The sequence below is a fragment of the Longimicrobium sp. genome (assembly GCF_036388275.1).
Lineage (GTDB): Bacteria > Gemmatimonadota > Gemmatimonadetes > Longimicrobiales > Longimicrobiaceae > Longimicrobium.
On the sequence record NZ_DASVSF010000086.1, the window covers coordinates 1 to 56,871 of the forward strand.

Sequence of the window (56,871 nt, forward strand, 5' to 3'; positions counted from 1 at the left end):
GGTGACAGCAGGGGTTTGGCCCTCATCTGCGTCCACTCGGGAGACGGAGCAGCGCGCATTCCGGTGCGTAGACGCCACACACTCCTACGTCGACGACGGGTTTGACGCGGCCTCAAACCTACGCTCCCACGGCATTTTTGCGGACTGCGCCTTGTATTTCGGCCCTGACACCCCTATCAGAGATGTGGGTAATGGGTAGCTCGTAGGTGGACGGCTAGAAACGCGCGAAAGCGCGGTCCTCGGACAGGTGCTCCATGGGGGCCGCCGCCGTGTTTGGCGCCATCGGGTGGGGGGGCCGGTCAGCGGCGGCGGACCCCCGTGAAATGGCGCTCCGTCGTCAGAACCTTGAGCGTGCCCCGGAGCGTGTCGCCGGCTGCCTGGGCCCGGATCTCGAACGGCACGATCCGCCGCCCCGAAAGGAGCACCTCGCGGCCGACGATGCGTCCCGAGGCCCGGAGCTCACCGCGTCCATGGACCTCGGCGGCGAGCTCTCGCCCGTGCTGGGTGATGACCAGGTAGCCGTTCTGCGACGGGCCGCTGGAGGTTTGCCAGTACAGGTCCCACGTTCCCCGGACGTTTTCCGGCGTCGTGTCCCGTACCGGGGCCTCCGGACTCGACGGCAGGATGAACCGTGGCCGGCGTCCGCTGGCCGCGCAGGAGGCGTCGATCGCCCGTGCATCCGCAGCCTCGATGAAGGCGGTTGCCACGTGCCTCGCGCACTCCGGCATGCTGGGGACGTGGCCCACGGCGGCGAACACCACCTGGCGCCCGTTGGGAACGTGGTCCAGAAGCGTCTCGCCCCAATGAGGCGGGGTGACGGGGTCGATGTCTCCCGTGAGGATGAGCATGGGCGCGGATGTCTGCAGCAGGGGGGCGGGCGGGGCGACGGCTCCCGGGAGCCATTCGGAGCAGGCCGCCGACAGGTTCCCCACCAGCGTGTCTCCAAGGAAGCCGCCCCCCGGGTTCCCCGTGCCGGCCGCGATGCGGGGTACGTCCTCGGTGCAGACCACGGAAAGGTACATCCCCAGGGCAAGGCTCTGCGACGCCCCGTATGCGGTGAGCAGGCCAGGGGCGACCCACGGAACCACGTCGCCCCCGGCGGCGGAGTGCACCGCCATCGGCAGGGAAGCGGCTCCCTCGGCGCTGTACAGTGAAAAGAGGAGCGCTCCCGCCAGGATCCCCGGTGTAACCGTGATGCTGTCGCCGTCGCTGGTTCCCCCCAGCGGAAGGCGAACGGGCCGGCTGCGGGCGCGGGCGAATGCGGCGCTCAGGTCGTCGCGCAGCGCCGGGTATGCCGCGGTGCAGAAGGCGTCTTCGTCGCAGGCTCCAAGCGTCAGCTCCAGGGCGCGCTGGGCATCTCCCGCCACGTGCAGGGGGAAGCGGGAGTCCGGCGTATGCAGCCCCCGGAGTGTGACCGTTCGCACGCGTTCCGGGTAGCGCCGGGTGTATTCCAGGGCCACCCGGGTCCCATAGGAAACACCGAACAGGTTCAGGCGATCGTACGCGAGCGCCCCCCGTACCGCCTCGGCATCCATCACGGCATCGGCGGTGGCGTAGCGTGCGGGGTCGATTCCCCGTTCCAGGAGCCCCTCGCGGCAGGCGCGGAGCGCCGCGCGCGGAAAGTCGCCCGTGAGCCACGCTCGCAGTGCCTCCTCCGTGCGGTCCAGGTTGCATCGCAGGGGGTGAGACCGTCCCGTGCCCCGCTGGTCGATGAGTACGAGGTCCCGGGTCGTGCGGACCTGGCCGAGTTCGTTCAGCGTGCCCGCAAGGCCATCGGAGGCGGCCTGGCCCGGCCCGCCCGTGAAGTAGAAGACCGGGTCCGGCTCCGGCGACGGTGCCTGCGACCGGATGACCACGACGTGCAGCGAGATCGTCGCGGCCCCGGGCAGTGCACGGTCTTGCGGTACGCCCACGGTGAAGCAGCGGAGCGCCGCTGCGGGAACACCTTCCGGGATCGGGAGCGAACAGGTGATCCCGGTCGCGGTGCCGGGCGTGGGTGCCGGCGCGCCGGCGCCGGCCCGCGGCTCCCCGGATTCCGTGGCCGCCACGCACGACGAGAGAAGGAGGCCGGGAAGCATCCGGACGAAGGGGAACCGGGCCGGCCAGCGCAGGCGAGCCTCGGCCGGACCGCGGGTACCACGCGACGAGGTGCTCATTCCGGCAACCCGAGGTAAGTGATGACGGACCGGCTCAGTTCCCGGGCGAGCGTTGCGTCGTCGATCCGCCGAGGGACGGTCCAGGTGTCGGAGAAAAGGATGGTTTCCCGAAGCGTGGAGCCGATGAGAACGAGCGCGAACTCCACGGCGACTTCGGGGTCCGGATGCCGGACGCCGCCGGGATGGGCCCGCAATGCTTCCGCGAACCGCTCGATCGTGGTGGCGTTCACCCGACGCATGCGTTCCCGCAGCTCACCATCCTCCCGGGCCTGGGCCACCAGCGCGCGCAAACCGCCGCGGTGCCGCCGGTACACCGTCACCGAGTCCTCCACGGCGGCCCGCAGGAACTCGCCGGGTGTCGCCTGGCCGGTCGCCAGGGCCGCGGTGCGTGCGTCCAGGACCTGCTCCACGGTTCGGTAGATGCGGTCCTCGAGCGTCTTCAGCAACGCCGCCTTGTCCGAGAAGCGCGCGTAGAACGCACCGACGGTGTAGCCAGCCCGCGCGGCGATTTCCGCCACCGTCGCGGCCGAGAACTCCTTCTCGGCAAAGACCTCCTCCGCGGACTGGAGGAGCCGCTCCAATCCCGCGGAACTCCTTGCCTGCCGGGGCGTGCGAACCGTCATGGGACCTCGTTGGAAAAATGATAGTATGAACTACTATTTAGCTTAGCCTCCTCCCGGTTGTCAAGGAAGTCGCACCACAATCCCGTTGGCGGAGGGGGGAACCCTCCCGGTCAGCCAGCACGTGCCCGACCCCCGACCGGCTGCCGATCGCAAGGGTGCAGCGCCTGGCCGAGGCATGTGGCTTCGCCGTGCGCGAGCACTTCGGATCGCGCTGGAGCTACACCGTGAACTTCACGCGTGGGTGGCCACGACGCTCTTGACTACTCGTGTAGGCACGATTATCATCGTCTCATGACGACACGTGTAGGCACCCATGGCTCGTGAATCGACGATCGGCGAGCAGGAGCTGGCCCTGGTCCGGCACATCGCCGACCGGGGCGGCGCCAGCGTCGCCGAGGCCGTCGACGAGTTCGGCACCAGCCGCGCCCTCGCCCGCTCCACCGTGCTCACGATGATGGAGCGCCTGCGGAGCAAGGGGTACCTGTCCCGCCAGATGGCGGACGGCGTTTACCGCTACCGCGCCTGCGCCTCGTCGGCGGACCTGCTCAAGGACGCGGTGCAGCGCTTCGTGGAGCGGAGCCTGGACGGGTCCGTCTCGCCCTTCCTGGCGTACCTGTCCGACGCGCCCGAGCTGTCCGAACAGGAGCGGCAGGCGCTGGAGCAGATCGTCGCCCGCCTGGACGCCGCCCAACGAAAGGACCGCTGATGCTCGCCCATCTCGCCCGTGCGTCCATCGAAGGGGCGGTGCTGGCCGCCGTCGTCTGGCTGGCCTGCCGGGGGCTGCCGCGGCTGCCGGCCAGCGTCCGGGCGCTCCTGTGGTGGAGCGTGGCCGCGAAGTTCATCGTGGCGCTCGCCTCGCCTTCCGCGATCGTGCTCCCCGTGCTGCCCCGTGCCGCGGCCCATGCGCCCGCCCGCGAGGCGGCGGCCACGCCCGCTCCGCCGCTGCCCAAGGCGCAGGCGGGCGCCGCCGCCCGCCCTGCTCCCCTGCCCGCGCGCGGTTCCGGCGCTCCGGAGATTCCCTGGACTGCGGTGGTGGTCTGCGCGTGGGCGCTGGGCCTGGGCCTCTCGCTGCTGCGGACGCTGCGCGGCTGGCGCCGCACGCGTGCGGTGGTCGCGCGGTCGCGCCCCGGCGGCCCCGCGCTGCAGGCGGTTCTCGGCGAGCTCGCCGGCCGGCTCGCCCTGCGCAGAACGGTGGAGGTACGGGTCTCCACGGAAGTCGAAACGCCGCTGGTCGTCGACGGGCGCCGGCCGGTGATCCTGGTGCCGGGCGAGAGGTTCGCCGCGCTGCACCCCGCCGAGCAGCGCATGGCGCTCTGCCACGAGCTCGCGCACCTGAAGCGCGGCGACGTGTGGCTCGGGTGCGTTCCCGCGGCCGCCGAGCGATGCTTCTTCTTCCACCCCCTCGCCCGCCTCGCCGCCCGTGAATACGCGTTCTGGCGCGAAGCCGCCTGCGACGAGGCCGTCCTCGCCACGCTGGGCGCGTCCCCGCAGAGCTACGGCCGCATGCTGCTCGCCCTGGGGGTGTCACGGCAGACCGCCACCTTCTCCGCGGCAGGAGCCGCGTGGTCGTTCGGAAACCTGAAACGGAGACTCACCATGCTCGACCGCACCTCCCCGCTCTCGCTGCGCGGCCGCCTGCTCGCCGCTGGCGCGGTGGCTCTCGCCCTGCTCGCGATCGCCCCCATCCGGGCCGTGGCGCGCTCCGCCACGGCCGCCCCTCCCGCCGTGGCGCAGACGGCCCGGGCGACGCCTGCACCGGCCGTGGTCGCGCGTACGGCGCCGCGGGGCGGCGGCGACGCATCCGCCACCCCCGCCGCCCGGCCTTCGGCCGGTCCGGGTGCGGAGCACGCCGCGCCGGCAGCCGCGGAGGCAGCGGAGCCACGTGTGCAGGAACTGCACTTCGTCCTGTTCCGCGAAGACGGGAACGCCACGATGTCCGGGCGGTCGGCAGACGCGGAGCGCGCGCGGCGCCACCGGCGGGGGGGTGAGCCAATGCTGTGGTTCCGGTATGGCGGCCAGGAGTACGTCGTCCGTGATCGCGGGGTGCTGGCGCAGGTGGAAGAAGCGTGGGAGCCGGTGGGCCGCGTGGGCGAGGAGCAGGGCCGCATCGGCGCGCAGCAGGGTGCCATCGGCGAGGAACAGGCCCGCATCGGCGCGCGGCAGGCCGAAGTCGGCGCCCAGCAGGCCACGATCGGGGCCCAGCAGGGCGTCATCGGGGCACGCCTGGGGGTCCTGGCCAGCCGGGAGGCCGCGGGGGTTTCGGCGTCGGAGCGCCGCGAAATCGAGCGGGAACGTACCGAGCTCGGAGCGGAGATGCGCCGGCTGGGCGAAGAGATGGCGGTGCTTGGCCGGAGGATGAGGGACGTCAGTGCACCGATGAGCGACCGCGGCGACGAGATGGCGGCGCTCGGGCGCGAGATGGGAGTACTCGGCGACCGCATGCGAGCCGCCGTGGCGCGCGCCAACGCCGAGACGGTGGCGCTGGTCCGGCGGGCCATCGAGAGCGGCGCGGCGGCCGCCGTCCGCTAGGCGCGCGGAACGCCCCGGTGTTTCAGCCGGGGCGTTCCGCGTCTCGCGCATCTGCTGTCACGGAGCGGGGCAGTGGCGCCCCCTTTCCGCGGACGAAACTTCGCTACTGCTCCGGCTGTACACTGTCCGTCCTTCCCACCCCCAACCAGAGGCGCCTATGAAGCCCGCATCGCGGATGGCGGCGGTGACGCTCGTGGTCCTCCTGCTGGCGGCTGGCGGCTCCGCCGCGGCCCAGCAGAGCCGGCCGTCGGTCGCGGGACTCGCCCTGGGCACCCACGCGGTGGGACTGAGCAGCGACCAGGGAGCAGCCGCGCCCCGGCACGGGGGAGGTGCGGGGGTGTTCCTGGGGATGGGGGTGACTCGGCAGGTCATGGTGCTCCTGAACGTAGACCTCGCCGCCGGCGCCTTCCACGACGACCGGAGCGCCGGCCTCCTGGGCCACGCCGACATCGCCGCGCGGGTGGCGCCGTTCAGGGCCGGCGTGGCGTTCCCCTACGTGCAGGGCGCGTTTTCCAGCGGGCTCAGGGAAACCATGGCCGACCGGCAGCTCCAGGGTACCGGCTGGACGGTGGGGGGAGGGGTGGAAGTGGTGTTGAGCTCCACGGCGAGCCTGGATCTTGGAATCCTGCGCACCCGCGTGCGGTACGACGAGCTGACCGGCTCCGGGCCGGGAGACCCGGTCCGCGTGCGCGAAACCACGACGCGGCTGCAGCTGGGGACGGTGTGGCGCCCGCCCCATCGGCCCTGACCCCTCGAGTCTCTCTCTCGCAGAACTCCACGGGCCAGGAGCCTTGACACGGGGAGCGAAGTGCTGAATATTCCGCATAGGCTGAAAATTCAGCACACTCTCTCTCCCGTGGTGGACCCGCCATGCAAGCCAGCACCCCGGTCCCGCTCAGCCGGCGCGAACGCCAGATCATGGACATCGTGTATCGCCGCGGCAGGGTGACCACCGCCGAGGTGCTGGAAGAGCTCGACGATCCCCCCACCTACAACGCGGTGCGGTCCGCCCTTCGGCTGCTGGAAGAAAAGGGCCACCTCAAGCACGAAGAGGAGGCGCGCCGGTACGTGTACCTGGCGACCACGCCCCGCACGCGGGCCCGCAGCCATGCCCTGCAGCACCTGGTGAAGACCTTCTTCGGCGGAAGCGCCGAGCAGGTGGTGAACGCCCTCCTGGCCGAGACGGAGCTTTCGCCCGCGGAGCTGGAGCGCATGGCGCGCCGCATCGAAGAGGCCAAGCGCGCCGAGGAGGAACAGTGAGCCCCGCGCCGGGCGGGTTCGTGGCCTTGGCGGCCGCGGGTGCGCTGAAGGCGAGCGTGCTGCTGGCGCTGGCCTGGGGGGTGACGGCGCTGCTGCACCGCCGCAGCGCCGCGCTGCGGCACCTGGTGTGGACCGTGGCCCTGGGCGGCGCCCTGGCCGTGCCCCTCCTGCAGGTTGCCCTTCCGGCGCTGGAGGTGGCCGTCCTCCCCTCCCCGCCCCAGGCGGCGGCGTCCGCCGTTGCGCCGGCGCCCGCGGAGCCCGCGCCCGCCGCCGTCTCGCGGCCCGCGGTACCTTCCGTGAGCGAGTCACCCGCCTCGCCCCGGCGCGGCCTGCCGGCGTGGCCCGTGCTCGCGGCGTGGGCCTGGGGGGTGGGCGCGCTCGCCCTGGGGCTGCGCCTGTCGGTGGGGGTGCTCAGGGTGTGGTGGCTGGGCCGGCGGGCCAGCGAAGTCACCGACGACGCATGGACGCGGCTGGCGGATTCGCTCGCGCGAAGGCTGCGGCTGGGCCGCATCGTCACCCTGCTGCGGGAGGAGCGGGCCGCGGTACCCATGACCTGGGGGGTGTTTCGCCCCGTGGTGCTGCTTCCCGCCGAATCGGCGGAGTGGAGCGACGAGCGCCGCATGGTGGTGCTGGCCCACGAGCTGGCCCACGTCCGCCGGTGGGATGCGCTCACGCAGTGGGTGGCCCACTTCGCCGTGGTCCTCCACTGGTACAACCCGCTGGTGTGGCTGGCCGCCCGGCAGCTGCGGGAAGAGCGGGAGCGCGCCTGCGACGACGCGGTGCTCACCATCGGCGCGCGCCCGTCGGCCTACGCCGACCACCTGCTCACCCTGGTGCGCTCGCTGGGCCGCTCCGAAGGGCCCGTAGCCGCGCTGGCCATGGCTCGCCGCTCCCAGTTCGAGGGACGGCTGCTCGCCATCCTGGAGCCCGCGAACCCGCGGCGGGGCCTTTCCAGCCGCACCATCCTCACCGGGCTGGCCGCCGCGGTGGTGGCCACCACGCCCCTGGCCGCACTGCGGGTGACGGCCCGCCCCGGGCCGGCGTTCCCCGTTGCCGGGCCGGTTCCAGGCCCCTCGGCGAAGGCGGGCGAACGCGTTCCGCCCCGCGTGGCGTCCGGGCCCGACGCCGGCCGTGCGCCCCTGGGCCTTGCGGTCCCACCCGCGGGAGTGCCGGCGGCCCTTGCCACGGCGGCCGATACGGGAGACGTGTCCGCGGTCATCCAGGCCGTGCGCGGCATGGGTTCCTCGGCCGAGCAGGCGAACGTGCTGATCACGCTGATGGAGCGGCGGACGCTCGGGGCGGGCCATGCGGTCGAGCTCCTGGGGGCGCTGGCGGACGTGGAGTCGGGTGCCAACGTCCGCGACGTGCTCGTCGCGGGAATCTCCCGGCTTCCGCTTCGGGAGCGCGCGGTCCGCGATGCCTGGTTCCGGGTGGTGGAGGGGATGGAGAGCGGCGCGGAACAGCGGGGTGTGCTGGTGGCCCTGCTGCAGGCCGGCCGCGTGGACGGCGACATGCTGGCGGCCGTCCTCCGCGCGACGCACGCGATGTCGTCCGACGCCGAGCGCCGGGACGTGCTGCTGGAGGTGATGAAGGGCCGGCGGCTGGGCGGCGCCGCGCGCGACCACTTCCTGGCCGCGGTGGGGGCCATGCAGTCCGACGCGGAGCGCGCCACGGTGCTCACCGCGTTGGGGACAGGCGCGCAGCCCGCTGCGTCGAGTCCTCCCCGGCCGGGCGGATCGGCGCAGCCCGGGTTGTGGACCAGCAACACCACCCACCGCCACATCGAGGACGAGGTGGAGCTTTCCAAGGGCGAGCTCCGGGCGGACCGCGTGCGCCTGAACGCGGCGCGCGACGACGTGCTGGGCATCGCCGCGGGAGGCTCGCTGACCATCACGGAAAACCGGCGCGGAGGCGGCGTCGTCTCGCTGCACGTGTCGCCCGGGGCCGGCGGGTCCCTTCGTTACGAGTACCGGATGAACGACGCCGGGCGCCCGTTCGACGCCGACGCGCGCGCCTGGATGCGGGAGTGGGTTCGTCGCGCGGCGAGCTGAGCCTCGTGGAGGGTGGAAACGGGGCGCAGAGCCCCCGTTTTCAGGCCCCAAGTGCTGATTTTTCAGCGCAAGGCGCGTACGGCAGCAGGCAGAACGAAAATCGACTCGGCATCGAATGCTGAAATTTCGGCAGAAAAACTTCACCCCCGGGAGGATGGTCATGCGGCAAACGGGATGGATGCTGGCAGCGGCGCTCGTGCTGGCCGGCGGGGCGGGGCAGCCCGCGGTCGCCCAGGAGAACACCCCCGCGGCCGGCGCGCGCAGGGAGGCGGGGGCGCGCAAGCAGGCGCGGGCGGTGCGCGTGGAGGGGCGCCCGCCGGCTATCGACGGCCGGCTTGACGAGGCCGCCTGGGCCCAGGCCACGCCCATCAGCGACTTCGTGCAGAAGCTTCCCACCGAGGGCGCGGCGCCCACGGCGGATACCGAGGTGCGCTTCCTCTACGACGCGGCGTACGTATACGTCGGCGCGCGGATGAGGGCGGCGGCCGAGGGGATCCGGGCGCCCATCACCCGGCGGGACAACGGCATCCTGGCCGAGTTCATCCGCGTTTCGTTCGACACCTACCAGGACCGGCGCACCGCCTACAGCTTCGGCATCACGGCGGCCGGGGCGCGGCTGGACGGCTACCATTCCACCGACAGCGAGGCGCAGGACGTTCGCTACGACCCGGTGTGGGAGGCGCGCGTGGCCCGGGACCCGGGCGGGTGGACGGCGGAAATGCGCATCCCCCTCTCGCAGCTGCGCTTCATCGCGCGCCCCGAGCAGACGTGGGGGCTGAACGTCAACCGGTGGATCCCCAGCCGCGAAGAGGACCTGTACTGGAGCCTGGTGCCCGCCAGCGAGAGCGGCTGGGCCTCGCGCTTCGGCGACCTGGCCGGGCTTTCGGGCGTGCGCCCGGTGCGCAGGGTGGAGCTGATGCCGTACGTGGCCTCCGGCGCCACGCTGCGGTCGGGCGTGCACCCGGCCGACCCCCTCACCAGCCCGCGCGAGGCGGCGTTCCGCACCGGGGGCGACCTGAAGGCCGGCCTGGGATCCAACGTGACGCTCGACGTGACGGTGAACCCGGACTTCGGCCAGGTGGATGCCGATCCGGCCGAGGTGAACCTTTCCGTCTTCGAGACCTTCTTTCCCGAGCGCCGACCCTTCTTCACCGAGGGCAGCCAGCTCCTGTCCGGAGGCGGGGCCTCGTACTTCTACTCGCGCCGAATCGGCGCGCCGCCGCGCGGGCCGGCGGGAGGCGACTTCGTGCGCCGTCCCGACGATTCCACCATCCTGGGCGCGGCCAAGCTCACGGGCCAGCTTCCCTCGGGGCTGTCGCTGGGCGTGCTGGCGGCGGTGACGGACCGCGAGCGGGCCCGCACCTACGACTCCGCGACCAGCGTCTTCGGCAGGGTGGAGGTGGAGCCGCGCACGGGGTACGCCGTGGCCCGGGCGCAGCAGCAGCTGGGGAGCAGCGGCTCCACCGTGGGAGCCACGCTCACCGCCGTCTCGCGCGACCTGGAGCCGGGCTCGCCCCTGGCCCTGCGGGTGCCCGGACAGGCGTTCGCCGGCGGCGTGGACTGGAACCTCCGCTTCGGGCGGGGCGCCTACCAGGTGGGCGGCCACGTGGGCGCCAGCCGGGTGGCGGGCGACTCGGTGGCCATCCTGCGCCTGCAGCGGAGCTCCGCGCGCTACTACCAGCGCCCGGACGCCGACTACGTGGAGGCAGACCCGTCGCGGACGGACCTGGCCGGGTACACGGCCTCGCTGAACGCCGCGCGCATCAGCGGCGAGCACTGGCTGTGGACCGCCGGGGCCGCGCTGAGCTCGCCGGGGCTGGAGCTGAACGACGCGGGGCGCCTGTCCGTGGCCGACGCGGTGAGCGCGTTCGCCGAGCTCCGCTACCGGGAGACGAAGCCGCGGGGGCCGTTCCGCAGCTACGACGTGTTCGTGACCCCCGAGGTGGGGTGGAACTACGGCGGCACGCGGACGGGAGGCACCCTCTGGCTGGACGCGGTCGGCACCTGGCAGAACCGCTGGCGCAGCGACTTCACGGCGTTCTACACCCCCCGGGCCCAGAGCGTCACCGCCTCGCGCGGCGGGCCGCGGGCGGGAACGCGGGCGTCGTGGGCCGTCATCAACCGCCTGGCCAGCAGCAGCGCGGCGCGCTTCCGCTGGAACGGCCGCGTGTACTACGGCGAGAACGAGGACGGCCGCGCAACCTACCGGCTGAGCGGGGGCGTGGCCTTTCGCCCCGGCCCGCGCTGGCAGCTGTCGGTGGATCCCAACTTTCTGCAGAGCACGCCCACGCGGCAGTACGTGGCCACGCTCGACGGAGGGCCCGCCGCGACGGGGGGCAAGCGGTACGTGTTCGCCTCGGTGGGGCGCAGCGAGTTCTTCGCCCAGGTCCGGCTGAACTACCTCTTCACCCCCGACCTGTCGATGGAGTTCTACGCCGAGCCGTTCGCCTCCAGCGGGCGCTACCACACCTTCGGCGAGCTTCCCGCGCCGGGGAGTCACGAGCTGACGCTGTACGGCACCGACACCACTCGCGTGCGCCGCGAGGGCAACGCCACCCGCGTGCTCGGCCCCGGCGGCGGGGCGGTGGTGCAGGACTTCAACGTGCGCTCGTTCCGGAGCAACGCGGTGCTGCGCTGGGAGTGGCGCCCGGGAAGCTCGCTCTTCGTGGTCTGGCAGCAGGACCGCGCGGGTGACCGCGACGAGATCGCGCCGGTGGGCTTCGGGTCGCTCGCCCAGACCCTGGACGCCCCCGGCGACCACCGGTTGGCCATCAAGGTTTCGTACTGGCTCCCGCTGCGGTGAGCGGAAGGGCCGGTCGCAGGTGACGGCGAGGCTGGACCCGACCCGGCGACAGGCTCGGCCTCCGCGCGGACACGCCTCACCAGTCGCTCACGAACCTCCGGGAAAGGTTGGCGCGGAAGCGGCGGCTGAGGCGCAGCTCGGTCCCGTCCAGGAGCAGGACCAGGTAGTCGCCGCGGAACCAGGGCTTCAGCTCGCGCACGAAGTCCAGGTTCACGATCGTGGAGCGGTGGATGCGCACGAACCGCTCGGCATCGAGCTCGTCTTCGAAATCCGAGAGCGCCCCCCGCACCAGGTGCGTGCCGGATGCGGAGTGGATCGTCACGTAGTGTCCGTCCACCCGCAGGTAGCGGACGGTGGCGACCGGGACGATCTGCACCCCCGACGCGGTTCGCGCCGCCAGGTATCCACGGCCCCGCGCGGAGTGGCCCCCGGGGGCGCCGGCCAGCAGCTCCCGGGCGGCCCGCACCGCGTCCCGCGCACGTCCGCCGCCGCCCGCGTCGCGGGAAAGCAGCTCCCGCAGCCGGGCCACCGCCCCCCGGAAGCGCGCTTCCGCCACGGGCTTGAGCAGGTAGTCGATCGCGTGCAGCTCGAACGCGCGGATCGCGTGTTCGTCGTACGCGGTGACGAAGACCACGGGGGGCATGGCGTCGGGGCCCACCTGGTCCAGCACGTCGAAGCCGGTTCCATCCGCAAGCCGGATGTCCAGGAACACCGCGTCCGTTTCTCGCGCACGAAGGTGGGCCACCGTTTCCGCCACCGTGCCGCACATCCCCGCCACCTCCACGTCCGGCTCGGCGGCCAGGTACGAATTCAGCAGGAGCCGGGCGGGAGCCTCGTCGTCCACGATCAGCACGCGGATGCGGGGGCTCATCCGGCCGCCGGCGTACGGGAGCCCGCGATGGGAAGGCGGATCTCGGCCACGGTGTGGCCGCCGGCCTCCCGGAGGGTCACGGTCGCGGCGCCGCCGTAGATGCGGTGCAGCCGGGCACGCGTGTTGGCGAGGCCGATCGCCTCTCCCGATCCGTCGCCGTTTCCCGCGGCGGCGGGTGCGCTCGCGACGTTCGCCACCGACAGCACCAGCATCCCGTGCTCGCGGCGGGCGCGAACCAGCACCTCGCCCGCCCCGGAATACCTCACCGCGTTCTCCACGAGCGGCTGCAGCAGGATGCCGGGCACGCGCAGCGACCGGGTCTCCGGATCGGCCTCGGTGCGCAGGCGGAAGCCGTCGCCGAACCTCATCCGCTGGATCTCCGCGTACCGGGCCACGATCGTAAGCTCCTCGTCCAGCGTAACGTCCGCCGCCGACGATGCGCGCAGCACCAGCCTCAGCAGCTCGCCCAGCTCCGAGAGCATGCGCTCCGCGCGGGGCGGATCGATCCGCACGAAGGCCGCCACGGTGTTGAGCGCGTTGAAGAGAAAGTGCGGCTCCAGCTGCGCGCGAAGCAGGCGAAGCTCCGACTCCGCCAGCTCCGCGGCCAGCCGGGCGCGGGACGTTTCCTGCTCGCGGGCCAGCCGCTGCTCGATCAGGACGGTGGCTCCCGCGGCGAACAGCAGGTACATGATCACGTTGCCCGGGAGCCGGTGGGCCAGGAGCCACGCCAGCCCCTCCCCCAGCCCCGTTCCCTGCCCGCTCCACCCGAACAGGAAGTGGCTCACGGGGAGGAGCATGGCCAGCTTGACGACGGAAAGCAGCGTCCCGGCCGCCAGGTGCAGGGCGATGCCCCGCGCGAGCGGCGGGCGCCCCAGGGGCACCCGCTCGGCCACCGCCACCACGGCCGGCGCCAGCACCGCCCATCCCAGCCAGGGGAGAAGCTCGCGGGCGACGGCCAGGGCGCCCTCCCGTCCGCCGGAGCCGCCGAACTCGGGAAGGGCGTCCAGCAGGCCGAACGCCGCCGCCGCGGCGAACGCCGGGAGCCACGTCCGGCGGGCGGGAATGCGCCCCGGCGCCGCCGTTCTCACCGCAGCTCCCGTCCCAGGAACGCGAGCACCGCGGCCCACGACTCGCGGTCGGCACGGGCGTATCCCGCCGGGGTGCCGCCGGCGCGCCAGAACCCGCCCGCGGTCCGGGGCGGCGTGGGAAGGTACGGCACCAGGATGGAGTGCCCCGCGCCCGGGAAGGAATGGTGCTCGGCGCGGCGCGGGTGGCGGTGGGCGCGCAGGCGCCGCACGACGGATTCGGCGCCCTCCGCGGCGGGGATCATCTGGTCGTCCGCCCCGGACAGGAGGAGAACCGCCCCGCGGATGCGCTCGACGGGGATGGCCGCCCCGGCCAGCGCGGCCGTGTCCGCGCGGCTCGCCTCGTAAAGCGTGCGCAGCGTGTACGGCGGGGCGCGCCGGAACTGCGCCTCCCACTCGGCCGAGGGGCGCTGCAAAAGGAAGGGGACCGGCTCCCCGCCGAGGGACCAGGACGATTCGGGGCGCGAGCGGCCCTCGCGCGTAACGCCCTGCTGCACGGCGTCCGTCGGGGCGTAGGCCACCACCGCCCGCACCCGCGGCAGGCGCGTGGCCGCCAGCAGCGCCAGCTCGGCACCCTTGCTGGTGCCCAGCAGGGCCACCCGGCCCGCGTCGAGCCCGGGGCGCGTGCGGGCCCATTCCAGGGCCGCCTCCACCCGCTCCACCGGCACCGCGAAGAGCTCCCCCGGCAGCCCGGGAAGGCCGAAGTACGCCACGGCCAGTGCGGCGTACCCTCGCGACGCGAGCGCCGAGGCGCGAAGGTCGTCGAACCCGCCCTCCGACCCGCCCAGCACCACCACCAGCGGATGGGGACCTCGTCCGGGCGGAAGGTACAGGCGCCCGGTGAGCGCGTCGGAGCGCACCTCCTCGCGGCGGACGCCGGGAGCCAGGAGCGCGCGCACCAGCGGGCGCCGCTCCACCACGCGCCCGTCCACCCGCAGTTCCACGTCGTGGGCGAGCGGCGCCGGCGGTGCCCAGGGAGAGGGGGAGCGGGCCGCCCCGCTGTCCCGCTCCATCGACCAGAACAGGCCCATCGCGTCGCTTTCCGCGTAGCTCCCGGAGTCGGGCGCCTGGACGGACGCATCGATCCGCCCGTGCACGTCCGCGCGGAACCAGGCGATGGAGCGCAGGGCGCCGCCGGGCGCATCCGGCCAGCGGACGACCAGGGCCGCCGCTTCGCCGGGCCGCAGCCCCTCCGCCCCCACGCGTACCCTCGCGTCGACGAGCGCCGTATCGGCCGGCACCACGAGCCTGGGCGCATGAGCCGCCGGTGCCGGGCGCGGCGGGGGCGCGCAGCCGCAGAGCGCCGCGCCGATGAGCAGCAGCCGGGGCCCCGTCCACACCGGCGGCATCAGCGCGGTCCTCCCGCGGGGGCGGAAAGCGTGGCCGCGAAGCGGGGGGCGGGGAACGACACCCGCTCGGCGGACACGTCCTCCCCCGCCAGGAAGCGCGCGACGATGGCCTGCACCGCCGGCGACGGCAGCGACTCGTGCCCGGCGTTGTCGATCACCAGGTGCACGCTCACCGGGAATCCCCACCGCACCTCCTCTGCCTGGAACGGCGGCGTGTTGGTGTCCAGCGTGCCGCTGATGAAGAGGGTGGGCACCGTGGTGAACACCGGCGGCCCGCCCCGCCCCGTCCGCACGCCGGCCCCGCCGCAGGCACCGCTCTCCCACTGCAGGTTCACGTTGCGGAACAGGGCGCCCTGGGCGGCCTTGCCCGCGTCCATCATCCGCCCCTCCGGCCATCCGCCCGCGCAGTCGACCGCGGTGGCCATCGCCGAGCGGCTGAAGCCGTTGTACAGCGGCTCCAGCTCGCGGGCGAGCACCTGGTACTCGCCGCGGTCCAGGGCCAGCAGCAGCGCCGGAATGGTTGCGTAGGTGCGGCCGTCGGCCATCTTCATTCGCATCGCCCAGCGCAGACCGATGCCACCCACGCGCAGGGTCACCGGCTGGTTGGACGGGCGCTGGGTGATCGCGACGTCCACCGGCTGGCGCTCCAGCCGGTCCAGCACGCGGCGGTACAGGCCGGCCAGGTCCGGGACGGCACCGGCGAGGGCGGAGTCGCGCGCCGCGAAGTACCCCAGCCTGGTGATGAGCATGTCCCAGACCGCGGGCTGCGATACGCGGTCGTTCGGCCCTTCCACCGACGCGAGGACGGCCCGGTGCACGCGCTCGCCGTGCCGCTGAAGGTACACCTGGCCCAGCAGGGTTCCGTAGCTGTGGCCCAGCAGGCTGACGCGCTCGTAGCCGAGCGCCGCCCGGATGTCGTCGATGTCGTCGGCGCTCTCCTCGCTGGTGTACCCGGCCAGGTCCACCCCGGCTTCCTTCCACCGGCGCGCACAGGCCGCGGTACGCTCCACGAATACGGCGCTCCAGCGCGCTTCCGACGCGAACAGGTCCAGCGGCGCGTCGGCCGCGGGGCAGTCCAGCACCGGGCTCGACATTCCCAGGCCGCGCTGGTCCACCAGGATGACGTCGCTGCGCGCCCGGATCCGCTCGAAGAGGGCAAAGTAGACGGGGACCCGCGCCATGCGCGCCCCGGGAGTGCCGGGACCCCCCGCCATCCAAACGACGGGCGGGTCCGGCTGGGCCGCGCGGGTGAGAAGCCTGACGAACGCCACCTCCACCGTGCGGCCGCCGGGCGCGCCGCGCCGCTCCGGGACGGTGATCCGGCCCCGTTCGGCGGCGGTTTCGCGGCCGTCGAACGCCCGGTAGGCGAAGGGCTCCATCGTCAGCGGTGGACCGGTGCCGCCGGTCTGCCCCTCCGCGTCCCCCATGGCGGTTGCTGAACACGCGAGGATCAGCGCGGCGACGCTGGCGCGGGAACGTAAGAAGGAGATGCAGATCATGAGGCAGCCTCGGCCCGGGAAGAGGGCCCCGGACCGCGTGGCGGCCCGGGGGGGTGCCTCAACCATACCGCGAGTGCCGGGGGCCACCAACGAACCTGGCCCGGGTGGGATCGCGATGGGCGCGAGCGGGACGAGTCCGGCGTGAACGGGGGAGGGCGCGGTGTCCCCCGTGGCTCAACTCCCGATCCGGTACTCCGCCGTCACCATGAAGGTGGAAGCGAACGATCGTCGGCGCGGACCCGGCGAATGCTCATCCGGGCTGCCCGTCTACCCGCCGCCGCTGCCCCCGCAGCTGGTCGACGCGCCACATTCGCCAGCCGTTCCGGGTGCGCACCCAGGTTTCGCGCTGTGTGACCCACGTTTCTACGTGGTGAACGCGGTTGTCCTCGCGAAGCGCCATCCGGTCCGCGTGCTGGGTCACGATCGCCGCCGCGGTGTCGCCGCGAACGGCAAGGCTGTCGATGCGAAACGTCAGGCCGTTCCAGCGCTCCACACCGTTGATGAAGCCGCGGATGTACAGCTCCATCGCGGCGCGGTCGTGCGTTCGGCCGTCCGGGGTCATGCTGTGGAAGTCGTCGGCTCGCAGCGCCATGACGGCATCCGGATCGCGGGCCAGAAACGCCTGCCTGTTCACCTCGTAGAGCTGCACGAGCTCCGCGCGGACTCGTCCGTTCCCACCGCTCCCCGCTTCGGCCGCGGCATGCCCCTGCGCGCCGGCGCAGCCGAGAAGCACCAGCATTCCCCAGATTCCCGCGTGAGTACGCATCGGTCGCCGATCACAGAGAGTTTGAGAGTGCGCGGGCGGAGAGCCGCCCACGCCGAAGCCGTACCCCGCGGGTACCCAGCGGCGGCGGCGCCCTCGTGTCCTCAGCTCCCGATCCAGTACGTCGCCTTCACCATGAAGATGTTGCGCGCGGGGTCGCGGAAGATGGAGCCGTCGTTGCGCGCATCCATGAAGTCGCCGGTGAAGTCCAGCCCGCTGCGATCCTGCTGCCAGACGAAGAAGAGCACCGAGCCGGGACGATATTCCCAGCGCAGCACCGCGTTCCCCCGTACGCTGCGCAGCGCGAAGTCGCGCTCGCCGAAGCCGCGCGCCACGGCAAAGGGGGCCGCCGGGCCGGCGGCGCCATCCGGGTCGACGGTGACCACGCCGGTGGTGTCGTTGCGCACCGCCGTCCCGCCGTCGCGTCCGTAGACGCGGAAGCGGTACTCGCCGGGGGTCTCGAACTCCTTGTACTCGCGGAAGTCGCCGCGCACGAAGAAGGGCTGCGCGAACAGCTCCAGGCTCAGCCGCGGGGTGAAGGTCCAGTCCACGCGCGTGCCCACCGCCACGGTAGTCTGCTCCAGGTCGGCGAACACGTAGCGGCGGCCGAAGGTCTCCTGCGCCAGCGTGTCGGCCAGGGAGCGGATGAACTGGTCCGTGTCCTTTTCGTTGATCCACTGCGGCTCCAGCCTCACCCGGACCGCCGAGCTGGGGCGGGCATCCAGCGTCAGCCCCACCACGTGGTCGAACTCGCCCGAGGTGTCGGTGCGGTAGCTCAGGTTCAGCCCCCCGATCACCCGCTTGCGGCTGTCGGACCGCACGTTCAGCCCCGTGCTCCACTGCGCCGGCACGCTGGCCAGCGGCCCGCCGCGCGTCAGGCGGTCGTTGTCCAGCTCCGGACTGCCGCCCACGCGCGCGCCCAGCGACCAGAAGTTGGCGAGCTGCACGTTGCCGCCCAGGTTGTACCCCTCGAAGATGCGGTCGCCGCCGAAGTTCACGGCGTGGTTGCTGAACGCGAACACGTTGTAGTTGCGAAAGCGGCGCCCCGCGCGCGTCTCGCGGTACATCAAAAAGGTGGAAAGCGCGCGATAGTCGGCGCGGGTCTGGAAGCCGGCGTCGTTCACCTCGAAGCCGGGGCTCACCGTCTGAAAGGTGAGCGAGCCCAGCCAGTGCTTGCCGCTGGTCCTGGCCAGCGCCAGCGCGCCCGCGTACCCGCCCAGCCGGGTGGCCGTGCTGTCCAGGCGCAGGTGGTCTGCGTCGGGACGGGCGAAGTAGCGGGTGGATGCGTTCTGCGCGGCCGTGATCACGCCGCGCTCCCCCGCCACCGTGCTCGCCGATGCGAACCCGTTCAGGCTCCAGGTGCGGTTTCCCCACGAGTGGTCGAAGTCCACGCCGCCCATGTACGCCGACGAGCGCAGCATTCCACCCAGCGCCGGCTCGCCCAGGTCGCGGTGGATGGCCGTGAACATGGCGCCCGCCACGCTCTGCCCGCCCCGCAGGTCGCGCCGCACGCGCCCGGCCAAGTAGTTGGAAAGCGGCTCCACTGGCGCCGAGCCCTCGCGCAGTACCGTGTCGCCGTCCACCACGCGCCGGCCCAGGAAGGCGCCGTTCTCGCGGGTGGTGACGGCGTCCAGGAGCCCGATGGACCATCCGCCGCGGGTGCGGCCGCTGAGCTTGGCCGCCGCGGCGATCGTCGTCTGCTCGGGCGCGTCGGAAAAGAGCACCTCGTCCGCGCCCAGCTGCCCCGCCAGGGTGCGCTGCGGCCGCCGCCCGATGCGGCGCGAGTAGAAGGGCTGCGTGAACTGGTAGTTGTTGAAGGAGTTGGTGGGGTGCCCAAAGCGGAAGATGTCGGTCCCCTCGGTGAAGAACGGGCGCCGTTCCGGGAACTGCACCTCGAACGCGCTCAGGTTCACCACCGCCGGGTCCACCTCCACCTGCCCGAAGTCGGGATTCACCGTGGCCGTGAGCGTGAGCCCCGAGGGAAGGCCGTACTTGACGTCCACGCCGGCCGACGCGGTCAGGTCGTTGGGCCGGTAGAACGGGTTCGCCGCGTCGCCGCCGGGCGCGCGGTCCATGCGCGCGCTGGTGTACGGCTGGATCTCCAGGCGGCGCGGGGTGCGCAGCCCGTCCAGCCCCGCCAGGTCGCCGAAGCGCGACACGAAGCCGCCCTCGCTCTGCGTCCACGGCGACCAGGAGGTGCGCTCCTCACGCCGGGCCACGTCGCGCTGCACCTGCACCCCCCACACGCGCCCCGCCGCCGGCTCGCGCCGCCCGTAGCGCAGCTGCGACAGCGGAATGCGGTACTCCGCCGTCCACCCCGCCGAGTCCACCTGGGCCGCCACCTCCCACACGGCGTCCCAGCTCAGGTCCTCGTTGGTGTCGTCGAAGTGGAAGACGTCCTTCTTCACCCCGCGGGGGTTCACCGAAAAGCGGAAGCCCGTGCGGCGGTCGTGGTAGGTGTCGAGGATCACGTGCACCCAGTCCGAGTAGATCCCCGATGCGTCGCGCCGGGCGAGCTGGGCCGCGATGGAGTCCGGGCGCGCGTCGTACATCCGCACGCCCACGTACACCGCCTGGTCGTCGAAGAGGATGCGGGCCTCGGTGCGCTCCCGCGCCGGGGCCCGCGGGGTGGGGTAGCTTTCCGTGAACGCGTCCGCGACGCCCGCCGCGGCCCATGCCGCCTCGTCCAGCCGGCCGTCCACGCGGACCGCGCCGCTCACCCGCGCGGCACGAACGGCGCGCGTGGCCGCGCGGGTGGAGTCGGCGGGAACCTGGGCCACGGCGGCCGGGGCGCAGACGAGGAGAAGAAGGAACGTGAGATGGATCCGGCGCATGGCTGCCTCGGGAGGTCGTGGGGGGGCCGCGGCGCTCATCGCGCGCGGGACAGGATGGATTCGAAGAGGTCCAGCGCCCGCGGAGTGCCTTCCTTGCCCAGCAGCTGGAGCGCGGCGCGGCGGCGTGCCGGGTTCCCGTCGCGGGTGGCGACGGCGAGCCACTCCTCCTCGCCGCCGTTCCTCCGGGAAAGCTCCGTGTCGGCCCGGTGCCCCCGCTCCCCGCCTTGGATGGTGGCCGCCGCGCGCCGCCCCAGTTCCTTGGCCGCCAGGCTCCGCGCCTCCTGCGCCCGTGCCGACCGCGCCACGCGCAGCAGCCCCCGCCACACCGGCTCGCCGTCGAGCAGGAAAACGGGCACCAGCGCTCCCCGCGCGACCTGGCCGTCGCTCCGCAGGGCCAGGTCGAGAAGGAAGGACCCCGCCTCGGTGGGGGAAACCGCGATCGCCGCCGCCCCGGGAGCAGGTCCCGCCGTGGCGCGCACCGAGGCCACGCGCCCGCCCGCCATTCCCAGCGCCACGCGCACCGGGCCGGGGCTGCACGCCGCCTCCGCGTCGTTGGGGAGCTGCGACAGGCTGGGGACGAAGAGCGCCAAGCCGCCGCCCGCCAGGCGCCGGCCGATGACCGCGCGGCCGTCGCCGCACGCCCCCGGCGCCCCGGTGAAATGGATCAGCACGGTGCCGTCGCGGTTCGCCGCCACCTGCCGCGCGAGCGTCTGTGCCTCCGCCCCGGTCGCGGTGGCGGCCGCCAGTCCCCAAAGGAGCGCCGTGGCCGTGCGGAGATGCGAAATTTTTAGCATGCGAGTACGCTTTCGAGTGGAAGCCGGGCGCGGGGGCTACCCGCGCGCGCGTGAGCTTCGGAGGTGAGCGATGGCCGGTTGCGCGGCGCCGCGCACGGCCACGTGCGGATCGCGCAGCAGCGGCTCCACCATCGCGATGGCGCGGGCGTCGCCGATGGCGCCCAGCGCTTCCACGGCGCCGGCCCGCACCTGCCAGGCGGGGTCGCGCAGCACCGAGCCGAGCGCCGTCACCGCCCGCGCGTCCGGCACCTGCGCGAGGGCCGATGCGGCGTTCGCGCGCACCCGCCAGTGCGGGTCTGCCAGGGCGCCGGCGAGCGCATTCACCCCCCTGCGCTCCCCCGCCGCCCCGAGCGCCCAGGCGGCGTAGGCGCGCACCCGCCAGTCCGCGTCGCCCAATGCGGCGACCAGGGGGCGGATGAGCTCGCCCCCGCGCACCTGCGCGAGCGCCCAGGTGGCACGCTCCCGTACCAGGTCCATCGCGCTCGTCGGGGTGTGGTCGAGCGCCGGGCGCAGCCGGCGGATGGCCGCCGCATCCGCGCCCGAGGCGCTCCCCGCGTTGCGCAGCGCCAGCTCGCGCGCCCCGGGCGCCAGCGGAAGCCGCTCCCCCGTGGGCTGCCCCGCCGAAATTTCGCGGGGCGGGTCGGTCGTCTCGGCGTGCGCGCGGGCCCGTACGCTCGCGACCGGGTGCGAGCGTGCGATTTCGCGCAGCGCGGCGCGGACCTCCTGGCGCGTCCGGGCGGGTACGTCGCCGCGCCCCAGGATGCCGGCCATCGCCTCGACGGCCTCGCCCTGCACGCCGTCGTCGGGGTCGCTGGCCACCATGCGCCGGAGCCCGGCGACGGCCTGAGTCGTGGCCAGCACCCCCAGCCCTTCGGCGGCCTCGCGGCGCGCCTCCTCGCCGGGGTGCACGCGGGCGATCTTCAGCAGCCCCGCGAGCCCCGCCCCGCCCCGCAGGCCGGCGAGCGACTCGGCGGCCTCGCGCTGCACCTCGGGGTCCGTCTCCTGGAAGGCGAGCCGCTCCAGCGCCTCGGCCGCGGCCGCGGGGGGCGCGTTGCGGGCGATCGCCTCGACCGCGGCGCGCCGCTCTTCGCCCGTCCCGGTGAGGAACGCGAACCCGTTCCCGCCCGCGCGGGTGCCCGCCGGGTCCTTCCGCTCCGCGACGACGGTGCAGGTGCCCGCCGTGCAGTCCAGGCCGATCTCCGGGTTCGGGTCCGGATCGGGGTCCGGGAACACCTGGACGTGCTGCCCGTTCGCCGGGGCGGGATGCTCCCCATCGCCGTCACCCGTATCCACCCGCCCGCGCACCACCGCCCCGCCGCCGCTCACCACGTTCACCCCGCCCGTTACGCGGTCCAGGAGCGCGCCCGCGCCCGCGGTGCGGATCTCCCCCTCCAGGCGCGACCTGGCGATCATCACGCCGCCGCCCTCGCTGGCGAAGTCCACCGTCCCGCGCAGCCGGTCCAGGTGCAGCCCGTCGCCGCCGGAGGTCCCGGTGAAGCGGCCCTCCACCTCGCGGATGGACACGCCGCCGCCGCGCGAGCGCACGGCCACGTCGAAGTGGCGCGGCACCCAGATCCGCAGCTTGTCTTGGCGACCGGCCGCGCCCGGGCGGCGCCCCGTCACCCGCACGCCTCCCGCGGCCGCGACCGCATCCACCCGCCCCTCGCGCGCCCGCGCGCCGGTGAACTCGGCGTGCACGAACACCGCGTCGCGCTCCCACCCCGTCACCTCCACCGCGGCCTCGTTGTCCATCACCAGCTCCAGCCGCCCGCCCGGCCGCGCCGCAACGGTGTGCTCCACCACGTGCTCCTGTGCCTGCCGCACCTCCGCCGGCGCCGCCGGGGGACGTGCTTTCGCCACCGCCGGGTGCACCGCGGCCACCAGGCCGGAAACGGTCAGCGCGACGGCGGCAGCTGCGGCGCTCGCCGCACGGGACGGAGCGCGGCGGCTGCGCACCGCGTCCAGCACCGCCAGCATGCGCCCTTCCAGCTGCGACGGGCGCGCCATGCTCACGGCCACGGGCGACGCGCCCCCGTCCGGCCGAAAGGCGCGCGCCACCTCCAGCAGGTGCGCCGCGTAGCTCCGCGCGCGGGTGCCGGCCGCGAGCACGCGATCGTCGCACGCCAGCTCGCGCTCGGCGCGCATGCGCCGGGCGGCGTACCACACGCCCGGGTGCACCCAGTACAGGGCGCACGCAAGGGCGGCCAGCGTCTGCAGCAGGCAGTCGCGCCGTGCCACGTGGGCGAGCTCGTGCAGCAGCACCACGCGGCGCCGCTCCGCCGACCAGCCATCCGCCGCCGCGGGAAGGAGCACCACGGGGCGCCGCGTCCCCCACGTCATGGGCATGGTGGCGCGGTCGCTCCGCAGCAGGCGAACGGGGCGCTCCACCTCGGCCACCCACACCAGGTCGCGCAGCAGCTCCCGCCACTCGGGCGAATCAAGGGGGGTGGCGCTCCGCGCCAGGCGCGCCACGCTCCACCGCCCCGCCACCACCCGCCCGGCCAGCGCCAGCGCAACCAGCGCGTAGAGCCCGGCCAGCAGCCACTCCACGCCGATGGGCGCGGGGGCGGCGGGCACGGGGGCGGGCGCGGCAGCCGCGGGCCGTCCACTCGCCGCCTCGTCGTCCATCTCGGCCGGTCCGGCCGAGAGCGGACCGGCGGGAGCGGAGAAGGACGCGGGAACCGGCTCCGCCTCCCTCAGCACCGCCACCCGCCAGCCGGGGAGGAGCACCGACAGCACGGGAAGGGACAGCACCGCCCCGATGGCGAGGGCCCACACCATGTGGCGCGCGGCGGCCGAGGCGCCGCGGTGAAGCAGGCAGGCGGCCGCCAGGCCGGCGACGGCCACCACCAGCGTGGCCTTGGCGAGCAGGCCGAGCACCGCGAGCGCTTCGGCGGCGGAAATGGGGGGCGGAGTCATTTGTCGTCTCCAGCGTCGCGGGCTTCGTCCAGCAGGCGGGAAAGCCGGTGGTACTCGTCGTCGGAAAGCGGCTGGTGGGGCAGGTCCAGCAGCGCCGCCACTGCCGACGCGCGCGAATTGCCGAAAAAGGTCTGCACCAGGTGCTGGAGGGCGGTCTGGCTCACTTCCTCCGGCTCCGCGGTCGGCAGGTACACGTAGCGGGGCCCATCCTGCTCGTGCGTCAGGTAGCCTTTCTCCTCGAGCAGCCGGAGCATTCCCCGGATGGCCGAGTTGCTGGGCGGGTCCGGCAGCTCGGCCAGGACCTCCTGCGCCGTGGCCCGGCCCAGCCGGAACACCACGTCCATGATCTGGCGCTCGCGGCGCCCCAGGTCGAACTGCGAGGGAGCGGACATCCACATCCTTGCATGTTAGTGGATTGACATCATGTCAATACACTAACAGGCTCCGCGGATGTGGTCAAGGTTCTCGTTGGCCCAGGGCTCCGTGCCTGGAGATGAAATCCAGGAGAACGGAGGCGAAGCGTTCGGAGGCGACCACCGCCGCAAGGTGGCCCGTACCGTGAAAGGTGTGCACTTCGGCGCCGGGGTAGAGACGGTGCAGAGCGGCCCGCTCGGCCTGCGGAAAGAACGGATCGTCGTCCGCCTCCACGATCAGCACCGGGTACGGCACGGGCCCGAGCGGCTCCCTGCCGAAGCGGTCGCCGGCCTCGGCGGCAATGCGCACGCGGCTCAGGATCGCCGCGCCCGAAAGCCCGGAAACGATCGCGTGAAATTGCTCGAGCCAGAACGGATCCGCGCCCCGCAGCGCCGTCGCTAGCCGCCGCCGCAGAAGGGCCCGAAGCACCACCTCGGGGATCATCTCCAGCAGCCGGACCGCCCATCGTCGTCCGCGCATCGGTTCGGGCGCACCCGTGTGAGAAAGGATGAGCGAATGCGTCCGCTCCGGGTGCATCCTCGCGAATGCCTGCGCGACGAGCCCCCCGTACGACCCGCCGGCGACCACCGCGCGATCCACCCCCGCGTGGTCCAGGACGGCGGCCAGCCCCCGTACCAGGGAATCCAGGTCCGAAGCAGCCGGGTAGTCGGGTGCAATCACCCTGGCCCTGCGCTCGAGGGCGGTGATGGCCGTGAACGCGAACTCCGCCACGCCGAGCGCGCCCCCCAGCAGCAGCACCGCCGGGCCCTCCCGGCCGCCGCGGATGTAGGTCCAGGGCTCGGGACGAGGAACGTGAATCGGCGGGTGCGCGGCTCGAAACGCTTCGAACCGGCTTTCGATCGATGTGGGCATCGGGCAGGAAGGTAGGGCGTGGGAGTGGATGGGGCCTGCTGGGGCGACTGAAGTCGCGGCAACGACGGCCCAAAGTCCGCCTTCGCGGACTGCATCCGCTGGTCGGGTGCGCAACGCCAGCCAAAGCGCATCGAAGTCTCCCCCTACCCTGCGCAGCGGGGGAAGGGGGCCGGGGCGGGGCCGGAGGGAACCCCACCGGTGTCCATCAATCCCGCAGGTACCGGCGCACGACCTGGCTGGTACGTACCCGCGCGCCGAGCCGGTGGAGCGTCTGGTACAGCCCGGTTTCGGCGCGCGCCAGGAACACGTACTCCGGGAGCGCACCGCCGGCGCGGGTCAGCCGAAGCGACTCGGCCGCGTACTCGCGAAGAAACTCGGCGTCGGAAAAGTCGAATGCGCGTTCGTCGTCGTCGGGCGGGTACACGCGGCCATAGAAGCGCTCCGAGAACTGCACCAGCGCCCGCATGGCGGCATCGCCCAGGCGCTTTCCGTACAGCGAGTACCGCTCGGCCAGGAGTGCGCGGAAATCGTCGGAGTCCCGCGGGCCCGGGTACAGGAAGATCTTGCGGAGGTTCTCCACGAACCGGGCAGGCACGTACTTCACGCAGCCGAAATCCACCATGCCGATCGAGCCGTCGTCGTGGAACAGGTAGTTCCCCCAGTTCGGGTCGGCGTGGAACGCCTGCATGTGCAGGAGCTGGAAATAGAACAGCTCCAGCAGGTTCGCGCCGATGCGGTCCCGGGTTTCGGGCGACGGGTCGCGGGCCAGCACGTCGTCCAGGTGCCCGCCCTTCAGCCGCGACATCGTAAGCACGCGCTCCGAGGAAAGGTCCCGATAGACGGCGGGGACGGACACGAACCCGAGCGGCTGCAGGCCCGTCGCGAAGAACTCGATGTTCCCGGCCTCGCGTACGTAGTCCGTCTCGGCCACGATCTCCCTTTCCAGCTCGTCCAGCAGATCCGCCGAGAGCACTTTCGACAGCTTCGCCGGAAGCGACAACGTGCGCAGCAGCCGGAAGTCGCTGGCGATGGCGTCGCCGATCCCGGGGTACTGGACCTTCACCGCCACTTCGTCGCCCGCGTGCGTAACCGCCGCGTGCACCTGGCCCAGCGAGGCGGCCGCGAACGGCGTGGCGTCGAACTTCGCGAACACCTGCTCGGGGTTGCGGCCCAGGCTGGAGCGGAACTGCGCCCTGACCAGGGAAGGGTGCATCCCGGGCGCCTCCATCTGCAGCCGCCCCAGCTCGGCGATCATCTCCTCGGGGAGCACGTCTCCCTGCAGGCTGAGCGCCTGTCCCAGCTTCATGGCCGGCCCGCGGAGCGAAAGCAGCCCTCCCGTCATCTGCCGCCCGGCGCGTGCATGGGTGGCGCGGAGCTTCTCGGCCCGCTCCTCCTCGCCCAGGAACATCCGCTGCACGAGGTAGCCGAGGTAGCTGCCGCTCACCCCCGCGCTCATCGCCGCCATGCGCAGCGCCCTGCGCGCGGCGCCCTCGTCGGCCCCCATCAGATCCCCCCTTCGCGCAGGAACGTCGTCCCGAAGCGGAGCGAGCGGTCCAGGAAGGCGAGCGTGTTCTGCTTGGCCGGCGAGGAATCGTGAAGCCAGTACAGGAGCACGCCCAGGTAGTAGATCCAGAACGCCTGGGGCGCGATCCAGCCGAGCTGGCGCGCCCGCCGCTTGGGCAGCGACTCCTCGATCAGGTCCTGCACGAAGTCCAGGTACCGGGCCCGCAGCTCCAGCGCGCGCGGGCTGAGCGCCAGCTTGGACGACGGCCGGAGCGCCCGCACGAAGGCGGCGCCGATGAAGCTTTCGTAGGGGGCCAGGTACTCGATCTGGCTGTGCACCAGCGCGAAGAGCTTTTCCTCGAGCGCGGCGCCTTTCAACGTGGGGTCGGCGCGCACGGTGGCGATGGCGTGGTCCACCTCGGCTTCGAAGAAGTGAAGCGCGATGTCGTCCTTGGTTTCGAAGTAGTTGAAGACCGTGCCTTCGGCCACCCCGGCCTTCATGGCGATCTCGCGCGTGGTCGTCGCTTCGAAGCCCTTGCTTTCGAACAGCTCCAGGGCCGCCGAGACGATGCTCTCGCGCGTCGCCGTCTTGTTCCGCGCACGCCGCCCCGTGATGGGCCGCACCGCCGCGGGGGTGGAATGCGGCTCCGGAGGCACGTCGGGGGTGAATGGATCCTGCATGGGTCCCGGTCCTTTCGAGCGAGGGGTGCACGCGCCGCCCATCAAAACATGAGTGCGCTCACTTATAAATATGAGCGCACTCACCTTTCGTCAAGGACGGCTCGTGACCGGGTCACTGGCGCGCGGCCTTCCCGGCGCCTCGCTCGATCGTTCCGGCCCGCCACTCCCCCACGTCGAGGCGCCGCGGCAGGTCGAGCCGGGTCTGGCGGGAACTGCCTCCCCCCCACACGATCCCGCCGCGCCGCGGGTGACGTGGCCGGGCGGTCGCTCCACACGCCACGAAAGGTTATTGTCACTCGTGATTCGGGGGCACGTCGGGGTGCCGCCCCCAGAACCCTTCTTTTCTCAGCGATGATTCCGATGCGCGTCCTGCTCTGTGCCCTGGCCCTGCTTTGCACCGCACCCTCGCTCTCCGCGCAGGGATGCAGCTGGGAGCGCGACCGTCCCGCACGCGGCCGCGAGGCGCGTGAGGACTCCATCCGCAAGTCCGTTCAGGCCGCCAACCGCCAGGCGCTGCTGGACGCCGCGACCGCCGCGGGAGTGCGCGAGCCGCGCGGTGTCGTGGTCTTCTCCGTGGAGCGCAACGGGAGCGACCCCTTTCTGCGCATCTTCGAAGGCAACCTCGATGCGCCCACGCTGACGAGCGTGCTGCCCGGGATCGTGGAGCGCGCGGTCCAGATCCCGCAACGTGGGCCGGGGCGAATCACCCTGTTCACCCGCTTCGATACCCTGCCGCTGCCCCCGGCGCGCGCGGACGGCAAGCGGCACGAGTGCCCCCCTGTGCTGACCAACCGGGACGTACTCCAGAGCGCGCTGAGCAACTGGTTCCAGCAGCAGGGGCCGGCTGCAACCCTGCCCGGCACAATCCACCTGAGCATGTTCGTTGGCCGCGACGGGCGGGTGCTGCATTCCGAGCTCCAGCGGCGGAGCGGAAACGCCGCATTGGACCGGTTCACCCTGGGGCTGGTTCCCATGCTCACCTTCCGCGGCGCCACGGTGGACGGTGTGCCTGCGGACGTGTGGGTGCAGCTCCCGATCCGCCTGCGCTAGCGGCCGGCCCGGCGCGCCCGGCGTAAGGACCTGCCGCCCGGCGTAGCGTCGCCAAGAAGGCATCGGAGAGGGAGCAATGCACGACGGATCTGTGAACGCCCCGACGGGGACGATGTCCATCGAGGAGAATCAGCTTCTCGCTGATATGTCCGGCGAGGTGCGCGAAGAGATCGCGCGCCTGGCAGAGGTGATCGATGTCGCGGAAGGCGAGGTTCTCTTCGACCTGGAAGATGAATCGGACGAGATGTACCTCGTCCTGGGCGGAAGGATCTGGCTCGGACGCGGCGAGGGCGAGCGCAGGGTGACCTTCGCCATGGCGGGTCCCGGCGACTTCTTCGGGGAGATGTCCTACTTCGCGCCAGCGCCACGCTCCGCCCGCGCGCAGGCCGTGACTCCGGCGCGGGTTGCCCGATTGGACAGGGCGGCGATCGAGCGGGCGCTCGAGCTCGCGCCGGCGTTGTTCACCCGGAATGCCATGTCCGCATTCATCCGGCGCGTCAGGGCCAGCAACGACGACCGGGTGCGGGAAGCGCTGCAACAGGAGCGGCTGCAGATCGTCGGCCGAACGGCCTTGGGCATCGTCCACGACCTGAAGAACCCGATCAGCGTGGTGCACGTGGCGGCTGCCTGCCTGGAAGATGGCATCCCTCTCCAGGATGTGCCGGGGCGACTGCGGCGTGCCGCGGAATCCATGACCGGGATGCTCGATGGGCTTCTTGCGTTCACGCGTGGCGACGCGGGTCTCCAGGTCCAGCCGGTATCGTTGCGAAGCCTGCTGCTCCCGCTCGAGGAGCAGGCGCTGGAAGGGATGGAGCGACGCGGCGTACAGGTGGAGAGAGACCTGGATCCCGACCTCGTCATCACCGCCGATCCGGGCCGCCTCTCGCGGGCACTGCTGAACATCGTGAAGAACGCGGGCGAGGTGATGCCGGACGGCGGCCGGCTGTCCCTCACGGTGCGGCAGGAAGGTTTGGATGTCGTGTTCTCCATCGCCGATACGGGCGGCGGGATCCCGGAGGAGGTCCTCCCCACGCTCTTCGACGCCTTCGTAACGCACGGCAAATCGGGCGGCACAGGCCTGGGCATGTCGATTACGAAGAGCTTTGTCGAGGCACACGGCGGCACGATCGAAGTTCAGAACGTTCGCGGTACGGGAGCCACCTTCGTGGTCCGCCTCCCACAGGTCTCGCCCTGATACTTGCTCCGAAAACCGAGCTCACGAAAAACGGGGGCATCACTGTAGCGATGCCCCCGTTCTCGTACGCGGCACGTGAAGGCTACGGAGCAGCCTTGGCTACCGCGGTCAGATAGTGCACTCCGATCGGGTACTCGGGATAATCGTGCCCGGGCCAGTTCGGGACTTCCCGCAAATCCCCGGTCTCACCCACTTGGATAAAGCTCGTCGAGACCACGAGCCGGTCGCCCACTCGGACGTTCAGCGCGTCGAACGCGGATTGCACCTGGGTCGTCAACGCCTCGACAACGCGGTTGACGTCGTGCGGATCGCCGTTTTCGGAGTAGCGGACGCGGTCAAGGATCAACAAGGCCACTCCACTGGGCTGCCGATTGATGGAGCGCACGATCACGACCTCGGACTCGATGTTCTCGTGTGCGGGCCGCGGGCCCCGATACACCCCGGTCAACACGGCGAAAACACTGTCGCAGGCGCCTGTCGCCACACTCGCCAGGAGCGTCGCAGTCAGGACGAGACCGCGGAAGAGAGCACGTCGGTTCATCTGTCTTTGAATGCGTGAGAGTGGACCCATTAAACGTATGTATGTGCACAAAGTGAGCTGGGTTTTAAGATAAGATTATCGTTTGCGCTCACGATGTCAAGCTTGTGTGTGGGTGGGGGCGTTTTGACGGCCTACAGAGAGGAGACCGCCGGTTCCGCCCACGACCCCGGGCGCGAGTTGGGCTCCATGGCGTTCCTGAGGTACGTGCGCAGAGGGCACCGGGGTCGTCCCCGGTGCCCTCTGCAGTTCCATTCACGCCGCGTCCCGCCTACTGCAGGACCGGCAGCGGGTCCTTGCCGTTGAAGCCGGCCCCCAGCGGCACCTTGATGCAGGCCGCGAAGTGGCCGCCGCCCTTGTCGGCCAGGGGCGGGACGATGCTCGCGCAGTCCGCGTCCTTGAGCGGATGCTGGCAGCGCGGGTGGAACGGGCACCCCGGCGGCGGGTTGGCCGGCGAGGGCACGTCGCCCTGCAGCACGATGCGCTCGCGCCGCACCCGCGGGTCGGGGATGGGCACGGCCGATAGCAGCGCCTGCGTGTACGGCATCAGCGGGTTGCGGTACATCTCGCCCGATTCGGCGATCTCCACGATGCGCCCCAGGTACATCACCGCCACGCGATCGGAGATGTGCTCCACCACCGACAGGTCGTGCGCGATGAACAGGAAGCTCAGCCCGAACTCCGTCTGAAGGTCCTGGAGCAGGTTGATCACCTGCGCCTGCACCGATACGTCCAGCGCCGACACCGGCTCGTCGCACACGATCAGCTCCGGCTCCACCGCCAGCGCCCGGGCGATTCCCAGCCGCTGCCGCTGCCCGCCCGAGAACTCGTGCGGGTAGCGGATGGCGTGCTCCGGCCGCAGCCCCACGATGCGCAGCAGCTCGGCGATGCGGTCCTTGGCCTTTTGCCCCGTGGCGATGCCGTGGACGGAAAGCACCTCGCGCAGCATGTCGCTGATGGTCATGCGCGGGTTCAGCGAGCTGTACGGGTCCTGGAAAACGATCTGCACCCGCCGCCGCATCGTCCGCAGCTCGGCCTTGTCCATCTCGAAGATGTTGCGCCCCTCGAACAGCGCCGCGCCGGCCGTGGGCTCGATCAGGCGCAGCACCGCGCGCCCCATGGTGCTCTTGCCGCAGCCGGACTCGCCCACGATCCCCAGCGTTTCGCCCTTCTTCAAGAAGAACGACACGCCGTCCACCGCCTTGACGTCGCCCACGTGGCGGTTGAAGAACCCCTTCTTGATGGGGAAGTACTTCTTCAGCCCGCGCACCACCAGCAGCGCCTCGGGCGGCGGCTCCATGTCGTCGGGCGTTTCGCCGCGCAGGTCGCTGTCGCCCTTGGCGGGGGGCAGCTCCGGGCGCTCCGGCGGCGTCTTGTGCACCGCGTCGCGCGACGCCCCGTCCGCCACCGTACGTTCCACACCCGCGCCCACCAGCGGCGACGACGCGGCGGCCGGCTCGCTGCCGCCGCTGCGCTGTCCGTCGGCCGCACCCTGGCCGCCGGCGGGGGTGCGCCCCTCGGGAGCGTTCGCCATCAGGCCACCTCCCCGCCGTCGAGCTCGGGCGCCAGGTCCGGCGAGCCCGCCACCGGCGTGGCCGCGCCCGTGCCCGTCAGCGCGCCCTCGGGGGCAAAGCCGCCCGTCTCGCGGTTGATCTCGGCGCGGCGCTCGGGATACTTCACCAGCCAGCACTTGTTCTTGCGCCCGGGCCCAATCTCGAACAGCGGCGGCGCCTCCTTCTCCGTCTTTTCCCAGCCGTACGGGCAGCGGTCGTGAAAGCGGCACCCCGTGGGCCAGGCGATGGGCGAGGGCACCACGCCAGGGATCACCGCCAGGCGCCCCACGTCCTGCCCCAGCTTGGGCATGGAGCGCAGCAGCCCCTCGGTGTACGGGTTCTGCGGGTTGTGGAACACGTCGTCGACGGGCCCCTCCTCGAACACCTGCCCCGCGTACATCACGATCACCCGGTCGCACGTCTCGGCCACCACGCCCAGGTCGTGGGTGATCAGGATGATGCTCATCCCCAGCTCGCTCTGCAGCTTGTTCAGCAGCTCCAGGATCTGGGCCTGGATGGTCACGTCGAGCGCCGTCGTCGGCTCGTCGGCGATCAGCAGCTTGGGGTCGCACGCCAGCGCCATGGCGATCATCACGCGCTGGCGCATGCCGCCCGAGAGCTGGTGCGGGTACTCGTCCACCCGCTGGTGCGGAATGGGAATGCCCACCAGCTGAAGCATCTCGATGGCCCGGGTGCGCGCGGCCTTCTTGCTCAGCCCCTGGTGAAGCCGCAGCGACTCCTCGATCTGAAAGCCCACGGTGAACACCGGGTTCAGCGAGGTCATGGGCTCCTGGAAGATCATGGCGATGTCGTTGCCGCGGATCTGCCGCATCCGCTTTTCCGACGCCTGCGCCAGGTCTTCCATCTCGCCGTTGCTCCCGCGGAACAGGATGCGCGAGCCCTCCTGGATCTTGCCGGGAGGGTTCGGGATCAGGCGCATCACCGAGAGCGAGGTGACGGACTTGCCGCTCCCCGACTCGCCCACGATGCCCAGCGTTTCGCCGGGATTCACGTGGAACGAAACGCCGTCCACCGCGCGCGCCAGCCCCGCGTCGGTGCTGAACCAGGTGCGCAGGTTTTCCACCTGCAGAATCGGCCCGTCCGCGCCCGGCCGCGCGCCCGCCGTGTTGTCCGGTTGCGTCAAATCAGCCCCCATTCCCTGAACGCCGCCCATTCGTTCGGCTTCTCCGTCCACATCCACGCTGGATCGATCCACAGCCCCGGGATCACCTCGCTGGCCACGCGCGGCGGGTCTCCCAGCGGCACGGGCGCGTACGCGCCCGCAGCCAGCCGGAAGACCTCCACCGTCTCCGCGTCCGGGTCGATGATCCAGTATTCCCGCACGCCGCTCTGGGCGTATTCCACGAACTTGTCGCGCCGGTCGCGCACCCGGCTGTCCGGGCTGATCAGCTCCACCGCCAGGTCTACCGGCCCGTCCACGAAAGTGCGCTTGAACCGGTGCTCGTTGTCGGGCGCCAGGTAGAACACGTCCGGCTCGCGCGCCACCTTGGGGCTGAGCCGTACCTGGAACCCTGCCTGCCCCACCAGGCCGCCGATCCCCTTCTGCGCGACGAAGCCGCTGATCGCCTTGTACAGAAATCCCCAGATCAGCAGGTGCCGGTCCGTCTGCGGGCTCATCTCCACCACCTTCCCGTCCACCCATTCCGCGCGAACCCCGTCGTACGCCCGGAGGAAGTCCTCGTAGCTCACCGCGTCGGCCGTTCCGTGCGCCTGCGCGATCATCGCGGTCCCATCCTGCCGGGGTGCCCGCCTCTCACGAGTTGCCATTCCCTCACGCTTCCCACTGCCGGAAGACCCACGGCAGCGAAGGAAGCGGCTTCTGCCACAGCCAGGGAGCGGGGATCTCCAGCCCCGGCAGCACGTTGCTCCGCAGCACAGCCGGATCTCCGAGCGCCACCAGTTCGTACCTGCCGCTCGCGTCCAGGCGATAGGCTTCGGCGGCCTCCCGCGCGGGATCGATCAGCCAGTACTCGGCGACCCCGGCCTGCTCGTATTCATAGAACTTTTCGCCCCGGTCCACCCCGCGCGTCGACGGGCTGAGGATCTCGATCACGAGGTCCGCGGGTCCGTCGACGTAGGTCCCGCGGACGCGGTCCAGGTGCTCTGACCGCACGAAGAAGACGTCCGGCTCGCGGGCCGTGCCGTCACTCAGCTTCATCGAGTAGTTGGGCAGGTACGTACGCCCGAGGTCGTGCAGGTCCGCCCAGTAACGCACCAGCGCGCCCAGCCACAACGAGAGGTCCGACTGCCGCTCGTTTCCCGGGCTCACGAGACGCACCCGCCCATCCACCCACTCCGCGTGCACCCCATCGTACGCCTCCAGGAACTCCTCGAAGGACAACGTCCGTGCGTCCAGCTGCAGCGGGGCCTGCGTAGACATCACGGCCTCACGTGCGCAGGCGCGGGTCCAGCGCGTCGCGCAGGCCGTCGCCCAGCAGGTTGAAGGCGACCACCGTCAGCACGATGGCCAGTCCCGGGAAGGTGGCGATCCACCACGCCTGCGTCAGCGCGTCGCGCCCGTCGGCCACCATGTTCCCCCAGGTGGGCGTGGGCGGCTGCACGCCAAGGCCCAGGAACGAGAGCGACGCCTCCGTCAGAATGGTCAGGCCGATGCCCAGCGTGGCCGACACGATCACCGGGGCCATGGTGTTGGGCACCACGTGGCGGGTGATGATGCGGAAGTCGCTGAACCCCAGCGCCCGTGCCGCCTGCACGAACTCGCGCTCGCGCAGGGACAGCACCTCGCCGCGCACGATGCGCGACGTACCCATCCACCCCGTCAGCCCCAGCACGATCACCACCAGCCAGAACGAGGGGTTCTCGAAGATGGCGATCACCACGATCAGCAGCACCAGCCGCGGAAAGGCCAGCATCATGTCGGTGACGCGCATCAGCACGGCATCTACCCAGCCGCCGAAGTAGCCGGAAAGCGCGCCCACCATGGTCCCCAGCGTGATGCTGATGCCTACGGCCACGAAGCCGATGGAAAGCGAGATCTGCGCGCCGTACAGCGTGCGGCTGAAGATGTCGCGCCCGAACTTGTCGGTGCCGAACAGGTGCTCGCCCGAGGGCGGCAGGTAGCGCGAGGTGATGATGTCGCCCTGCGCCGCCGGGTCGTACGGGGCGATCAGCGGGGTGACCAGCGTGATCACGTACAGCAGGATCATCACCGCCATGCCGCCCATGGCCAGGCGGTTCTTCTTGAAGTGCCGCATGGCGATGGACCACTGCGAGTCGCCCCGGGTGCGCGACTTCGCCAGCTGCTTGCCGCTGACCGACTTCCACGTCCACCACACCATCCCCGCGATGACGGCGATCAGCGTGACGACGGCCACCCAGTAGTCCCAGCCCAGCCGGGGCCGCGGCTCGGGAAGCAGCTGCCGGGCCTGGTGCCGCTGCCAGGCGGTGAGTGCCACCCACAGGGTGAAGGCCCAGGCCAGCACCAGCGTGGCCACGCGGCCCCACACCACCCCCGCGCCGCGGCGCGGGGCGGGGGCGTGCAGCTCCTGCCCCGTGGCCTGGGGCATGGGCTCGGGCGGGACCGACTCGGGATCGGGAGAAACGCGGACCATGTTCAGTCGTTCCGAATGCGGGGGTCGACCACGGCGTACAGCACGTCCGAAAGCAGGTTGCCCAGCACCACCATCGAGGCGATCACGAACGAGGTGGCCATCACCATCGGGTAGTCGCGCGCCAGGATGGCGTCGACGATGGCACGCCCCATTCCCGGCCAGGCGAAGATGGTTTCCACCAGCACCGCGCCCGACAGCAGGAAGGGCAGGTACAGCCCCAGCAGGGTGATGATGGGGATCAGCGCATTGCGCAGCGCGTGCTTGAAGACCACGGTGCGCTCCGAAAGCCCCTTCGCCCGCGCCGTGCGGATGAAGTCCTGGTGGATGACCTCGAGCATGGCCCCGCGCATGTACCGCGCGACGCCCGCCGCCGACCCGATCCCCAAGGCGATGGCGGGAAGGATCAGGTGCATCACCCGGTCCCTGAATTTCTCACCGCCTGTCAGGTACTCGTAGTCGATGCTCGTCATCCCCGAGGCCGGAAAGCTCAGCGCCCACCCTTCCTGCCCCGCCCGCAGCGAGAAGATCAGGATGAGCATCAGGGCGAACCAGAAGCTGGGCATCGAATAGAAGAACAGCGCCAGGAAGGTCAGCACGTTGTCGGCGATGGAGTACTGCCGCACCGCCTGCACGATGCCGATCAGCATGCCCACCACGAAGATCACCACCAGGGAGATCAGGGTGAGCTGCATGGTGTTCCACAGGATCCCCGGCAGGATCTCGTTGATGGGCCGCATCTGCCCGAACGAGTAGCCGAAGTCACCCGTGACGAAGCTCCACAGCCACTTGCCGTACTGCTCGTGGAGCGGCCGGTCGAGCCCGAAGTTGCGGCGCATCTGCTCCAGCACCTCGGGGCTCACGTTCGGATTGGCGAACTTGGCGATCGGGTCGCCCGGCGCCAGTTGAAGCACGAAGAAGATGAGCGTCAGGATCCCCAGCAGAAGGGGAATGGCGCCGAGCAGCCGCCGGACCAGGTATGCGAGCATCCTCTTACCTCGAGCCTCCCTTCGCGGAATCAGGCGCGGCCGCGCGCTGCGGGCCGCCGTTCACCCACCACTCCCAGGTGCGGGCGTACGCCCCGTAGCTGGTGACGTGCGTGCCCTTCAGCCGCGGGCTGATGCCGGTGGTGTTGTCGTAGTAGTACAGCCAGGTGTAGGGCTGGTCCTGCACGATCCTGGCCGCGGCGGCGCGCCACAGGGGATCCGCCTGCGCCGCCGTAGGTTGGGAGCGCGCCCGCTCGATCATGCCATCGACTTCGGGACTGGCGTATCCCACCACGTTGTATGCGCCCTCCGACGACCAGGCGGCGGTCAGGTCGGCGTCCAGCCCCACGCCCCAGCTGCCCAGCGCCGCCTGGAAGTCGCGCTTCTTCATCAGGTGGTCGAAGAAGGTGGTGAGCTCGTACATCTGGATGCGGGCGTCGACGCCCACCTCCTTCCACTGCCGCTGCAGGATGGTGACCACGTCCTGCCGGCGCTGGTTGCCGGTGTTGGTCATCAGCGTGAAGCGGAAGGGCTTTCCGTTCTTGTCGCGGATGCCGTCGTTGTCGGTGTCGCGCCATCCCTGGGCCTCCAGGATGCGGCGGGCGCCCTCGGGGTCGTGGGGCAGTGGCTGCAGGGCCGGATCGTGCAGGTCGCGGAAGATGGGCGAGTAGGGCCCGGCCGCGCGCTCGGCGTAGTCGCCCATCCGCAGCTGCTGCATGATGCCGTTCACGTCGACGGCCATTCCCAGCGCCCGGCGGATCTGCGGGTCCTGGAACTGCTCGACGGTCTTGGCGTTCCAGGCCACGTACTCCCAGTAGCGCCGGGACTCGCGGCCAAAGGTGAGGCCGGGCTGCCGCTGCTGCAGCACCGGCGCCTGGTCGAACGGGAGACCCCGCGCGAAGTCGACGGTGCCGTTCAACAGTTCGACGATGCGGGTCTGCGGGTCCGGGATCACTCGTATGACGATGCGGTCCAGCCGCGGCCTGACGGGAAAGTGCGGGTTGGGCACCAGCGTGATGTCCTGCCCTCGCTGATGCGCGCCAACCTTCCACGCCCCGCTCACCACCATCTTCGTCAGGTCGCTGAACACCGGGTGCGTGCCCAGCTTGTCAGGCGGGGTGGAGGCGTACACGTGGCGCGGCGCCACGTTCAGCGCCGCGTCGAACAGCATGCCCGGGTAGCGGCGCTTGAAGTGGATGACGACGGTGGAGTCGTTCTCCGCCTGGACCGAGTCGATCTGCTCGGTCATGTAGCTTTGCGGCGAGGCCGTCTTTTCGTCCGCGGCGGCCTGGTACGTCCACACCACGTCGTGCGCGGTGATGGGCTGGCCGTCGGACCACTTGAGGGCGCTGCGCATCCGGAAGCGCATGGCCGTGGAGTCGGGGCCCGTGTACTCGTAGTGCCAGGCCAGCGCCATGGGCGACTCGTCCGAAAGGCGGAACACGGCCTGGCCGTTCTCCCAGCTCTGGCTGGTGAGGGCCATGTACATCACGTCCATCATGTCGCCGTCCGGGGCGCCCTGGAAGAAGAGGGGCATGGGCCGGCTCAGGTCACCGATCTCGGCCACCACCGCCGTTCCGCCCCGCCGGGGAGCGCCCGCCGTTGCCGTGTCGCCCTTCGCCGCGCCGTCCGCGCCGCCGCGGTCGCCACACGCGGCCAGCAGGGCGAGCGTGGCCGCCGCCCACGCGCCCCGGCGCGCCCTGTCCCTCGCCGTTTTCATCATGGTATCCGCTGGTGTGTCCGTGCTGGTTGGGGAAGGATGCCGCCTGCCGACGCCGGGTCGCGGGGATGGGGTGGACGCGGGTGCCGCGAGCCCGCGGAGGGCGGGCTCGCGACGCGCCGGCAGCCGGTCAGCGCTGCCGCACCCACCAGTCGCGGATGTTCACGATCTTGCTGCGGGCGTCGGCTTCCACGTTCTGCACCCGGGGGCCCAGGCCGGCGATGTCCTCGCTCCAGTACAGGAACGTGATGGGCTGGTCCTGCTGGATCAGCTGCGCCCACTGGGCCCACACCTGCTTGGCCTGGCCGGCGTCGGTGCTGCGCATGCCCTGCTCGGCCAGCTGGTCAGCCTGCGGGTTGCAGTAGCCGGTGCGGTTGGCCGAGCCCTTCACCCGGGCCTGCGCGCAGGAGAACAGGGGCGTGGGGTCCACCTTGAAGGTGTCCAGGCTCCAGTTGGCCAGCACGGCGTCGTACCCGCGCGCCTTGTACTGCTGGAGCATCGACTGGAATTCCTGCGGCCGGATGTCGATGGCCACGCCCGCCGCCTTCAATTGCTGCTGCACCACCTGCGCGATGTCGGCGTGGGTGCGGTTGGCGGAGTTGATGGTGAGCGTAAACCGCAGCGGCTGGCCGTTCTTGTCGGCGACGCCGTCGTTGTTGGTGTCGCGCCACCCGGCCTGGGCCAGCAGCGCCTTGGCCTGGTTCACGTCGTACGGCAGCGGCTGCTGCTGCGTGTACATGGGGCTCCACGAGGGGATCATCCCCGTCGCCGGCTGCCCGAAGCCGCCCAGCAGGCCGTCGATGATGCGCTGGCGGTCGATGGCCATCGTCAGCGCCCGGCGCACCCGTGCGTCGGCGAACAGCGGCCGCGTGTTGTTCCAGGCGAAGAAGGTGAACTCGCGCGACGGGTAGTGGCGCAGGTCCAGCCCGCGCTGCTGCTGCACCTGCTTCGCCTGGTCGGGCTGCAGGGTGTAGGCGGCCATGTCGGCGGTGCCGTTCACCAGCTCCGTCACCATGGTGGTGGCCTCGGGGGTAATGCGGAACACCACGCGGTCCACGTTGGGGCGCCCGCCGAGGGGCTCGGGGAATTCGGTGTTCGCGACCAGCGTCAGCGACTGGTTGGACTTCCACTCGCCGAACTTGAACGGCCCGCTGCCCACCGGGTTGCGGTTGAACGGGTGCGTGGAAAGCTCGCCCGCCGACACGCCCTGCAGCAGGTGCCGGGGCATGGGCGCCCACCAGAAGGCGTCGAGCGCCTGGGCGTGCGGGGCCACGAAGTCGAAGCGGATGGTGTGCGGGTCCACCACCGTGGCCGACTTGACCATGTTCAGGAACGCCGACCCCAGCAGCGAGGCGGCGGCGCTGTCCTTGGCCAGGTCGTAGGTGAACTTCACGTCCTCGGCGGTGACGGGCTTGCCGTCGTGCCAGCGGACGTCGCGGCGCAGGTGGAAGGTGACGTTGTTTTCCGTCAGCTCCCACCGCTCGGCCAGCCAGGGCTGGGGCTGAAGCTTGGCGTCGTACTGGATGATGGGCGTGAACAGCATGTGCTTGATCACGTCATCGGTGGTCAGGTGCGTGTTGGTGACCGGGTTGAACGCCTGGAAGTCGGTCGACACGGCGAGCGCCGCGGTTCCGCCCTGCTGCGGCGGCCCGGCGTCCTTGCCCTTTTCGCCCGCCTTGTCGCCGCCGCCATCGCCGCCATCGCCGCCACACGCGGCCGCCAGCACGAGCAGTCCCGGCAGAACCCGCCGGAGATGTCTGGCCTTCATCCCGTCCCCCTCACGTCATCGGTGTGCACCACACGCGGGCCGGACCCGGCGCCGCTGAGACCGGCTCAACGATGCCAAGTCCATGCCGGATTCTCGTAATGGCCCCGGTGCCCCTCCGCGCCCCGCATTTCGGCACCGCTCAACCCCCCTCGTTCCAGCCGCACACCGACCGTTTCCTCCCATCCCGCGGCCAGCGCGCCGACCAGCTCGTCCCACTCCGGCGCCCGTCCCAGCAGGGCCGAGAGCGTGGCTGGCGGCGCAGGCGGGTCCACGGGAGTGCCGGCCTTCATCAGCGCCGGCACTAGCGACTGGTCGTCGTCGATGGGGAGCGAGCCGTGCTGAAGGATCACGCCCCGCTCCCGCCGCTGCGCGCTCCCCACCAGCTTGCCGCCCGCCGCCGTCACCTCGCCCTCCACCGGCTGCTCGAAGCACGGGGCCAGCGAGGGGATGGGCGCACGCCCCTGTCCCGCGGGCTGAAGGCGGGCGTCGATGCCCAGGCGCCGCAGCCCCGCGACCAGGGCGCGGTTGATGGCCGCGTACGCCTGGCGAGGCGAGCCCAGCACCCCGTCCCGCACGATGACGGAATAGGTCAGCTCGCGGTGGTGCAGGACGGCCCGCCCGCCGGTGGGCCGTCGGACGACGTCGATGCCGCGCCGCCCGATCTCGTCCCGGTCGTACCCGTCGGAGGGCTGGTTGCGGCCCAGCGACAGGCAGGCGGGGGTCCAGCGGTAGAAGCGCAGGATGGGCACGCCGCCGTCGCGCACGCCGTCCGCGAGCGCCTCGTCCACGGCCATGTTCCACGCACCGGGCGCGGGGGGCGTGTCGAGCAGGCGCCACGCGGTTCGTACGGCGTCGGTTGAGGAGAGCATGTGCGGCGGATGGTAGGCCGCGGATGGTGCGGGCGTCAAGGGACGCGGGAGGGACTGAGTGAATCGCAGGGTGGGCGTCGGCTGGTGCGACAGGCAGGCCCGGTGCTCGGGCCGGCGCCCCCCATCCCCAGCCCTTCCCCCGCAAACTGCGCGGGGGAAGGGAGCCAGTCGAGTGCGCGGGGCCAGCGGCGGCGCAACTTTCGAATCGTGGAAAAACAGACAGCCGCGGAGGTGCACCCTCCGCGGCTCATCCGTTCCTCCGCGCCTCCGCGTGATGCCCTCCGTCCTCGCGGACGAAAAGAATCAGAGCTCGTAGCTGCCGCCCGGCTCCAGGATTTCCACGCGCGCGGCCTCGCCCACCATCTCCCGGAAGCTCTCGGGGTTCTGGTTGATGACCTCGAAGGTGTTGTAGTGCATGGGGATGACGGTTTCCGGCTGGATCATCTCCACCGCGCGGGCGGCATCTTCCGGCCCCATGGTGAAGTTGTCGCCGATGGGCAGGATGGCCAGGTCCACGCGGCCCTGCAGCAGCTGCATGTCGGTAATCAGCGCCGTGTCGCCCGCGTGGTAGATGGTGGGCCCGCCATCCAGGCTGATCAGGAAGCCGCAGCAGTCGGTGGTGAACGCGCCTTCCTTGTCGCCCGCGATGCTGCCGGTGTGCACCGCCGGGGTCAGCTTCACGCGGCCGAAGGGAAAGAGGTACGCCCCGCCGATGTTCATCCCGTGGCCGTTCTTCACCCCCTCCTGCTGGCAGAACGACACCAGCTCGAAGGTGGAGATGACCGTGGCCCCGGTGCGCTTCGCCAGCGGAATGCAGTCGGCGAAGTGGTCGGAGTGCCCGTGCGACACCAGGATGTAGTCCAGCTTGTCCACGTCCGCCACCTTGATGTCGGCGGCGGGATTTTCGTCGAGCCACGGATCGATCATGATCCGGGTGCCGTCGCCGGTCTCCAGCATGAAGCAGGAGTGTCCGTGCCAGGTAAGGCGTGCCATACAACCTCAGTGCGTGTGCGGTTCTATCCGATCAGCGCCTCGTACGCGCCGGCGTCCAGCAACGCCTCGGCCGCGGCCGGATCGTCCAGGCGAATGCGGATCATCCAGCCCTCGCCGTACGGATCGCTGTTCACCACGCCGGGGTTGGCGTCGAGGGCGGTGTTCACCTCCACCACCTCGCCCGCCAGCGGCATGAACAGGTCCGACACCGCCTTCACCGCCTCGATCGTGCCGAACGTGCCGTGCGCGTCGAAGTGCTCCCCCGGCTTGGGCAGCTCCACGAACACGATGTCGCCCAGCTGGTCCTGGGCGTAGTCGGTGATCCCTACGGTGAACACGCCGTCCTGGCCGCCGGAGGGCTTCAGGTACTCGTGCTCGCTCGTGTATCGCAGGTCCTGCGGGACGTTGGACATGTCTTTCTCCGCGCGGTTCGGGCCGGTGTGGTCGGGCGGCATACTACGGGCCGCGCCGGGGCGGGTCAACCATCACCCCCATGGAAGCAGCGCACAGAGCGCCCCCACCTCCGCCGCCTCGCACGCCACCGCGCACGCGGGGCCGTTCACGCCGGCGAAGCGGTCTACCAGGAAGGCGACAGCCGCCAGCGACAGCAGGGTCCCCGCGGTGACGGCCAGCGCCGTCCGCGCCGGGTCCGGCGAGGCGGCCGTCACCAGCCCCAGGACGGCGACCGCCACCCACGTGGCCGCCCACAGGGGAACGGCGCCGCTCAGCACCGCCTCGGGCCGGTCGCGCTCCGCGGGCGCGTACGTGCGCAGCGCGTGCACCATCGCCCATCTGCCCAGCGGCGCGGCCACGAGCGGCGCGAACGCGGGGGCGTGGGCCAGCGCGGACCATTTTGCCAGCATCAGCAGCACCAGCCCCACTGCGCCGAACGCGCCCAAGGTGCGGGTGCGCAGCATCCTCAACCGTCGATGTCGTCCGTCCACCGGCGTGAGCGCGGCATCGCAGCTGTGCGCCCATCCCACGAGCGTGGTCGCGCCCGTGGCGGCGGCCCACGCGGCCAGGGCCAGCGCGGCGCGCGGCCCGGCCGGAGCATCGAGCAGGAGCACGGCGGCAGGCAGCAGTCCCACGCCCAGGCCGACGAGGGGGTAGAACGCGGTGGATTCGCGAAGGTCGCGCGGGTTCTCGTCCTCCCGCGGCGGCACCCGCCACAGGGTCAGCGCGCCCGCGGCCAGCCGCAGGCGGTGGATGGAGCTGTGTTGATGGTATTCCACTTCGTACGAAAGCAGGGTTCGGACGTGGCGCCTGCGGACCGATGGGCGCGAGTCCGGTCGCATCCGCACGCACCGGGCCGGATGCGGGTGCGGACGTTGTGGAGGCCGCGGCGGATGCGCATCTTTCCGCCTCGTCCGTTGATGCCGACCGCCTCAGCCGCCTCGCCGTTGATTCTTCGCACCAAGCGCCTGATCCTGCGCGAGTTCCTGGTCGACGACTGGAAGCCCACGCACGTGTACCAGAACGATCCGCGCTACCTGCGTTTCTACGACCGCGACTCCATGTCCCCGGCCGACACGCAGGCGCTGATCTCCGCCTTCCTGGGGTTCGAAGCCGAGCGCCCGCGCCGAAACACGCAGCTCGCCGTTCTCCTGGCGAGCACGGGCGAGCTGATCGGCAACGTGGGGGTGCGGCGCGAGGCGCCCGACCACCCGGTGGCGGACATGGGCTACGAGCTTGCCCCCAAGCACTGGGGCCACGGGTACGCCACCGAGGCGGCGCGCGCCATGCGCGACTGGGCGTTTGGCGACGAGGGGCTGGCGCGGCTTCACGCCCACTGCATCGCCGACAACGCCGCGTCGGCGCGCGTGCTGGAAAAGCTGGGGATGCGCCGCGAAGGCCTGCTGCGCGACCACGTCTTTCAGAAGGGGCGCTTCTGGGACGTGCTGCTGTACGGCATCCTTCGCGACGAGTGGGCGGCGGGGGAGGGAAACGAGTAACCGCGAGGGACCGTCCCTCGTGTGAGCCCGGTCGGCCGCGGATCAGAACGGGTGCTCGACGCTCAGATAGAGGAACGCGTACCGCTCCCGGCTGCTCGCCCCAACGCCGATCGGCACCGCGAGGCCGGGGACGATCTGCGTGGACCCCAGGTTGAACGCCGCCCGCACGCCGGGCGATACCAGCAGGCTCTCCGCCACCACATCCCCCGCCTCGGTGCGCGACCAGAGCGCTTCGACCAGCAGGTTCAACCGCGGGTGCGCCAGCCAGACGACGCTCTGCCCCAGGCTGATCTCCACCTCGCTCTCCGTAGACCCCTCCACGTCGCCGATGTTCGGCAGCAGCGTGACTCCCGCGTTGGTGTGCGCGGCGAACGCGGGTGACAGCGCCAGGCTGACCGGCAGTCCCAGCGCCATCCCGGCGTTCCCCGCGCCGAACGCGTCGTGCCCGGTGGGGAGGATGGCCGTCACGCTGGGGGCCACGGCGACGCGGCCGCTCAGCAGCTGGTACCGGTACTGGACTTCGACGTCCCCCCAGCGCGTCTCGTCGTGCAGCCGCAGCAGGGGGAGCGTGTAGCTGATCTGGTGGCGCTGGCTGAAGAGCGGCCACTCCTGCGTAAACCCCAGCTCGACGATGCCGTCGTCGCCCATCACCGTGGCGACGTGCTGAACCACCCGCGCCTCCTGGTTGTACGCCTCTTCCAGGAGAAAGCTGTTGTCGGAGATGGGTGTCTGCGCATCCAGACGAGCGGCGAGGGCAAGGCCCAGGAGCAGGACGGCGCGGTGGATCGGAAGCATGTCGTCACGAATCGAACGAGGAATTTAGAGTGCCTTAAAACAGAATAGCGGGAACGTCCGGCGCGTCAACCCGCCGGAACGAAACGGGGGCCGGCGGATCGCTCCGCCGGCCCTCGTCGTCCTCTCCGATGACGATCAGAACAGGGTGATGCCCACCAGGATCTGGTTGCGCTCCAGCTCGCCGCCCTGCGTAGACGCACCGAACTCGCTCACCCGGCGGTACTGCGCGTCCAGCCCCAGCATCTGGCCCAGCTGCATGCGCGCGCCCACCTGGAATCCCAGCTGCGTGCGCTCGTCCTTGAACTCCGGGTCGGCGTTCTGCACCTCGTCCACCGTGTACTGCCCCAGCCCGCCGTGCACACCCACGTACGGCGTGATGGGCAGCAGCGGCAGGTCGATGAAGTAGTTCGCCTCGCCCAGCACACCGAAGCTGGTGGACTCGCGGTCGAACTCCGTCACCTTGCCGGTGGTGTACGCCGTCACGCCGATGCCCACGCCCAGCGGCAGCACGTACTCGGCGCCCACGCTGAAGCCGTCGGCCGCGGGGGTCTGCTCTTCGTTCTTCACGTCCGAGGCGTTGAACAGGTAGTGGCCCTTGAGCGCGAATCCCGACTGCGCCTGCGCCGAACCCGCGTGCGCGGCCAGGGCCGCCGCCACCAGGAGCGCCATTCTCTTCTTCATCCGACATCCGATCTCAGCAGGTGGTTCGCTTGGACGCGGCGGGTTTGCTTCGGCTCCGCGCGCGTCCGCCGTCGGTTCCATGTATGCCCGAACCCCGCCGAGAGTTCCACCTGCCACCGGATCAGCTGACGCCGAGCAGCTCCACGTCGAAGACCAGCGTAGCGTTGGGAGGGACCGCGCTCCCCGCGCCGCGGGCGCCGTAGCCCAGCTCGGGCGGAATGGTCAGGCGGCGGCGCCCGCCCACCTTCATCCCCGCCACGCCCTCGTCCCAGCCGCGGATCACCCGCCCCGCGCCGAGGGGAAACTGGAACGGGGTTCCGCGGTCGCGGCTGCTGTCGAACTTGCGGCCGTCCACCAGCGTCCCGGTGTAGTGAACGCTCACCTGGTCGCCGCTCTTCGCCTCCTGCCCCGTCCCCACCTGCTCGTCCGTGTACCGCAGCCCCGAGGGTGTCGTCGTTTCTTCCGCCACGTGTGTTCTCCCGGTCAAGGTTTCCGTCGATGGACCGCGCCCGGCCGCAACACGCGTTCCGTCGTGGTCGATTGACGGCCCTCCGCCCGCCGCCGTACTCTGTCCAACGCCCCAGCAGAAACCCCGTACGCCATCCGCCGATGACCTCACTCGCCCGTTTCGCCGCCGCCGCATTGCTCGCCGCCACGCTTCCGTCCGGCGTCCGCGCCCAGGCGTACCCGCCCGCCGAACGTGCGCGGGACAGCGTGCAGGCGCTCGCCGCGTTCCGAAGCAACATCGCTTCCATCCACGGCCGCGACCGCCCCGCGTACCTCACCCACTACCTGCAGAGCCCACGGCTGGCGCGCACCGGGCCGGCCGGGGTGCAGTGGGGCTACCAGGGAATGACGGGAGGCGATCCCAACGCGTGGCCCGACACGCTGGTAGCCACCCACTACGAGGTGGTGCCGCTGGCGCCCGGCGTGGTCTACGGCACGTACCGCTACCGCGTGGCACAGGGCGGCACCAGCTCGCGCGGCGTGTCGGAACGGGTGCTGGTCAGGCAGCCGGACGGAAGCTGGAAGGTGGCCGTGAGCACCGCCTTCAACGCGCCCGGAAACGGGCCGGTGCCCGCCGTGGCCTTTACCGGTGCCACGGTCATCGACGGCACCGGCGGGGCGCCCCTGCGCGACGCGACGGTGGTGATGAGGAACGGACGGATCGCCTGCGTGGGCCGGTGCGAGGTAGGGGCGGACGTGCACGCGATCGATGCGCGCGGAAAGTGGATCATCCCCGGGCTGGTGGACGCGCACGTCCACTACTCGCAGACCGGCTGGGTCGATGGCCGCCCCGATGCCGAGGACGTCCGGGCGCGGTTTCCCTACGATTCCACCGTCGCCGCGCTGGAGGCGCACCCCGAGCGCTTCTACCGCAGCTACCTGTGCTCGGGAGTGACGGCCACTTTCGACGTGGGCGGGTATCCCTGGACGTGGGGGCTGCGTGGGGACGCCGAGGCCAGCACCGCCGCGCCGCACGTGGCCGCGGCGGGCCCGCTGCTCTCCACCCGCGACCACTGGGTGAACCTTCCCGCCTCGCGCCAGTTCGTCCACACGGCCAGCGACTCGGCCACGCGCGCCGGGGCGCGGATGATCGCGCACCACGGCAGCGACGCGGTGAAGGTGTGGTACCTGGTGGAAGGGCAGAACCCCGACACGGTGGCGCTCAAGGCGGCCGTCCGCGCCGTGGCCGACGAGGCGCGCCGCGCCGACCTGCCGCTGATCGTGCACGCAACGGGACTGTGGGAGGCCAAGGACGCCATCCGCGCGGGCGCGCAGCTGCTGGTGCACTCCGTGGACGACGCCATCGTGGACGACGAGTTCATCCGCCTGGCACGCGACGCGGGGACCATCTACACGCCCACGCTCACCGTGACGGATGGCTACCGGCAGCTGTACCAGCGCCGCTTCGATCCCCAAGGCCTGCCGATGGAGTGCGTCGATCCAGCGACGCGCGCGAAGGCCGCGCTGACGGACTCGCTCCCGGCGCGCACGCTGGGCGCGGGGTTCGCCGCCTACTTCGAGCAGATCGGCCGGACCATGAACGAGAACCTGCGCCGCGTGCACGCGGCCGGCATTCCCGTCGCCATGGGCACCGACGCCGGGAACCCGCTGACGCTGCACGGCGCGTCCGTCTACCGCGAGATGGAAGCGATGGCGCAGGCCGGTATGTCGCCTATGGACGTGCTGGTGTCGTCCACGCGGATCGCCGCGCGCGCCATGCGCAGGGACGACATCGGCACCTTGGCGCCGGAAAAGCTGGCGGACCTGGTGGTGCTCGACGCCGACCCCCTGGCCGACGTGCGCAACCTGCGCGCGGTGCGCCTGGTGGTCCGAGCCGGCGAGGTGTGGACGCGCGAGGAGCTGGAATACCGGTGATCCGCCCGCTGGACGCCGCCGACGCCGCTGCATTCCAGACACTGAGGCTGCGCGGCCTGCGCGAGTCGCCCGAGGCGTTCGGCTCCACGTACGAGGAAGAGGCGGGGGTGCCGCTGGGAGAGATCGCCGCTCGCCTGGCGCGCGGGGCCGGGGGCGAGGACGTGGTGTTCGGCGCGGTGGATGGCGAGGGCGTGCTGGTGGGTGTGGCGGGCCTGCGGCGCGACAGCCATCGCAAGGCAAGGCACCGCGCCCACGTCTGGGGGATGTACGTGGCTCCCGAGGCGCGCGGGCGCGGGCTGGGCCGGGCGCTACTGGAGTCCCTGATTGCGCACGCCCGAACCCTCGCGGGCGTGGAGCGGCTGACGTTGAGCGTGGTGCCCGACAACCGGGCCGCGAGGTCTCTGTATCTCCGCCTCGGCTTCGTGTCTTACGGCGTGGAGCGCCAAGCGTACTGCCTGGACGGCGAGTACTGGGACTCCGAGCACATGGCACTGGTCCTCATATCTCCATCGCGGGTTCTATTAAATAAAATGCTGTATTTCTTTCATAAGATCCTCGCCTGTGATAGATTCCTTTCACAGCGGGAGCGGCTATGAAAGAAAGTAGCGCTTTTCTTTGATAGCGTTGCTCCCTGTGAAAGGAATCTTTCGCACGGGCTCGTGCCCGATTGTGTGGCCCTGGGGAGCGCAGATCATGGATGTGCAGTCGTTCGTATCGACACGGGCGGGGCGGATCATTCAGCAGCAGGCGGGGAAAGACGGCTTCAGCGCCTTCATTCCCGCACGGCTGCCGCCAGTGCCCGGCCTGGAGCTGACGGGCGGGCTCCGAGACCTGCTGGAGCACGCCAGCATCTCGCTTGGCCGGCTGGATGGCGTCTCTGCATCGCTGGACCCGGACCGGCTGCTGTACATCTACGTGCGGAAAGAGGCCGTTCTCTCCAGCCAGATCGAGGGAACGCAGTCCACGCTTTCGGATCTGCTGCGGTTCGAGGCCGAGGGGGCACCGGGGATGCCGCTGGACGATGTACGCGAGGTGTCGCGGTACGTGGCCGCGCTGCACCACGGGTTCAACCTGCTGCGCGGCGGCCTGCCCGTAAGCCTGCGACTGGTTCGCGAGCTTCACCGGGTGCTGATGCAGGAAGGGCGGGGCAGCACGCGCGCGCCCGGAGACTTCCGGCGTTCGCAGAACTGGATCGGCGGGTCGCGACCGGGGAACGCCCGCTTCGTCCCCCCACCTCCGCACGAGATGATGATCGCGCTCGACAACCTCGAGCGGTTCATCCACGACCAGCCGGAGCGCACGCCCCCCCTGCTGAAGGCAGGCTTGGCGCATGCCCAGTTCGAAACCATCCACCCGTTCCTCGACGGCAACGGGCGTGTGGGCCGCCTGCTCATCACGCTGCTCCTGTGCGCCGAAGGAGCGCTCACGCAGCCGTTCCTGTACCTGAGCCTGTACTTCCGCGAGCACCGGGCGAAGTACTACGAGCTGCTTCAGCGAGTGAGGACGGACGGGGACTGGGAAAGCTGGATGGAGTTCTTTCTCACCGGCGTGGCCGAGGTTTCGGCCCAGGCGACCGCCACCACGCGGGCACTGCTCGCGCGCTTCGAGAAAGACCGCGAGCGGATCCTGATCCGCCGCGGTTCGGGGTCGGTGCTGACGCTGTTCGAGTTCCTGCGGGGGCGAGTGATCACCACGATCCCCCGTGCCGCCAAGGAGCTGAACCTTACCCACCCCACGGTGACCACCGCGCTCCGCCGGCTGGAGGACATGGAGATCGTCCGCGAAATCACCGGCCGCCCGCGCGCGCGGGTGTACGTGTACCAGCAGCAGCTGGACATCCTGAACCAGGGCATCGCCGGGCAGTTGCTGCCGGACTGAGAGCCTGGCGCCAGGAGTAAAAGTGACGAGGGGCACCCGGCCAGCCGGGTGCCCCTCGTCTCAGAATCCGCCGATCCCGAACTACTTCATCAGGTTCTTGGCGATGGTCTGCAGCTGCATGTTGCTGGTGCCTTCGTAGATCGAACCGATCTTGCTGTCGCGGTAGAACTTCTCGACCGGGTACTCGCGCGTGAAGCCGTAGCCGCCGAACAGGTCCACCGCCGTGCTGGCGATGCGCTGGGCCACCTGCGACGAGAACAGCTTGCCCATCGCGGCTTCCTGCAAGAAGGGCAGGCCGGCGTCCTTCAGGCGGGCGGCGTTGTACACCATCAGCCGCGCGGCCTCGAGCTCCGTCGCCATCTGCCCGATCTGGAACTGCACGCCCTGGAAGTCGCCGATGCGCTTTCCGAACTGCTCGCGCTCCTGCACGTACTTCACGGTGGCGTCCAGCGCGCCCTGCCCAATGCCGATCATCTGCGCGCCGATGCCGATGCGGCCCTCGTTCAGCGTCTCGATGGCCGTCTTGTACCCCTTGCCCACCTCGCCCAACACGTTCTCGTCGGGGACGAACACGTCTTCCAGGATCAGCTCGGTGGTGCTGCTGGCGCGGATGCCCAGCTTGTCTTCCTTCTTGCCCACCGAGAAGCCGCCGAACTCCTTTTCGACGATGAACGCGGTGATCCCCTTGTAGCCCGCTTCGGGGTTGGCGTTGGCGAAGATGATGAAGACCTCGGCCTCGCCGCCGTTGGTGATCCACAGCTTCCGGCCGGTTACCCGGAACCCGCCGTCGGCCTTGACGGCGCGCGTGGCCAGGGCGAACGCGTCGGAGCCGCTGCCCGCTTCGGAGAGCGCATAGGCACCCACCTTTTCGGCGCACAGCTGCGGAAGGTACTTGGCTTTCAGGTCGGCCGAGCCCCAGCGCAGGAACGCGTTGTTCACCAGCGTGTTCTGCACGTCGACGAACACACCCACGCTGGCGTCTACGCGCGACAATTCTTCGACCACCAGCGCGGCGGTGAAGAAGGACGCGCCGGTGCCGCCCAGCTCCTCGGGAACCTCGATGCCCATCAGCCCCAGCTCGAAGAACTGGGGAATCAGCTCGGGCGACATCTTCTGGTGCTCGTCCATCTCCGTCACCAGCGGACGGACGCTTTCTTCGGCGAACTGCCGGACGGCTTCGCGGAACGCCTGCTCGTCTTCGTTCAGAACCGTCAGCGGGGCGCCGGCGGTGGCCAGGTCAACGGTTGCCATGACTCGGTCGTCTCCATCACGGGGATCAGCCTGCACCCCATCGCGGTGCAGCCGGGGAATATGGCACGGGGCGCCGAAAACGGCGAGGGGGAGGGCTGATCGGACGGCGGACGACGGACCGGCACGGCGGGTGCGTCCGAAACCATCGCGCGGTCAGGACGTAGTTCCCAGTGCGCCGGAACTCCCGGCGAACTGTTCGTACGCTCAGGCACGGGAGATGGGGACGATGGATCACAATCCGAGTGGGCCCGGCGATACAGGGGCCGGATCGGGCGGGAGCGGGTACACGGGCGGCGGCGGGCCGGGTACGGGCATTCCCGGCGGCACAGCTGGCTCCAGCGGCGGCACGCCGGGCGGAACCGGCGGAGTGACCGGGGGGCCGGCGGGCGGGCTGGGCGGCAGCGACGTCGGCGGCGGCGCGGGTGCGCCGGGGGGCTGGACGGGCGGCACCGGCGGGTCCACCAGCGGCGCCGGGTACGGCGGGGCGGGCGCGGGGGGCTCCACCATTGGCGGCGACAAGGCGTACACCGGGGCGACCACGGGCGGCTCCGGCGGCACGGTCGATCCGCTTTCGGGCACGCGGGCGGCCTCCGACCTGGGCGGCCACGCCATCCCCGGCGGGGCAGGCGGCGCGGCGGGTGGATCGACCGGGTCCACGGGATCGACCGGGTCCACGGGCGCCGGATCGGCGGGGACGGGGGAGACTGCCGGCAGCGGTCGGCACGACCCGTTCGAGGAGCTGAACTCGCGGCTGGAGTCGGTGTTCGGCGAGCTGCGGCCCAGGATCAAGCAGGCGTTCCAGGACCTGGACTCGCGCGTGGACAGCGCCCTGGCCGACATCAAGCCGCGCGTGCAGGAGGCCCGCGACAAGGCGCGTCCCAAGGTGGACGAGTTCATCGCCGAGGTGCAGCCCAAGATCGACGGGCTGCTGTCGCGCATCCAGGGTGCCCTGGACGGCATCCGCCGCGAGTTCGACGATCGTGCCGAACGCGCGGACGCCCGCAGCCACAGCGCCGAGGGAGGCTCCGGCGCCCCGACCTCGTCCACGGCCAGCACCACGCCGGGCGCGACCGGGGCCACGGGCACGCCGGCCGGCTCCAGCACGCTGACGCCGGACATCGGCACGGCGGGCACTGCGTCCACCGATCCGCTCGCCGGGCTGGGAACGGCGGGTAGCGGCCTCGGATCTTCCGGCTCCTCGGGCCTCGGCTCCAGCGGGCTTGGGTCGTCGTCGGACCTGGGGCTGACCGGCAGCGGGTTCGGTTCGACCGGGCCCGGCCTCGGCTCCACCGGAGGCGGTCTGGGCTCCACGGGCTCGGGCCTCGGCTCGTCCGGGAGCGGGCTGGGTTCGACGGGTTCGGGCGTCGGCCCGACGGGGAGCGGGCTGGGATCGGCTGGCAGCGGCTCGGAATCCGCGGGCTCCGGCCTGGGATCGGCGGGCGGCTCGACTGGCGCGGGCGGGACGTGGCCGGAGATGTCGGAGGACAGTAAGCGGATCGATCCCCCGATGGAGCACGGCGGCGGATCGCGCCAGGGTGAGGACCCGGGCGGCAAGACGCCGGGCTTCTGACCCGACCGGCGGGATGGACGGGACGGGCGGGGGCTACGGCCTCCGCCCGTTCGTCTTTCGATCCGGGTGCCGGCCGGCCTCACTCGCGCCGGTGAAACTTACGTAGTAGCTTTCGCGTTACCTCTCCCATGCACTTCCCGCCGTCTGGCGGACCATCTCCCATCCACACACCGCCACAAGGGATCGGATGCCCCTGATCTCCGCTCGCGACCTCACGCACACCTATCCAGGCGGCGTGACGGCGCTTCGCGGGCTTTCGCTGGAGCTGGAACCCGGCATCATCGGGTTCGTGGGCGCCAACGGGGCCGGCAAGAGCACCTTCATCAAGATCCTGCTGGGGCTGCTGACGCCCACGTCGGGCGACGTCAGCGTCTTTGGCCTGGACGCCCGTACCCGCGGCCTGGAAATCCGGCAGATGGTGGGCTACATGCCCGAGCACGACTGCCTTCCGCCCGACATGACGGCCACGGAGTTCGTCGCCCACATGGGGCGCATCTCCGGCCTGCCCCGGGCCGCCGCCCGCGAGCGCGCCGCGGAGATGCTGCGCCACGTGGGGTTGTACGAAGAGCGGTACCGGCCCATCGGCGGGTACAGCACGGGGATGAAGCAGCGCGTGAAGCTGGCGCAGTCGCTGGTGCACGATCCGCGGCTGCTCCTGCTGGACGAGCCCACCAACGGGCTGGACCCGGCCGGCCGCGAGGAGATGCTGGAGCTCATCCGCCGCACCGGCCGCGAGTTCGGCATTGCGGTGATGGTGTGCTCGCACCTGCTGGGAGAGATCGAGCGCGTCAGCGACTTCCTGGTGGCCATCGACGCCGGCAAGCTGAAGAGCGCGGCCGCGCTGCATACGTTCACCGGCGACCAGCAGCTGCTGGCGGTAGAGGTGGACGAGGGGATCGACCAGCTGCTCGCCCGGCTCGCGAGCGAAGGCATCACCGCGCGCGTGGACGCGGGCCTGGTGCTGCTGCCCCTGTCCGACGACCGCCCGTACGACGCCGTCCGCGACGCCGCGGCAGACCTGGGGCTGGCGCTGGTCCGCATGGAGCGGCGCCGCAACACGCTCCAGGACCTGTTCCGCGCTCCCACCCACGCAACCGACGAGGAGGCGCATGTCGCTCGCGCCTGACGCCGTCGCCGGGGTCATCTACGACATCGGCTATCGGAAGTACGAGGGCGCCCGGCTGGGCCGCGGCTACGCCTTCCGCACGCTGTACGTCCACTCGCTGCGCAGTGCCTTCGGGCTGGGCCGCGGCGGGAGGGCGCTGTGGATCCCGTGGATGCTCTTCGCCTTCATCTGCTTTCCCTCGGCGATGTCGGTGGCGGCCAGCGCGTTCACGGGCGGCATGGCCAACCTGATGAGCTACGACGACGTGTTCGCGTTCGTGTCGCTCGTGATCGCCCTGTTCTGCGCCGCGCAGGCGCCGGAGCTGGTGAGCCGCGACCAGCAGTACCGGGTGCTTCCGCTCTATTTTTCCCGGCCGCTTCCTGCCCGGGAATATGCGGGCGCCAAGCTCCTGGCGATGTGGACGGCCGTGGTCATCCTGGTGCTCACGCCGCTGCTGATCCTGCTGGTGGGCCGGCTGGCCATGGGGGCCGACTTCGTGGCGGCGGTGAAGGCCGAGTCGAAGTACTTCCTTCCCATCCTGGCAACCCCCGTCGTCGCCGCCCTGGGCATCGGCACGCCGGCCCTGGCGCTCGCCTCGCTGGTGCAGCGCCGCTGGCTGGCGACGGCGGCGGCGTTCGGCTTTTTCTTCATCACCGTGCCGATCGCGGGGATCCTCACGGAAATTCTGGAGGGCGACGCGCAGCGGTATGCGGTGCTCATCAACCCGATATTCGCCGTAGGGGGTGCCATCCTCGCCCTGTTCGGGGCCAAGGCCGACGGCGTGCTCAAGGATGCGACCGAGCACCCGGAGGTGTTCGGTCTGACCGTGGCCGCCCTGGCCGTGATCTCCATCGCGATCCTGGCCTGGCGCTACCGGAGGATGACCGTATGAGCACGCAACTGCTGGAAACGCCGGCCGTGCGGCCCGCCGCGCCCGCCGCCGACGCCGCGCTCGAGCTGCGGAACGTGAGCAAGTGGTACGGCAACGTGGTCGCCGTCAACGACATCACCTTCTCGCTGGGGGCGGGGATCACCGGACTGCTGGGCCCCAACGGCGCCGGCAAGAGCACGATTCTCCACATGATGTCGGGGTTCCTGGAGCCCTCGGCAGGCGAAGTGCTGGTGGACGGCCGCTCCGCGTGGAAGAACCCGGAGATGTACCGCGCGCTGGGGCTGGTTCCCGAGCGCGAGGCCGTGTACCCGTTCCTGACCGGCTACGAGTTCGCGCTGATGAACGCCCGCCTTCACGGCCTCGCCGACGCGAAGGCTGCCGCGGAGCGGGCCATCGACATCGTGGACCTGCGCGGCGCCATGAACCGCCGCATCGGCACGTACAGCAAGGGCATGCGGCAGCGCGCCAAGATCGCCGGCGCGCTGGTCCACGATCCCCGCATCCTGCTGCTGGACGAGCCGTTCAACGGCATGGACCCCACCCAGCGCATGCAGATGATGGATCTGCTGAAGCGGCTGGCGGCGGAGGGGCGCACGATCCTGATCTCGTCGCACATCCTGGAGGAGCTGGACCAGCTCGCGAACAACGTGCTGGTAGTGGTCTCCGGCCGGCTGGCCGCGTCGGGCCACTTCCGCGAGATCCGCCGGCTGATGACGGACCGGCCCCATACCTTCAACCTGCGCTCCAGCGACGACCGGCGCCTGGCCTCGGCGCTGGTGGCGCACCCGTCGGTGCACGGGGTGGAGCTGGGCGAACACCTGAGCGTGCGCGCGAGCGACCGCGGCTCGTTCGCCCTGGCGCTGGCCGGCATCGCCCGGTCCGCAGGCGTCACGCTGTTCGAGCTGCGGCCCACCGACGAATCTCTGGAAAGCGTCTTCAGCTACCTGGTGAAGCGATGAGCCTGACGATCGAGCGTACCCTGGCCAAGATCGCCATCCGCCAGCTCACGGGAAACCGCAAGGTCTGGTGGGTCGCCCTGCTGGCCCTGCTGCCCGCCCTGATCGCGTTCATCGCGGCCCGCCAGACGGAGCAGCCGATGGAAATCGTGTTGGTGGAGACCAGCACGCTGATCGTCTCCGTGCTGCTGCCGCTGCTGGCGCTGGTGGTGGGGACGGGGGTGTTCGGGGCGGAGATCGACGACGGCACCATCGCCTACGTGCTGGGCAAGCCCGTGGCGAGGTGGCGAATCGTGCTTACGCGCATCTTAGTGGCGGGCGTGGCCACGGCCGCGCTGCTGGTGCCCGCGACGCTGCTGGCTGCGTTCGCCGGGTTCCAGAGGCTTGACCCGGACGGCGTGGTGCTGGGCTTTGCGGCCGCGGTGGCCGTGGGCGGGCTGCTGTACTGCGCGCTTTTCGTGGCCCTGAGCCTCACCACGCGGCGCGCGCTGATCGTGGGGCTGATCTACGTGGTGGTGTGGGAGGGCTCGCTGAGCCGCCTGATGCCCGGAACGCGCGCGCTGAGCATCCGTGAGTACACCCTTTCGTTGGCCGAGGCGCTGGCGGGCGGCAAGGAAGGCATGATCGCTGACTCGCTGGATGGGCGCACGGCGCTGATCATGGGAACCGTCGTCGCAGTGCTCGCGACCGCCCACGCCATCCGCCGCCTGAAGCGCTTCGAGATCGGCGAAGCGGTTTGATGTGATCGGCGGATGGAAACGACTCGGGGGACCACGACGCAGCGTGGTCCCCCGAGTCGTTTCGAGTAGCGGGGGATCGATCTCATCGTTCGGTGGGAGCTTTTGCCGCGTCCCGCGGTCCCATGAGGCTTGCGCGCGGCTGGCATCCGGTGGCGCGGCGTGCTAAATCTCTAGCCGGGCGACACCGCAACCTCATCGTGACCATCCACATGCGTTTCAACATCGCGGCCCGCGCCGCGCGGGCTTCCGGGCTCGCCGCGCTGGGCCTGCTGATCGCCGGCACGGCGGCCGCGCAGCCGCGCGTGGAATACGAGATCCGCTATCCCAACCGCGTGCACCACGAGGCCGAGGTGACCGCCACCTTCCACGGCGTACCGGCCGGGCGCCCGCTGCAGGTGCGCATGAGCCGCACGTCGCCGGGACGGTACGCGCTTCACGAGTTCGCCAAGAACGTCTACGCCGTGCGCGCCGCAGACGGGTCCGGCCGAGCGCTGTCCATCACCCGGCCGGACCCGCACCAGTGGGACGTGGCCGGGCACGACGGGACGGTGCGGGTGACGTACACGCTGTTCGGCGACCGCGTGGACGGCACCTACACGGCCTTCGACGCCACGCACGCCCACATGAACATGCCGGCCACCTTCGTGTGGGCGCTGGGGATGGAGAGCGCACCGGTCCGCGTGCGCTTCGACCGGCCGGAAGGGTGGCGCGTGGCCACGCAGCTGGTGCCCACGCCGGACAGCAGCGTGTTCACCGCGCCGCACCTGCAGTACTTCATGGACTCCCCCACCGAGGTGGGCCCGTTTGACCTGCGGAGCTGGACCGTCGCCGGGCCGGGTGGGCGCACGTACACGATCCGCTTGGCCGTGCACCACCTGGGCACCCCCGCCGAGCTGGACCGCTATGCCGAAAAGGCGGAGAAGGTGGTGGCCGAGCAGATCGCCACCTGGGGCGAGCCCGCGCCGTACGACTTCGGCACCTACACCTTCATCGCCGACTACCTGCCGTGGGCGGACGGCGACGGGATGGAGCATCGCAACTCCACCATCCTCACCTCCAGCAACTCCATCGCCCGCGCCGAGATGGGGCTGCTGGGCACGCTGTCGCACGAGTACTTCCACTCGTGGAACGTGGAGCGCGTGCGTCCCGCCTCGCTGGAGCCGTTCAGCTTCACCGAGGCCAACATGTCGGGCGAGCTATGGTTCGCCGAGGGGTTCACCAGCTACTTCGACGACCTGTTCATCCGCCGCGCCGGCATCGTGAACGACTCCGTGTACGCCATCTCCGCGGGAGGGATGGCGAACGCGGTGGTCAACGCACCGGGCCGGCGGTACTTCTCGCCGGTGGAGATGAGCATGCAGGCGCCGTTCGTGGACGCAGCCGTTTCCATCGACCCGCAC

At 71.2% G+C, this 56,871-nt stretch carries 49 protein-coding genes (1 of these 49 only partly in view); 18 read left to right on the plus strand and 31 right to left on the minus strand.

Features of this window, described 5'->3' with window-relative positions:
* Positions 1 to 299 precede the first annotated feature (299 nt).
* Together VF632_RS17600 and VF632_RS17605 are read right to left on the minus strand one after the other, a co-directional pair.
* On the minus strand, positions 300 to 2,156 hold the full coding sequence (locus VF632_RS17600) for an alpha/beta hydrolase (RefSeq protein ID WP_331024241.1): 1,857 nt from the start codon (positions 2,154 to 2,156) through the stop codon (positions 300 to 302).
* Complete coding sequence (locus tag VF632_RS17605; RefSeq protein ID WP_331024242.1) at positions 2,153 to 2,779, minus strand: TetR/AcrR family transcriptional regulator; 627 nt, start codon at positions 2,777 to 2,779, stop codon at positions 2,153 to 2,155. The genes VF632_RS17600 and VF632_RS17605 overlap by 4 nt, the downstream gene beginning before the upstream one ends.
* A gap of 313 nt (positions 2,780 to 3,092) precedes the next feature.
* Between VF632_RS17605 and VF632_RS17610 the strand changes: the two genes are divergently transcribed.
* The 6 genes from VF632_RS17610 to VF632_RS17635 all read left to right on the plus strand — a co-directional run bounded on the left by VF632_RS17610 (position 3,093) and on the right by VF632_RS17635 (position 11,422).
* Positions 3,093 to 3,485: a BlaI/MecI/CopY family transcriptional regulator gene (locus tag VF632_RS17610; RefSeq protein WP_331024243.1), complete on the plus strand. Its 393-nt coding sequence runs from the start codon at positions 3,093 to 3,095 to the stop codon at positions 3,483 to 3,485.
* The gene (locus VF632_RS17615; protein WP_331024244.1) at positions 3,485 to 5,308 is read left to right on the plus strand and encodes a M56 family metallopeptidase; all 1,824 of its coding nucleotides are present in this window, start codon (positions 3,485 to 3,487) and stop codon (positions 5,306 to 5,308) included. Before VF632_RS17610 ends, VF632_RS17615 begins: the two co-directional genes overlap by 1 nt.
* Before the next feature lie 157 nt (positions 5,309 to 5,465).
* Positions 5,466 to 6,056 carry an outer membrane beta-barrel protein gene (locus tag VF632_RS17620; protein ID WP_331024245.1) on the plus strand — a complete coding sequence of 197 codons (591 nt, stop codon included), beginning with the start codon at positions 5,466 to 5,468 and terminating at the stop codon, positions 6,054 to 6,056.
* A gap of 122 nt (positions 6,057 to 6,178) precedes the next feature.
* Positions 6,179 to 6,568 (plus strand): BlaI/MecI/CopY family transcriptional regulator, encoded by a 390-nt coding sequence (locus VF632_RS17625; protein WP_331024246.1) that lies wholly within the window; start codon positions 6,179 to 6,181, stop codon positions 6,566 to 6,568.
* Complete coding sequence (locus VF632_RS17630; RefSeq protein ID WP_331024247.1) at positions 6,565 to 8,619, plus strand: M56 family metallopeptidase; 2,055 nt, start codon at positions 6,565 to 6,567, stop codon at positions 8,617 to 8,619. Before VF632_RS17625 ends, VF632_RS17630 begins: the two co-directional genes overlap by 4 nt.
* A gap of 160 nt (positions 8,620 to 8,779) precedes the next feature.
* On the plus strand, positions 8,780 to 11,422 hold the full coding sequence (locus VF632_RS17635; RefSeq protein WP_331024248.1) for a DUF5916 domain-containing protein: 2,643 nt from the start codon (positions 8,780 to 8,782) through the stop codon (positions 11,420 to 11,422).
* 76 nt (positions 11,423 to 11,498) lie between these two features.
* Here the strand turns inward: VF632_RS17635 and VF632_RS17640 are convergent, their stop codons facing one another.
* The 12 genes from VF632_RS17640 to VF632_RS17695 form a co-directional block, all read right to left on the minus strand.
* Positions 11,499 to 12,293 (minus strand): LytTR family DNA-binding domain-containing protein, encoded by a 795-nt coding sequence (locus tag VF632_RS17640; RefSeq protein WP_331024249.1) that lies wholly within the window; start codon positions 12,291 to 12,293, stop codon positions 11,499 to 11,501.
* Entirely contained in the window at positions 12,290 to 13,381 is a 1,092-nt protein-coding gene (locus VF632_RS17645) for a sensor histidine kinase (RefSeq protein ID WP_331024250.1), read from the minus strand. The genes VF632_RS17640 and VF632_RS17645 overlap by 4 nt, the downstream gene beginning before the upstream one ends.
* A complete protein-coding gene (locus tag VF632_RS17650; RefSeq protein ID WP_331024251.1) occupies positions 13,378 to 14,727 on the minus strand; it encodes an acyl-CoA thioester hydrolase/BAAT C-terminal domain-containing protein in 1,350 nt (449 codons plus the stop codon). Before VF632_RS17650 ends, VF632_RS17645 begins: the two co-directional genes overlap by 4 nt.
* The gene (locus VF632_RS17655; RefSeq protein WP_331024252.1) at positions 14,727 to 16,226 is read right to left on the minus strand and encodes an alpha/beta hydrolase; all 1,500 of its coding nucleotides are present in this window, start codon (positions 16,224 to 16,226) and stop codon (positions 14,727 to 14,729) included. Before VF632_RS17655 ends, VF632_RS17650 begins: the two co-directional genes overlap by 1 nt.
* Positions 16,227 to 16,476: 250 nt before the next feature.
* A complete protein-coding gene (locus VF632_RS17660) occupies positions 16,477 to 16,992 on the minus strand; it encodes a nuclear transport factor 2 family protein (RefSeq protein ID WP_331024253.1) in 516 nt (171 codons plus the stop codon).
* Positions 16,993 to 17,093: 101 nt separating this feature from the next.
* Positions 17,094 to 19,823: a DUF5916 domain-containing protein gene (locus VF632_RS17665; RefSeq protein WP_331024254.1), complete on the minus strand. Its 2,730-nt coding sequence runs from the start codon at positions 19,821 to 19,823 to the stop codon at positions 17,094 to 17,096.
* Between the two features lie 35 nt (positions 19,824 to 19,858).
* Positions 19,859 to 20,617 (minus strand): hypothetical protein, encoded by a 759-nt coding sequence (locus tag VF632_RS17670; protein WP_331024255.1) that lies wholly within the window; start codon positions 20,615 to 20,617, stop codon positions 19,859 to 19,861.
* Positions 20,618 to 20,653: 36 nt separating this feature from the next.
* Entirely contained in the window at positions 20,654 to 23,536 is a 2,883-nt protein-coding gene (locus tag VF632_RS17675) for a HEAT repeat domain-containing protein (protein WP_331024256.1), read from the minus strand.
* Positions 23,533 to 23,928, minus strand: a complete 396-nt coding sequence (locus tag VF632_RS17680; RefSeq protein WP_331024257.1) for a BlaI/MecI/CopY family transcriptional regulator — start codon at positions 23,926 to 23,928, stop codon at positions 23,533 to 23,535. Before VF632_RS17680 ends, VF632_RS17675 begins: the two co-directional genes overlap by 4 nt.
* 64 nt (positions 23,929 to 23,992) lie before the next feature.
* Positions 23,993 to 24,823, minus strand: a complete 831-nt coding sequence (locus tag VF632_RS17685) for an alpha/beta hydrolase (RefSeq protein ID WP_331024258.1) — start codon at positions 24,821 to 24,823, stop codon at positions 23,993 to 23,995.
* Positions 24,824 to 25,028: 205 nt separating this feature from the next.
* Positions 25,029 to 26,327, minus strand: a complete 1,299-nt coding sequence (locus VF632_RS17690) for an AarF/ABC1/UbiB kinase family protein (RefSeq protein WP_331024259.1) — start codon at positions 26,325 to 26,327, stop codon at positions 25,029 to 25,031.
* Positions 26,327 to 27,007: a TetR family transcriptional regulator gene (locus tag VF632_RS17695; protein WP_331024260.1), complete on the minus strand. Its 681-nt coding sequence runs from the start codon at positions 27,005 to 27,007 to the stop codon at positions 26,327 to 26,329. Before VF632_RS17695 ends, VF632_RS17690 begins: the two co-directional genes overlap by 1 nt.
* 360 nt (positions 27,008 to 27,367) lie before the next feature.
* Here VF632_RS17695 and VF632_RS17700 point away from each other — a divergent pair, with 360 nt between their 5' ends.
* Positions 27,368 to 28,057, plus strand: coding sequence for an energy transducer TonB (locus VF632_RS17700; protein WP_331024261.1), 690 nt, complete (start codon positions 27,368 to 27,370; stop codon positions 28,055 to 28,057).
* Between the two features lie 112 nt (positions 28,058 to 28,169).
* Positions 28,170 to 29,252: an ATP-binding protein gene (locus tag VF632_RS17705; RefSeq protein WP_331024262.1), complete on the plus strand. Its 1,083-nt coding sequence runs from the start codon at positions 28,170 to 28,172 to the stop codon at positions 29,250 to 29,252.
* Between the two features lie 82 nt (positions 29,253 to 29,334).
* Here VF632_RS17705 and VF632_RS17710 read toward each other — a convergent pair whose 3' ends face one another.
* From VF632_RS17710 to VF632_RS17770, 13 genes are all read right to left on the minus strand, one after another.
* Positions 29,335 to 29,793 (minus strand): hypothetical protein, encoded by a 459-nt coding sequence (locus VF632_RS17710; protein WP_331024263.1) that lies wholly within the window; start codon positions 29,791 to 29,793, stop codon positions 29,335 to 29,337.
* Positions 29,794 to 30,061: 268 nt separating this feature from the next.
* Positions 30,062 to 31,090, minus strand: a complete 1,029-nt coding sequence (locus tag VF632_RS17715; RefSeq protein ID WP_349263934.1) for a dipeptide ABC transporter ATP-binding protein — start codon at positions 31,088 to 31,090, stop codon at positions 30,062 to 30,064.
* Between the two features lie 233 nt (positions 31,091 to 31,323).
* A complete protein-coding gene (locus VF632_RS17720; protein WP_331024265.1) occupies positions 31,324 to 32,517 on the minus strand; it encodes an ABC transporter ATP-binding protein in 1,194 nt (397 codons plus the stop codon).
* A complete protein-coding gene (locus tag VF632_RS17725; protein WP_331024266.1) occupies positions 32,484 to 33,086 on the minus strand; it encodes a Uma2 family endonuclease in 603 nt (200 codons plus the stop codon). Before VF632_RS17725 ends, VF632_RS17720 begins: the two co-directional genes overlap by 34 nt.
* Before the next feature lie 49 nt (positions 33,087 to 33,135).
* Positions 33,136 to 33,744 (minus strand): Uma2 family endonuclease, encoded by a 609-nt coding sequence (locus tag VF632_RS17730; protein WP_331024267.1) that lies wholly within the window; start codon positions 33,742 to 33,744, stop codon positions 33,136 to 33,138.
* A 7-nt stretch (positions 33,745 to 33,751) separates the two neighbouring features.
* Positions 33,752 to 34,663, minus strand: coding sequence for an oligopeptide ABC transporter permease (gene opp4C, locus VF632_RS17735; RefSeq protein ID WP_349263933.1), 912 nt, complete (start codon positions 34,661 to 34,663; stop codon positions 33,752 to 33,754).
* Positions 34,664 to 34,938: 275 nt separating this feature from the next.
* Positions 34,939 to 35,922, minus strand: a complete 984-nt coding sequence (locus tag VF632_RS17740; RefSeq protein ID WP_331024269.1) for an ABC transporter permease — start codon at positions 35,920 to 35,922, stop codon at positions 34,939 to 34,941.
* A 4-nt stretch (positions 35,923 to 35,926) separates the two neighbouring features.
* Positions 35,927 to 37,642 carry an ABC transporter substrate-binding protein gene (locus VF632_RS17745; protein WP_331024270.1) on the minus strand — a complete coding sequence of 572 codons (1,716 nt, stop codon included), beginning with the start codon at positions 37,640 to 37,642 and terminating at the stop codon, positions 35,927 to 35,929.
* A gap of 127 nt (positions 37,643 to 37,769) precedes the next feature.
* Positions 37,770 to 39,407, minus strand: coding sequence for an ABC transporter substrate-binding protein (locus tag VF632_RS17750; RefSeq protein ID WP_331024271.1), 1,638 nt, complete (start codon positions 39,405 to 39,407; stop codon positions 37,770 to 37,772).
* A 65-nt stretch (positions 39,408 to 39,472) separates the two neighbouring features.
* Entirely contained in the window at positions 39,473 to 40,276 is an 804-nt protein-coding gene (locus VF632_RS17755; protein WP_331024272.1) for a lipoate--protein ligase family protein, read from the minus strand.
* A 303-nt stretch (positions 40,277 to 40,579) separates the two neighbouring features.
* A complete protein-coding gene (locus VF632_RS17760) occupies positions 40,580 to 41,269 on the minus strand; it encodes a metal-dependent hydrolase (RefSeq protein WP_331024273.1) in 690 nt (229 codons plus the stop codon).
* 23 nt (positions 41,270 to 41,292) lie between these two features.
* Positions 41,293 to 41,682 (minus strand): glycine cleavage system protein GcvH, encoded by a 390-nt coding sequence (gene gcvH, locus VF632_RS17765; protein ID WP_331024274.1) that lies wholly within the window; start codon positions 41,680 to 41,682, stop codon positions 41,293 to 41,295.
* Between the two features lie 72 nt (positions 41,683 to 41,754).
* Positions 41,755 to 42,501 (minus strand): adenosylcobinamide-GDP ribazoletransferase, encoded by a 747-nt coding sequence (locus VF632_RS17770; RefSeq protein WP_331024275.1) that lies wholly within the window; start codon positions 42,499 to 42,501, stop codon positions 41,755 to 41,757.
* Between the two features lie 168 nt (positions 42,502 to 42,669).
* Between VF632_RS17770 and VF632_RS17775 the strand changes: the two genes are divergently transcribed.
* Positions 42,670 to 43,221: a GNAT family protein gene (locus VF632_RS17775; RefSeq protein WP_331024276.1), complete on the plus strand. Its 552-nt coding sequence runs from the start codon at positions 42,670 to 42,672 to the stop codon at positions 43,219 to 43,221.
* Between the two features lie 42 nt (positions 43,222 to 43,263).
* On the opposite strand, the gene VF632_RS17780 is transcribed toward VF632_RS17775, so the two are convergent.
* The 3 genes from VF632_RS17780 to VF632_RS17790 form a co-directional block, all read right to left on the minus strand.
* A complete protein-coding gene (locus VF632_RS17780; protein ID WP_331024277.1) occupies positions 43,264 to 44,016 on the minus strand; it encodes a hypothetical protein in 753 nt (250 codons plus the stop codon).
* Between the two features lie 135 nt (positions 44,017 to 44,151).
* The gene (locus VF632_RS17785; protein WP_331024278.1) at positions 44,152 to 44,697 is read right to left on the minus strand and encodes an outer membrane beta-barrel protein; all 546 of its coding nucleotides are present in this window, start codon (positions 44,695 to 44,697) and stop codon (positions 44,152 to 44,154) included.
* Between the two features lie 121 nt (positions 44,698 to 44,818).
* Positions 44,819 to 45,184 carry an FKBP-type peptidyl-prolyl cis-trans isomerase gene (locus VF632_RS17790; protein ID WP_414682901.1) on the minus strand — a complete coding sequence of 122 codons (366 nt, stop codon included), beginning with the start codon at positions 45,182 to 45,184 and terminating at the stop codon, positions 44,819 to 44,821.
* A gap of 122 nt (positions 45,185 to 45,306) precedes the next feature.
* Between VF632_RS17790 and VF632_RS17795 the strand changes: the two genes are divergently transcribed.
* The 3 genes from VF632_RS17795 (at position 45,307) to VF632_RS17805 (ending at position 48,957) form a co-directional block, all read left to right on the plus strand.
* Complete coding sequence (locus tag VF632_RS17795) at positions 45,307 to 47,079, plus strand: amidohydrolase family protein (RefSeq protein ID WP_331024280.1); 1,773 nt, start codon at positions 45,307 to 45,309, stop codon at positions 47,077 to 47,079.
* A complete protein-coding gene (locus tag VF632_RS17800; RefSeq protein WP_331024281.1) occupies positions 47,076 to 47,675 on the plus strand; it encodes a GNAT family N-acetyltransferase in 600 nt (199 codons plus the stop codon). The genes VF632_RS17795 and VF632_RS17800 overlap by 4 nt, the downstream gene beginning before the upstream one ends.
* 103 nt (positions 47,676 to 47,778) lie before the next feature.
* Complete coding sequence (locus tag VF632_RS17805; RefSeq protein ID WP_414682902.1) at positions 47,779 to 48,957, plus strand: Fic family protein; 1,179 nt, start codon at positions 47,779 to 47,781, stop codon at positions 48,955 to 48,957.
* An 81-nt stretch (positions 48,958 to 49,038) separates the two neighbouring features.
* Here VF632_RS17805 and VF632_RS17810 read toward each other — a convergent pair whose 3' ends face one another.
* On the minus strand, positions 49,039 to 50,208 hold the full coding sequence (locus VF632_RS17810) for an acyl-CoA dehydrogenase (protein ID WP_331024283.1): 1,170 nt from the start codon (positions 50,206 to 50,208) through the stop codon (positions 49,039 to 49,041).
* Between the two features lie 226 nt (positions 50,209 to 50,434).
* Here VF632_RS17810 and VF632_RS17815 point away from each other — a divergent pair, with 226 nt between their 5' ends.
* The 6 genes from VF632_RS17815 to VF632_RS17840 form a co-directional block, all read left to right on the plus strand.
* Positions 50,435 to 51,778: a hypothetical protein gene (locus VF632_RS17815; protein ID WP_331024284.1), complete on the plus strand. Its 1,344-nt coding sequence runs from the start codon at positions 50,435 to 50,437 to the stop codon at positions 51,776 to 51,778.
* A gap of 187 nt (positions 51,779 to 51,965) precedes the next feature.
* Positions 51,966 to 52,904, plus strand: a complete 939-nt coding sequence (locus tag VF632_RS17820; RefSeq protein ID WP_331024285.1) for an ABC transporter ATP-binding protein — start codon at positions 51,966 to 51,968, stop codon at positions 52,902 to 52,904.
* Positions 52,888 to 53,775 (plus strand): hypothetical protein, encoded by an 888-nt coding sequence (locus VF632_RS17825; RefSeq protein ID WP_331024286.1) that lies wholly within the window; start codon positions 52,888 to 52,890, stop codon positions 53,773 to 53,775. Before VF632_RS17820 ends, VF632_RS17825 begins: the two co-directional genes overlap by 17 nt.
* Positions 53,772 to 54,734 carry an ABC transporter ATP-binding protein gene (locus tag VF632_RS17830; RefSeq protein ID WP_331024287.1) on the plus strand — a complete coding sequence of 321 codons (963 nt, stop codon included), beginning with the start codon at positions 53,772 to 53,774 and terminating at the stop codon, positions 54,732 to 54,734. Before VF632_RS17825 ends, VF632_RS17830 begins: the two co-directional genes overlap by 4 nt.
* On the plus strand, positions 54,731 to 55,471 hold the full coding sequence (locus VF632_RS17835; protein ID WP_331024288.1) for an ABC transporter permease subunit: 741 nt from the start codon (positions 54,731 to 54,733) through the stop codon (positions 55,469 to 55,471). Before VF632_RS17830 ends, VF632_RS17835 begins: the two co-directional genes overlap by 4 nt.
* Positions 55,472 to 55,680: 209 nt before the next feature.
* Positions 55,681 to 56,871, plus strand: the 5' portion of a protein-coding gene (locus tag VF632_RS17840; protein ID WP_331024289.1) for a M61 family metallopeptidase. The gene runs 690 nt beyond the window's last position; only the first 1,191 of its 1,881 coding nucleotides appear in the window; it begins with the start codon at positions 55,681 to 55,683; its stop codon lies beyond the right edge, outside the window.

Coding starts and splice junctions, on each gene's coding strand:
- VF632_RS17685 (WP_331024258.1), bottom strand. CDS start 24,823: ATGCCCACATCGATCGAAAGCCGGTTCGAAGCGTTTCGAGCCGCGCAC.
- VF632_RS17830 (WP_331024287.1), top strand. CDS start 53,772: ATGAGCACGCAACTGCTGGAAACGCCGGCCGTGCGGCCCGCCGCGCCC.
- VF632_RS17785 (WP_331024278.1), bottom strand. CDS start 44,697: ATGAAGAAGAGAATGGCGCTCCTGGTGGCGGCGGCCCTGGCCGCGCAC.
- VF632_RS17745 (WP_331024270.1), bottom strand. CDS start 37,642: ATGATGAAAACGGCGAGGGACAGGGCGCGCCGGGGCGCGTGGGCGGCG.
- VF632_RS17835 (WP_331024288.1), top strand. CDS start 54,731: ATGAGCCTGACGATCGAGCGTACCCTGGCCAAGATCGCCATCCGCCAG.
- VF632_RS17660 (WP_331024253.1), bottom strand. CDS start 16,992: ATGCGTACTCACGCGGGAATCTGGGGAATGCTGGTGCTTCTCGGCTGC.
- VF632_RS17655 (WP_331024252.1), bottom strand. CDS start 16,226: ATGATCTGCATCTCCTTCTTACGTTCCCGCGCCAGCGTCGCCGCGCTG.
- VF632_RS17725 (WP_331024266.1), bottom strand. CDS start 33,086: ATGATCGCGCAGGCGCACGGAACGGCCGACGCGGTGAGCTACGAGGAC.
- VF632_RS17815 (WP_331024284.1), top strand. CDS start 50,435: ATGGATCACAATCCGAGTGGGCCCGGCGATACAGGGGCCGGATCGGGC.
- VF632_RS17755 (WP_331024272.1), bottom strand. CDS start 40,276: ATGCTCTCCTCAACCGACGCCGTACGAACCGCGTGGCGCCTGCTCGAC.
- VF632_RS17760 (WP_331024273.1), bottom strand. CDS start 41,269: ATGGCACGCCTTACCTGGCACGGACACTCCTGCTTCATGCTGGAGACC.
- VF632_RS17720 (WP_331024265.1), bottom strand. CDS start 32,517: ATGGGCGGCGTTCAGGGAATGGGGGCTGATTTGACGCAACCGGACAAC.
- VF632_RS17680 (WP_331024257.1), bottom strand. CDS start 23,928: ATGTCCGCTCCCTCGCAGTTCGACCTGGGGCGCCGCGAGCGCCAGATC.
- VF632_RS17705 (WP_331024262.1), top strand. CDS start 28,170: ATGTCCATCGAGGAGAATCAGCTTCTCGCTGATATGTCCGGCGAGGTG.
- VF632_RS17695 (WP_331024260.1), bottom strand. CDS start 27,007: ATGCAGGATCCATTCACCCCCGACGTGCCTCCGGAGCCGCATTCCACC.
- VF632_RS17640 (WP_331024249.1), bottom strand. CDS start 12,293: ATGAGCCCCCGCATCCGCGTGCTGATCGTGGACGACGAGGCTCCCGCC.
- VF632_RS17715 (WP_349263934.1), bottom strand. CDS start 31,090: ATGGAGCCGCCGCCCGAGGCGCTGCTGGTGGTGCGCGGGCTGAAGAAG.
- VF632_RS17820 (WP_331024285.1), top strand. CDS start 51,966: ATGCCCCTGATCTCCGCTCGCGACCTCACGCACACCTATCCAGGCGGC.
- gcvH (WP_331024274.1), bottom strand. CDS start 41,682: ATGTCCAACGTCCCGCAGGACCTGCGATACACGAGCGAGCACGAGTAC.
- VF632_RS17620 (WP_331024245.1), top strand. CDS start 5,466: ATGAAGCCCGCATCGCGGATGGCGGCGGTGACGCTCGTGGTCCTCCTG.
- VF632_RS17650 (WP_331024251.1), bottom strand. CDS start 14,727: ATGCCGCCGGTGTGGACGGGGCCCCGGCTGCTGCTCATCGGCGCGGCG.
- opp4C (WP_349263933.1), bottom strand. CDS start 34,663: ATGGTGTGGTGGACGTGGAAGTCGGTCAGCGGCAAGCAGCTGGCGAAG.
- VF632_RS17740 (WP_331024269.1), bottom strand. CDS start 35,922: ATGCTCGCATACCTGGTCCGGCGGCTGCTCGGCGCCATTCCCCTTCTG.
- VF632_RS17810 (WP_331024283.1), bottom strand. CDS start 50,208: ATGGCAACCGTTGACCTGGCCACCGCCGGCGCCCCGCTGACGGTTCTG.
- VF632_RS17730 (WP_331024267.1), bottom strand. CDS start 33,744: ATGTCTACGCAGGCCCCGCTGCAGCTGGACGCACGGACGTTGTCCTTC.
- VF632_RS17600 (WP_331024241.1), bottom strand. CDS start 2,156: ATGAGCACCTCGTCGCGTGGTACCCGCGGTCCGGCCGAGGCTCGCCTG.
- VF632_RS17690 (WP_331024259.1), bottom strand. CDS start 26,327: ATGGGGGCCGACGAGGGCGCCGCGCGCAGGGCGCTGCGCATGGCGGCG.
- VF632_RS17610 (WP_331024243.1), top strand. CDS start 3,093: ATGGCTCGTGAATCGACGATCGGCGAGCAGGAGCTGGCCCTGGTCCGG.
- VF632_RS17675 (WP_331024256.1), bottom strand. CDS start 23,536: ATGACTCCGCCCCCCATTTCCGCCGCCGAAGCGCTCGCGGTGCTCGGC.
- VF632_RS17605 (WP_331024242.1), bottom strand. CDS start 2,779: ATGACGGTTCGCACGCCCCGGCAGGCAAGGAGTTCCGCGGGATTGGAG.
- VF632_RS17750 (WP_331024271.1), bottom strand. CDS start 39,407: ATGAAGGCCAGACATCTCCGGCGGGTTCTGCCGGGACTGCTCGTGCTG.
- VF632_RS17625 (WP_331024246.1), top strand. CDS start 6,179: ATGCAAGCCAGCACCCCGGTCCCGCTCAGCCGGCGCGAACGCCAGATC.
- VF632_RS17780 (WP_331024277.1), bottom strand. CDS start 44,016: ATGCTTCCGATCCACCGCGCCGTCCTGCTCCTGGGCCTTGCCCTCGCC.
- VF632_RS17635 (WP_331024248.1), top strand. CDS start 8,780: ATGCGGCAAACGGGATGGATGCTGGCAGCGGCGCTCGTGCTGGCCGGC.
- VF632_RS17615 (WP_331024244.1), top strand. CDS start 3,485: ATGCTCGCCCATCTCGCCCGTGCGTCCATCGAAGGGGCGGTGCTGGCC.
- VF632_RS17825 (WP_331024286.1), top strand. CDS start 52,888: ATGTCGCTCGCGCCTGACGCCGTCGCCGGGGTCATCTACGACATCGGC.
- VF632_RS17665 (WP_331024254.1), bottom strand. CDS start 19,823: ATGCGCCGGATCCATCTCACGTTCCTTCTTCTCCTCGTCTGCGCCCCG.
- VF632_RS17700 (WP_331024261.1), top strand. CDS start 27,368: ATGCGCGTCCTGCTCTGTGCCCTGGCCCTGCTTTGCACCGCACCCTCG.
- VF632_RS17670 (WP_331024255.1), bottom strand. CDS start 20,617: ATGCTAAAAATTTCGCATCTCCGCACGGCCACGGCGCTCCTTTGGGGA.
- VF632_RS17795 (WP_331024280.1), top strand. CDS start 45,307: ATGACCTCACTCGCCCGTTTCGCCGCCGCCGCATTGCTCGCCGCCACG.
- VF632_RS17710 (WP_331024263.1), bottom strand. CDS start 29,793: ATGAACCGACGTGCTCTCTTCCGCGGTCTCGTCCTGACTGCGACGCTC.